This window comes from Cellulomonas xiejunii (genome assembly GCF_024508315.1).
GTDB classification, from domain to species: Bacteria; Actinomycetota; Actinomycetes; order Actinomycetales; family Cellulomonadaceae; genus Cellulomonas; species Cellulomonas xiejunii.
Genome location: NZ_CP101987.1, coordinates 3,149,580 through 3,207,118, shown reverse-complemented (window position 1 = coordinate 3,207,118; position 57,539 = coordinate 3,149,580). Strand labels below are relative to the sequence as shown.

At 75.4% G+C, this 57,539-nt stretch carries 50 protein-coding genes and 1 tRNA gene (1 of these 51 only partly in view); 19 read left to right on the top strand and 32 right to left on the bottom strand.

Features of this window, described 5'->3' with window-relative positions; all coding sequences use genetic code 11:
* The 3 genes in view from NP048_RS14705 to NP048_RS14695 are tightly spaced (each overlapping or abutting the next) and all read left to right on the top strand, a layout consistent with a single transcriptional unit that may run on beyond the window.
* Positions 1–91: the end of a lycopene cyclase domain-containing protein gene (locus NP048_RS14705; RefSeq protein ID WP_227576367.1), read on the top strand. It extends 284 nt beyond the left edge of the window; 91 of the gene's 375 nt are visible here — the last part of the coding sequence; the start codon falls outside the window, past its left edge; it ends in the stop codon at positions 89–91.
* Positions 88–441, top strand: coding sequence for a lycopene cyclase domain-containing protein (locus NP048_RS14700; protein ID WP_227576366.1), 354 nt, complete (start codon positions 88–90; stop codon positions 439–441). The genes NP048_RS14705 and NP048_RS14700 overlap by 4 nt, the downstream gene beginning before the upstream one ends.
* On the top strand, positions 441–1,310 hold the full coding sequence (locus tag NP048_RS14695) for a prenyltransferase (RefSeq protein WP_227576365.1): 870 nt from the start codon (positions 441–443) through the stop codon (positions 1,308–1,310). The genes NP048_RS14700 and NP048_RS14695 overlap by 1 nt, the downstream gene beginning before the upstream one ends.
* A 25-nt stretch (positions 1,311–1,335) precedes the next feature.
* Here NP048_RS14695 and NP048_RS14690 read toward each other — a convergent pair whose 3' ends face one another.
* Together NP048_RS14690 and NP048_RS14685 are read right to left on the bottom strand one after the other, a co-directional pair.
* Positions 1,336–2,514, bottom strand: coding sequence for a hypothetical protein (locus tag NP048_RS14690; RefSeq protein WP_227576364.1), 1,179 nt, complete (start codon positions 2,512–2,514; stop codon positions 1,336–1,338).
* A gap of 521 nt (positions 2,515–3,035) precedes the next feature.
* Complete coding sequence (locus NP048_RS14685) at positions 3,036–3,809, bottom strand: hypothetical protein (RefSeq protein WP_227576363.1); 774 nt, start codon at positions 3,807–3,809, stop codon at positions 3,036–3,038.
* 120 nt (positions 3,810–3,929) lie between these two features.
* On the opposite strand from NP048_RS14685, the gene NP048_RS14680 reads away from it, so the two are divergent.
* A complete protein-coding gene (locus NP048_RS14680) occupies positions 3,930–6,872 on the top strand; it encodes a winged helix-turn-helix domain-containing protein (RefSeq protein WP_227576362.1) in 2,943 nt (980 codons plus the stop codon).
* Positions 6,873–6,922: 50 nt separating this feature from the next.
* Here the strand turns inward: NP048_RS14680 and NP048_RS14675 are convergent, their stop codons facing one another.
* From NP048_RS14675 to NP048_RS14620, 12 genes are all read right to left on the bottom strand, one after another.
* The gene (locus NP048_RS14675) at positions 6,923–7,480 is read right to left on the bottom strand and encodes a phage tail protein (protein ID WP_227576361.1); all 558 of its coding nucleotides are present in this window, start codon (positions 7,478–7,480) and stop codon (positions 6,923–6,925) included.
* Between the two features lie 166 nt (positions 7,481–7,646).
* Positions 7,647–9,611, bottom strand: coding sequence for a putative baseplate assembly protein (locus tag NP048_RS14670; RefSeq protein ID WP_227576360.1), 1,965 nt, complete (start codon positions 9,609–9,611; stop codon positions 7,647–7,649).
* Positions 9,608–10,084 (bottom strand): GPW/gp25 family protein, encoded by a 477-nt coding sequence (locus NP048_RS14665; RefSeq protein WP_227576359.1) that lies wholly within the window; start codon positions 10,082–10,084, stop codon positions 9,608–9,610. The genes NP048_RS14670 and NP048_RS14665 overlap by 4 nt, the downstream gene beginning before the upstream one ends.
* Before the next feature lie 16 nt (positions 10,085–10,100).
* Entirely contained in the window at positions 10,101–10,490 is a 390-nt protein-coding gene (locus tag NP048_RS14660) for a PAAR domain-containing protein (RefSeq protein ID WP_227576358.1), read from the bottom strand.
* Between the two features lie 27 nt (positions 10,491–10,517).
* A complete protein-coding gene (locus NP048_RS14655; protein ID WP_227576357.1) occupies positions 10,518–12,284 on the bottom strand; it encodes a VgrG-related protein in 1,767 nt (588 codons plus the stop codon).
* Complete coding sequence (locus tag NP048_RS14650) at positions 12,281–13,003, bottom strand: CIS tube protein (RefSeq protein ID WP_227576356.1); 723 nt, start codon at positions 13,001–13,003, stop codon at positions 12,281–12,283. Before NP048_RS14650 ends, NP048_RS14655 begins: the two co-directional genes overlap by 4 nt.
* Entirely contained in the window at positions 13,000–13,458 is a 459-nt protein-coding gene (locus NP048_RS14645; protein WP_227576355.1) for a phage tail protein, read from the bottom strand. Before NP048_RS14645 ends, NP048_RS14650 begins: the two co-directional genes overlap by 4 nt.
* Before the next feature lie 32 nt (positions 13,459–13,490).
* Positions 13,491–14,147, bottom strand: coding sequence for a superantigen-like protein SSL4 (locus NP048_RS14640; RefSeq protein WP_227576354.1), 657 nt, complete (start codon positions 14,145–14,147; stop codon positions 13,491–13,493).
* 1,678 nt (positions 14,148–15,825) lie between these two features.
* Positions 15,826–15,993: a hypothetical protein gene (locus NP048_RS14635; protein ID WP_227576658.1), complete on the bottom strand. Its 168-nt coding sequence runs from the start codon at positions 15,991–15,993 to the stop codon at positions 15,826–15,828.
* Positions 15,990–16,469: a hypothetical protein gene (locus tag NP048_RS14630; protein WP_227576353.1), complete on the bottom strand. Its 480-nt coding sequence runs from the start codon at positions 16,467–16,469 to the stop codon at positions 15,990–15,992. Before NP048_RS14630 ends, NP048_RS14635 begins: the two co-directional genes overlap by 4 nt.
* Complete coding sequence (locus NP048_RS14625) at positions 16,469–16,915, bottom strand: phage tail protein (protein ID WP_227576352.1); 447 nt, start codon at positions 16,913–16,915, stop codon at positions 16,469–16,471. The genes NP048_RS14630 and NP048_RS14625 overlap by 1 nt, the downstream gene beginning before the upstream one ends.
* Before the next feature lie 26 nt (positions 16,916–16,941).
* A complete protein-coding gene (locus NP048_RS14620) occupies positions 16,942–18,492 on the bottom strand; it encodes a phage tail sheath family protein (protein ID WP_227576351.1) in 1,551 nt (516 codons plus the stop codon).
* Between the two features lie 182 nt (positions 18,493–18,674).
* Between NP048_RS14620 and NP048_RS14615 the strand changes: the two genes are divergently transcribed.
* Together NP048_RS14615 and NP048_RS14610 are read left to right on the top strand one after the other, a co-directional pair.
* Positions 18,675–20,699 (top strand): ATP-binding protein, encoded by a 2,025-nt coding sequence (locus tag NP048_RS14615; RefSeq protein WP_227576350.1) that lies wholly within the window; start codon positions 18,675–18,677, stop codon positions 20,697–20,699.
* A 553-nt stretch (positions 20,700–21,252) separates the two neighbouring features.
* Positions 21,253–24,735, top strand: coding sequence for an eCIS core domain-containing protein (locus NP048_RS14610; protein ID WP_227576349.1), 3,483 nt, complete (start codon positions 21,253–21,255; stop codon positions 24,733–24,735).
* Positions 24,736–24,757: 22 nt separating this feature from the next.
* On the opposite strand, the gene NP048_RS14605 is transcribed toward NP048_RS14610, so the two are convergent.
* Complete coding sequence (locus tag NP048_RS14605) at positions 24,758–25,321, bottom strand: Pvc16 family protein (RefSeq protein ID WP_227576348.1); 564 nt, start codon at positions 25,319–25,321, stop codon at positions 24,758–24,760.
* A gap of 154 nt (positions 25,322–25,475) precedes the next feature.
* Between NP048_RS14605 and NP048_RS14600 the strand changes: the two genes are divergently transcribed.
* Positions 25,476–26,834, top strand: a complete 1,359-nt coding sequence (locus NP048_RS14600; RefSeq protein ID WP_227576347.1) for an NlpC/P60 family protein — start codon at positions 25,476–25,478, stop codon at positions 26,832–26,834.
* Positions 26,835–26,890: 56 nt separating this feature from the next.
* Here NP048_RS14600 and NP048_RS14595 read toward each other — a convergent pair whose 3' ends face one another.
* Positions 26,891–27,598, bottom strand: coding sequence for a response regulator transcription factor (locus tag NP048_RS14595; RefSeq protein ID WP_227576346.1), 708 nt, complete (start codon positions 27,596–27,598; stop codon positions 26,891–26,893).
* 298 nt (positions 27,599–27,896) lie between these two features.
* Between NP048_RS14595 and NP048_RS14590 the strand changes: the two genes are divergently transcribed.
* Both NP048_RS14590 and NP048_RS14585 read left to right on the top strand, forming a co-directional pair.
* Positions 27,897–29,780, top strand: a complete 1,884-nt coding sequence (locus NP048_RS14590; protein WP_227576345.1) for a dynamin family protein — start codon at positions 27,897–27,899, stop codon at positions 29,778–29,780.
* Positions 29,777–31,324, top strand: coding sequence for a dynamin family protein (locus NP048_RS14585; protein WP_227576344.1), 1,548 nt, complete (start codon positions 29,777–29,779; stop codon positions 31,322–31,324). The genes NP048_RS14590 and NP048_RS14585 overlap by 4 nt, the downstream gene beginning before the upstream one ends.
* A gap of 102 nt (positions 31,325–31,426) precedes the next feature.
* Here the strand turns inward: NP048_RS14585 and NP048_RS14580 are convergent, their stop codons facing one another.
* From NP048_RS14580 to NP048_RS14565, 4 genes are read right to left on the bottom strand one after another with little or no spacing between them, the layout of a single operon-like run.
* Positions 31,427–34,024 carry a PKD domain-containing protein gene (locus NP048_RS14580; protein WP_227576343.1) on the bottom strand — a complete coding sequence of 866 codons (2,598 nt, stop codon included), beginning with the start codon at positions 34,022–34,024 and terminating at the stop codon, positions 31,427–31,429.
* Positions 34,014–36,443, bottom strand: a complete 2,430-nt coding sequence (locus tag NP048_RS14575) for a transglutaminase domain-containing protein (RefSeq protein WP_227576342.1) — start codon at positions 36,441–36,443, stop codon at positions 34,014–34,016. The genes NP048_RS14580 and NP048_RS14575 overlap by 11 nt, the downstream gene beginning before the upstream one ends.
* A 4-nt stretch (positions 36,444–36,447) precedes the next feature.
* Positions 36,448–37,590, bottom strand: coding sequence for a DUF58 domain-containing protein (locus tag NP048_RS14570; protein WP_227576341.1), 1,143 nt, complete (start codon positions 37,588–37,590; stop codon positions 36,448–36,450).
* A gap of 1 nt (position 37,591) precedes the next feature.
* Positions 37,592–38,581, bottom strand: coding sequence for an AAA family ATPase (locus NP048_RS14565; RefSeq protein ID WP_227576340.1), 990 nt, complete (start codon positions 38,579–38,581; stop codon positions 37,592–37,594).
* 211 nt (positions 38,582–38,792) lie between these two features.
* Here NP048_RS14565 and NP048_RS14560 point away from each other — a divergent pair, with 211 nt between their 5' ends.
* Complete coding sequence (locus tag NP048_RS14560; RefSeq protein WP_227576339.1) at positions 38,793–40,205, top strand: hypothetical protein; 1,413 nt, start codon at positions 38,793–38,795, stop codon at positions 40,203–40,205.
* Positions 40,202–41,686: an Hsp70 family protein gene (locus NP048_RS14555; protein ID WP_227576338.1), complete on the top strand. Its 1,485-nt coding sequence runs from the start codon at positions 40,202–40,204 to the stop codon at positions 41,684–41,686. The genes NP048_RS14560 and NP048_RS14555 overlap by 4 nt, the downstream gene beginning before the upstream one ends.
* 31 nt (positions 41,687–41,717) lie before the next feature.
* Here NP048_RS14555 and NP048_RS14550 read toward each other — a convergent pair whose 3' ends face one another.
* From NP048_RS14550 to NP048_RS14540, 3 genes are all read right to left on the bottom strand, one after another.
* On the bottom strand, positions 41,718–42,404 hold the full coding sequence (locus NP048_RS14550; RefSeq protein WP_227576337.1) for a YceI family protein: 687 nt from the start codon (positions 42,402–42,404) through the stop codon (positions 41,718–41,720).
* Between the two features lie 127 nt (positions 42,405–42,531).
* Positions 42,532–43,086, bottom strand: a complete 555-nt coding sequence (locus NP048_RS14545; protein ID WP_227576336.1) for an MOSC domain-containing protein — start codon at positions 43,084–43,086, stop codon at positions 42,532–42,534.
* Positions 43,087–43,226: 140 nt separating this feature from the next.
* Positions 43,227–44,102, bottom strand: a complete 876-nt coding sequence (locus NP048_RS14540; RefSeq protein ID WP_227576335.1) for a formate/nitrite transporter family protein — start codon at positions 44,100–44,102, stop codon at positions 43,227–43,229.
* A gap of 244 nt (positions 44,103–44,346) precedes the next feature.
* Between NP048_RS14540 and NP048_RS14535 the strand changes: the two genes are divergently transcribed.
* Positions 44,347–44,976: a DUF2238 domain-containing protein gene (locus NP048_RS14535; protein ID WP_227576334.1), complete on the top strand. Its 630-nt coding sequence runs from the start codon at positions 44,347–44,349 to the stop codon at positions 44,974–44,976.
* 129 nt (positions 44,977–45,105) lie between these two features.
* Here the strand turns inward: NP048_RS14535 and NP048_RS14530 are convergent, their stop codons facing one another.
* Positions 45,106–45,516, bottom strand: a complete 411-nt coding sequence (locus tag NP048_RS14530; RefSeq protein WP_227576333.1) for a TIGR03618 family F420-dependent PPOX class oxidoreductase — start codon at positions 45,514–45,516, stop codon at positions 45,106–45,108.
* Between the two features lie 116 nt (positions 45,517–45,632).
* Positions 45,633–46,724, bottom strand: a complete 1,092-nt coding sequence (locus NP048_RS14525; RefSeq protein WP_227576332.1) for an NADH:flavin oxidoreductase/NADH oxidase — start codon at positions 46,722–46,724, stop codon at positions 45,633–45,635.
* A 691-nt stretch (positions 46,725–47,415) separates the two neighbouring features.
* On the opposite strand from NP048_RS14525, the gene NP048_RS14520 reads away from it, so the two are divergent.
* Positions 47,416–47,757, top strand: coding sequence for a hypothetical protein (locus NP048_RS14520; RefSeq protein WP_227581317.1), 342 nt, complete (start codon positions 47,416–47,418; stop codon positions 47,755–47,757).
* Positions 47,758–47,801: 44 nt separating this feature from the next.
* Positions 47,802–47,948, top strand: a complete 147-nt coding sequence (locus tag NP048_RS14515; RefSeq protein WP_227576330.1) for a hypothetical protein — start codon at positions 47,802–47,804, stop codon at positions 47,946–47,948.
* On the opposite strand, the gene NP048_RS14510 is transcribed toward NP048_RS14515, so the two are convergent.
* The 4 genes from NP048_RS14510 to NP048_RS14495 form a co-directional block, all read right to left on the bottom strand.
* Entirely contained in the window at positions 47,939–48,142 is a 204-nt protein-coding gene (locus NP048_RS14510) for a hypothetical protein (protein WP_227576329.1), read from the bottom strand. The two genes, NP048_RS14515 and NP048_RS14510, sit on opposite strands and share 10 nt — an antisense overlap.
* 149 nt (positions 48,143–48,291) lie before the next feature.
* Complete coding sequence (locus NP048_RS14505; RefSeq protein WP_227576328.1) at positions 48,292–48,684, bottom strand: hypothetical protein; 393 nt, start codon at positions 48,682–48,684, stop codon at positions 48,292–48,294.
* Positions 48,685–48,714: 30 nt separating this feature from the next.
* Positions 48,715–48,936, bottom strand: a complete 222-nt coding sequence (locus NP048_RS14500; protein ID WP_227576327.1) for a hypothetical protein — start codon at positions 48,934–48,936, stop codon at positions 48,715–48,717.
* Between the two features lie 275 nt (positions 48,937–49,211).
* Positions 49,212–49,284 (bottom strand) — tRNA-Lys (locus NP048_RS14495).
* Positions 49,285–49,678: 394 nt separating this feature from the next.
* Between NP048_RS14495 and NP048_RS14490 the strand changes: the two genes are divergently transcribed.
* Positions 49,679–49,840, top strand: a complete 162-nt coding sequence (locus tag NP048_RS14490; protein WP_227576326.1) for a hypothetical protein — start codon at positions 49,679–49,681, stop codon at positions 49,838–49,840.
* Positions 49,841–50,294: 454 nt separating this feature from the next.
* Here NP048_RS14490 and trhA read toward each other — a convergent pair whose 3' ends face one another.
* Positions 50,295–51,014: a PAQR family membrane homeostasis protein TrhA gene (gene trhA / locus NP048_RS14485; protein WP_227576325.1), complete on the bottom strand. Its 720-nt coding sequence runs from the start codon at positions 51,012–51,014 to the stop codon at positions 50,295–50,297.
* Between the two features lie 187 nt (positions 51,015–51,201).
* On the opposite strand from trhA, the gene NP048_RS14480 reads away from it, so the two are divergent.
* The 4 genes from NP048_RS14480 (at position 51,202) to NP048_RS14465 (ending at position 54,706) form a co-directional block, all read left to right on the top strand.
* Positions 51,202–52,176, top strand: a complete 975-nt coding sequence (locus NP048_RS14480; protein WP_227576324.1) for an RDD family protein — start codon at positions 51,202–51,204, stop codon at positions 52,174–52,176.
* Between the two features lie 84 nt (positions 52,177–52,260).
* On the top strand, positions 52,261–53,286 hold the full coding sequence (locus NP048_RS14475; protein ID WP_227576323.1) for a DUF3885 domain-containing protein: 1,026 nt from the start codon (positions 52,261–52,263) through the stop codon (positions 53,284–53,286).
* A gap of 53 nt (positions 53,287–53,339) precedes the next feature.
* Positions 53,340–53,918 carry an ArsR/SmtB family transcription factor gene (locus tag NP048_RS14470; protein WP_227576322.1) on the top strand — a complete coding sequence of 193 codons (579 nt, stop codon included), beginning with the start codon at positions 53,340–53,342 and terminating at the stop codon, positions 53,916–53,918.
* On the top strand, positions 53,915–54,706 hold the full coding sequence (locus NP048_RS14465; RefSeq protein WP_227576321.1) for an SRPBCC family protein: 792 nt from the start codon (positions 53,915–53,917) through the stop codon (positions 54,704–54,706). Before NP048_RS14470 ends, NP048_RS14465 begins: the two co-directional genes overlap by 4 nt.
* A gap of 3 nt (positions 54,707–54,709) precedes the next feature.
* Here NP048_RS14465 and NP048_RS14460 read toward each other — a convergent pair whose 3' ends face one another.
* Complete coding sequence (locus NP048_RS14460) at positions 54,710–56,644, bottom strand: ATP-dependent helicase (protein WP_227576320.1); 1,935 nt, start codon at positions 56,642–56,644, stop codon at positions 54,710–54,712.
* Positions 56,645–56,747: 103 nt separating this feature from the next.
* A complete protein-coding gene (locus NP048_RS14455; RefSeq protein WP_227576319.1) occupies positions 56,748–57,470 on the bottom strand; it encodes an MBL fold metallo-hydrolase in 723 nt (240 codons plus the stop codon).
* Between the last annotated feature and the right edge of the window lie 69 nt (positions 57,471–57,539).

Genomic DNA, 57,539 nt, shown 5'->3' with positions numbered 1-57,539 from the left:
GCGCTGGTTCGACGTGTCGTCGGCGCGGCGTGCGGCGGGCCGGGACGCGCTACGGGACGCCGCGCGGCGCACGGGAGGGGAGGCGTCGTGACCAACCTCGTGCTCAACGTGCTCGTGCTCGTCGTGCTGGGCGCCGTGTCCTGGCCCGTGCTGCGCCGCCTGCGGGCGTGGCCGCTGCTCGGGGCGTGCCTGGTCCTGTGCGTCCTCACCGCGGTCTTCGACACGATCATGATCGACGTCGGCCTGTACGTCTTCGACCCCGCCAAGATCCTGGGGGTCTACCTCTGGGGCGCCCCGCTCGAGGACTTCGCGTACGCGATCGCGGCCGCCGTCCTCGTCCCCGTGCTGTGGACCGTCCTCGGGCGCTCACCACGCACGTCGTCGCGCCCGGACGAGCCGTCTGCCGCCGACCCGGCCGCGCCCCCGCGGGCGGAGGGCTGATGCGCGAGCTGCTCGCGGCCTCCCGGCCGTTCTCCTGGGTCAACACGGCCTACCCGTTCGCCGCCGGGTGGCTCATGGTCACCGACGGTCGCCTCGACGTGCGCCTCGTCGTCGGGACGCTGTTCTTCCTCGTGCCGTACAACCTGCTGATGTACGGCGTCAACGACGTGTTCGACTACGCGTCCGACCTGGCCAACCCGCGCAAGGGCGGCATCGAGGGCGGGCTCGTCGACCCGTCCCGGGCGCGCGCCGTGCACCGCAGGATCCTCGTGGCGTGCGCCGTCACGACCGTGCCCTTCGTCGTGTGGCTGCTGGCGCTCGGGTCCCCGCTCGCGGGCGTCGTGCTGCTGCTGGTGCTCTTCGACGTGGTGGCCTACTCGGCACCGCGGCTGCGGTTCAAGGAGCGCCCGGTCCTCGACTCGTTCTCCTCGGCCGTGCACTTCGTCGGACCGCTCCTGTACGCGCTCGTGCTCGCGGGCGCCGACCTCGGCGCCCGCACCGTGTGGCCCGTGCTCGTCGCGTTCCTGCTGTGGGGCATGGCGTCGCACGCCTTCGGTGCCGTGCAGGACGTGCGCGCGGACCGTGCCGGCGGGCTCGCGTCGATCGCGACCGTGCTCGGCGCGCGGCCGACGGTCCTCGCGGCGACCGCCGCGTACGTCGCCGCCGCCGCGGTGCTGCTCGTGCTGCCGTGGCCCGGCGTGCTGGCGGCCGTGCTGCCGCTCCCGTACGCCGTGAGCACGTGGCGGTTCCGCGACGTGACCGACGACGACTGCGAACGCGCGAACGCCGGCTGGCGCACGTTCCTGTGGCTCAACCTGCTGACCGGGTTCCTCGTGACCATGCTGCTCATCGCCATCGCGCTGACCTGACGTCGGCGGCACCGGCGCCGGGGAGTCAGCCGGACCCGAGCCGACCGTGCGACAGGACGACCACCTCGCCGACGGCGACCCGCAGGTCCGCCGGCGGGTCCTGCGGCAGGTGCGCGTCCACGACCACCACCCGCGCCGACGTCGCCCCGCGCACGTCCGCGACGTCCTGCGTCTGCAACCGCGCGGAGTCGGTGAGCTCGATCGTCGTGCAGCGGCCTGAGGGCAGCCACGTCACGTCCACGAGGGCGGGCACCGCCTGGCGCGCGCGGTCCGGTGCCGACTCCGGCAGCCCGACGACCAGGCCGACGCGGTCCACGTCCGTCGGGGCGGGCAGGGTGAGCAGCAGCGTGGGCGCCCCACCGGGACGCGCGCACGGCGGCCCCGCGTCGGCGGGTGCTGCCCACGGCACCGACCAGGCGCGCCCGGTCGCGCCGTCGACCGCGTTCTGCGGGCCGAAGGCGAGATCGTCCACCGGGAGGAGGGCTGGGTCGGCTGCCGGGTCGGTTGCCGGGTCGGCGGGGTCTGCGGCGGGCGCGGCCGCAGGAGGCGGGTCGGTCGTGGCCGTCACGCCGGCGACACGCGTGTAGCCGCGCGGGTCCACCTGCTGCAGGGCCGCGGAGGCGCGGTCGCGGACGTCCGCGGCCTGGGGGAGCACCACGACGCCCGCGAGGCCCACCGCGGCGAGTGCGACGGTCGCGCGCGCCACGTGCACCTGGGCTGCGCGTCCTCGGTCGAAGACGACACGCACGCCGTGGTTCGCTGTGCGCAGGCGTCGCCGGAACGATGCACCCGAGCCCGCCGCGCGGTGGTACCAGGGCGTCGCGGGTGGCGCGTCGTCCTCGACGAGCGCGGCCGGAGGCGTCAGGGTCGCGCCGCAGCGGCAGAAGCGCCGCGACACCGGCAGTGCCCGGCCGCACGACGGGCACCGGACCGCGTCCTCGAACACCGGCACGCCGTCGGACGGCCGCGGTCGCGCACCGCCGGTGCGCGCCGCGTGCGCGCCCGGCTCCTCGTGCGCGGCGTCCGGCTGCAGCGCCTCGAAGCTGGACGTGCGGGCCGGTGGGTCGACGTCCGGCCCGGTGGGGCGCCGCGGGTCGATCCGGGACGGCCCTGCGGCGACCCGGACGCCGATGGTGCGCGGCGGGGCGCTGCGCGCGTCGGGGCGGGCCGTGCGCGGCGCGGACGGGCCGAGCGACACCTGCACGGGCGCGGGCCCACCCGATGCGCCGCCGCGTGCGGACCCACCTGACGCGTCGCCGTGCCCGGGAGCAGTGGCGGGGGCGGCGGGCGCAGGTGACGACGTCGGGGGCGTCCAGGCCGACCGGCCCGCCGGGGCGCCCGGTGTCGAGGGTGTGCCCGGTGGCGAGGGCGGCGGGGGAGCCGGCGCCCGGGGAGCGCGCCGCGGCGGTCCGGCAGCGGGCACCTGGACGGGACGCGGTGCCGCCGTCCGGTCGTGCGGGACCGCGATCGGTGCCGGCGGTGTCGTGCCCCGTACGGCGGGGGCGGCGGGTGGCGAGGGGTCGGCGGGAGTCGGCGGGTCGTCGGGCGTCGGGCGCGGGGCCGCCGGGTCGGACGGGGGCACAGGCGTCGGCGGGACCGGGGCCACCGTCGTCGGCGTGCCGGGTGGCGGGCCGTCCGTGCGTCGCGTCCACCCCAGGTACGCGCGGCAGGTGCCGCACAGCAGCGCGTCGTCGGCGTTGTCGTGCCCGCATCGCGGACAGGTCGTCACGACGCACCGGGCACGTCGGCGCGACCGGCGATCTCGAGGTCCAGGGCGAACGGGTCCGTGCCCAGCCCTGGGCCCAGGTCGAGCTCGCCGGGGTCGGGCAGCCCGACCAACGCGTCCACCGCGTCGCGGGGCACCCCCTGCGGCCCGATCACCAGGACCCGCAGCTCGACGTCGCCCCCGCCGCCGTCGCCGGTCGGGAGCACGCCGACGACCTCCCCGGCGGCGACGTCCTCGTCGTCGCGCACCCACGCGGTGTCGGGCGGCGCCGTGAGGACGAGCGTCGTGCCGTCGTCACCCGCGAGCTCGAGCCCGCCGGCCGCGAGCGTCACGGGGGCCCGTCGCGCGTGCCCCGCCGTGATCGCGTGCACGGAGCTGCCGGGAGCCGCCCGGATCACCGCCACCACCGGCTCGTCAGGGTCCGGTCGTGGCAGGACGCCGCCCGCGACCGGCTGGAACCAGCGGCCGAACGTCACGACGTCGTCCGGTCGTGCCGGAGGAGCGGGCGGCCCGGTGGTGTCCGGCGGCGCGTCCGGCGACGGCGCATCAGGTGCCGCCGGCGCGCCAGGGGCCGACGGCGTCCGGTGCCGGGTGAGATCCGGGAGTGCCGTCTCCACGGTGTCCACGGGCTGCGCCGGCACCGGCGCGGGCCGGCGGCGGGGTCGCGTCACCGGTGGTGCCGGTCGGAACTGCACGTCGGCGGGCGCGAGAAGGTCGGACAGGTCGTCCTGCGACCCGTCCGCCGTGTCCGGCCCCCCGCCCGGGTGCTGCACGACCGCGTCCCCTCGCCCGGCCTCGCCGGAGAATCGTCCTGTTCGTACGGTTGGTCCGGCGCTACGGTCAGCGTACGTGACACCCGCGCGGGGGCCGAGGGTGAAGCGCAGGGGAGACGCATGGGAGCGGCCGACGACCTGCCTGCGAGCACCGGGTCGACTCCGGTGCTGCGCTCGCGCGTCGCGCGCCCGGAGCCGACCGGTCTGCGGCGGGCACGCCTGCTGACCCAGCTCGTCGGGCCCTCGGCGGCACACCTCGTCGCCGTCGTCGCCGGCCCCGGGTGCGGCAAGACGACGCTGCTCGCGCACGTCGCCGACGCGTGCGGGCTGCCGGTCGCCTGGGTCACGCTCGACCCCGCGCTCGACGACCCGGAGGCGCTGGTCCGGCACCTGCACGCGGCGTGCGTCGCGCTGCCGTGGGTCGAGCGGCCCGGCCCGTGGCACACGGCCGACGACGCTCTGGCGGCCCTCGGCGACGGACTCGCCGGACCGGCGCTGCTCGTGCTCGACGACGCGCACACGGTCGACCGCCGCCGCGCCGCGCACGTCGTGGATCTGCTCGTCCGGCACCAGCCCGCAGGGCTGCGGATGGTGCTCGGCAGCCGCGGCATGCCCGCGGGTGTCCCCAGCCGCGAGCTCGCCGGCACCGCGCGCGTCCTCGACGGCGAGGCCCTGCGGTTCCGCACGTGGGAGGTGGACGAGCTGTTCCGAGGCCACCACGCGGCACCCCTGCGCGCGGCGGAGGTCGCCGAGCTCACGCAGCGCACGCGCGGTTGGGCCGCAGGGCTCGAGCTCTTCCACCTCGCCACGCGCGACCGTCCCGCCAGCAGCCGCAGCCGCCTGCTCGAGCGCGCAGGTCGCGGGCCGGCCGTCGCCGACTACCTCGCGGGGCACGTGCTGGACCGGCTTCCCGCGTCGGTGCGCGAGTTCCTGGTGCGCACGTCCGTGCTGGGCAGGCTCTCGGCCGACCGGTGCGACGCGCTGCTCGGCACCGACTCCAGCGCGCGGCTGCTCGCCGCGGCGCACCGCCACGGCCTGCTCGCGGCCGTCGACGACGCGGACGGCACGCTGTACGAGTGCCACGACGTCGTGCGCGGCTACCTCCTCGACACGCTCGCCGACCGGGGCGGCGGGGCGGTCGCGCGCGAGCTGCACCGGCGGGCGGCGGCCCTCGCGCTCACGGCGGGCGAGTACGACGACGCCCTGCGCTCGTCGTGCCGTGCGCAGGACTGGGACGCCGCCCGGCAGGTGCTGACCGTCGGCGGCGACGACCTCGCGGGCCGCCCTGGGCCCTGGCTCGACCTCCTGCCCGTCGCGATCCGCGACTCCGACCCGTGGGTCGCGCTCGCGGTCGCGCGTCGGCACCTCGTCGAGGGGGCGCTGGCGGCGGCGCTCGAGGCGTACACCGTCGCGGGGGACCGCGCGGCCACCGGGTCGCGCCGTGCGCTCGTGGCGCGCGAGCGACGCATGGTGCACGCGTGGGTGGAGCCGCCGGTGGGCGCGTCGACGGACTGGGTGGCCCTGGTGCGCCGTGCGCTCGGGCGGCCCCGTCAGTACGTCGCGACCGACCCCGGGGACGACGTGGGGCGCGCCCTGGCCGTCGCCGTCGCGGGACTCGTGGGGGCCGACGTGCGGGCGGCGACGCGACGGTTCGCCGCCGTGCAGGCACGCGCCACCGCCGAGCCGGTCGTCGAGGCGGTCGCGCTGCTCGGCCAGGCCGCGTGCCTCACGCTCCTGCACGGACGGGGTGCGCGCGACGCGCGTGAGCGGGCCCAGACCGCCGCCAAGCTCGTGGGGGCACCCGCGCTCGAGCGCCTGGCGGACGGCCTGGAGCTCGCGAGCCGCCCCGACACGGGTGCCGACGGCCTGCGCCACCTGCGCGAACGCTGCCTCGGGGTGGGGGACGCCTGGGGCGCGGCGCTCCTCGGGCTGCTCGACGCGCTGAGCTCCGCGCCGCTCGCGCAGGACCGCCCGCAGACCGTCGCCACGGCACGGCACGCAGCCGATGCGCTCGACGCGCTCGACGCACCGGCACTCGGGGTGTGGGCGCGTGCCGCGGCGGCGGTCGCGCAGGTGCGGCAGGGAGGTGAGCCGCCCGCCGTGGGCCTCGAGGAGGATGCGGCCCGGTGCGGCCCGGTGCCCCACGCGCTCGTGCTCGTCGCGCTCGGCGCACCGGCCGACAGGTGGGGACGGATCGCGCGCGCCGCGGGCGTCCAGGCGTGGGTGCGTCTGGTCGCCCGACGCACCCTCCCCGCCGCAGCGGGCGTTCCCAGCACCGCGGTCGTCTCCGGTCCCGTGGCCGCGGCGCCCGCCGCCGTTCCCGCGGTGGACGTGCGGTGCCTGGGGGACTTCCGTCTCGAGGTGGGCGGGTCCACCGTGACGACGTCGAGCCTGCGCCCGCAGCACGCCGCGCTCCTGCGGGCGCTCGCGCTGTCCGCGCCGGCACCGGTGCACCGCGACCGGCTCGTCGAGTGGTTCTGGCCGGGCCGCCTCCCCGAGCGGGGGCACCACTCCCTGCAGGTGGCCGTCAGCGACGTGCGACGCGCGCTCGACGTGGCGCACCCCGGCGCCGGGGCCGTGCTGCGGCGCGTGGAGCAGGGTTACGCGCTGGGCACCGACGGGCGGACGGTGCACGACGTGCGCCGGCTCGAGCTCGCGTCGCGCGCTGCGGACGTCGCGCTCGCCGCCGGGGACGAGGCGACGGCCCTGGTCGCCCTGCAGCGCGTCGTCGAGGCGGGCGCCGCCGAGCTGCTGCCGCAGGACGGGACGGCGGAGTGGGTCGTCGGGCCGCGTGAGAGCGTCCGGGCCGACGTGGTGCGGGCGTGCGCGACCCTCGCGGACCTGCTGATGGCACGCGGCGACACGTCGGGCGCGGTCGCGGCGGTCCGTCGTGGCCTGGTGCTCGACCGGTTCCAGGACGACCTGTGGCGCCGTCTGGTCAGCGGCCTGGTCACCGACGGGCGTCCGGCGGCCGCGGCGGCCGCCCGGCGCGAGTACGCCGCCGTGCTGGACGAGCTCGGCGTCGCGCCGGCGCCGACCGCCCGCACCCTCGCGGTGCCCTGACCGGACCTCCGTGCGGGGGGTCCTGCTGGTCGTGGCTCGGGCGGCGGCGGTCATGCGAGCAGGCGGACCGTCGTGGGGACGTGCACGGGGCGCACGTCCTCGACGACGGCCCGGACCAGGTCGAGGACGTCGTCGGGGTCCGGCTCGTCCGGCAGCAGACGGACACCGACGTCGAGGTGCAGACGCGCCGAACCGGGCATCGGGCCGAGGGGACGGCGGCTCCACGCGGTGCCGCCGCTGTCGGTGACCTCCGGGTCGCAGCCCGTGCACGCGCGCACGGCGGCGACGACACCCCGCAGCGTGCCGCGGGCCACCGCCGACGTCACCAGGTCGGGCAGGTGCGCACGCAGCAGCGTGGCCGGGCGCCGCGCCGCGACAGCGGGAGCCAGCCACGACGCGACCCACCGGACCAGGTCGTCGGGCGCGTACCGCGGGTCGGCGTACGCGGGCAGGTGGTCCAGCACGGTGGCGAACGGCGCGAAGCCGTCGTCGAACGCCCGCACGAACGCGACGGTGCCCGGTGACGCGACGAACGCCTCGGGCAGCCCGTCGACCAGCGACACGGCCACGGCCGCCGGCCGCACGTCGACCCCCCGCTGCCGACTCACGACCCACCCCTACGAACCCCCGACCGAACTCGCCCCCCAGGGGCTCGAACTCGTCCTTCGGCGGCGATAGGAGCCTCGAAAGCCGCCGAAGGACGAGTTCGGCGGATGGGGAGGGGGTGGTGGCTGGTGGGGAGGGGCGGGTTGGTCGGGGTGGGGGACCGGGCGGTCATGAGGCTGCGCTCGTGGCCGTGACCGTGTGCTCGACGCTGAGGACCACGTGGGTCGCGTCGAGGTCGATGCGGTCCTGCGGGGTGGACACCGAGCGGTCCAGCGGGTTGGCGCGCAGCAGGACGACGTCCTCGACGTAGTCGACACCGGGGACGCGTGCGAGCACCGCGTGCGCCTCGCCCGGCTGCACCGGCCGTCCCAGCGGCCAGCCGTCGCCGTCCGGTCCACCGGTCAGCGGGCTGAAGTACCGGAACAGGGCGTCGACGCCCGCGTGCTCGACCGTGCGCGGGTCGGCGCCCGGGCGCACCCGGACGCGCGCGTCGACGCGGACGCCCACGTACGACGGCGGCTCGACGGCCACCCGGAACCCCACGACCCGTGCCGCGTCGACGGCGGCCAGCACCCGGTCGCGCGCGTCGTCGGGCAGCTGCAGGTCCTTGAGGTCGAGGAACGGGTCACCCGTCGCCGCCGCCGGGACGACGAGCACACGCAGGCCGGGTGCGTCGGGGCCGTCCGTGACGGGGACGCAGTGCACGCGTGCCAGCTCTGGTGCGGCGTGCCGCACCAGGTGGACGTAGTCCTCGGCGGTGACGGCACGGCCGCGCGTGCGTAGCTCCAGCGGTCCGCGCTCGCGGGCCTCCGCGACGGTCTCGCCGTCGACGCCCCCCGCCGCCGCGCGCCGGTTCCACACGGCCGCGACGTACGGCACCGACGTCCGCAGCACCGCGAGCGTGCGCGCCGCGACGTTGCCCCCCGCGCCGCCACCCGTCCGGTACGTGACACGCAGGGGTGCGCCCAGCGGCGGGACGGCGCCGTACGGGCGCACCGACCCGTCGGCCGAGCGCACCTGCGGACCGAACCGCAGCTCGCCCGTCGTGTGGTCGAGCATGCAGACCCGGTCGTCGGGCCCGGCGGACGCCACGTCGTCGACGACCTGCCACGGCTCCCACGTCATGGCCTCGTCCGCTCGGGCGGCGGTCCGGCCGACCTCGAGCACCACGGGCCGGTCGGGCTCGTCGAGGACGGGTGGGCGGCTGAGCGTCAGGACCTGGCCGGCGGTGCCGTCGGACGTGCCGAGCGGCTCGTCGACGACCGGCTCGGCGTGGACCGCCTCGACGTCCCCGCCCACGGTGGCCGCCGTCAGCGACACCACGACGGGGGACGAGCGGTACGCGTGGGTCGCGCGCACGACACGGCACCGCAACCAGGCGGCGTCCACGTCACCGACCGTCGAGCGCTCGTGGCCGTCCGGCACGTGCAGCTCGACGGCGCCCGGCACGTTGAGGCCCAGCGTGTCGTCACGCTCGACCGCGCACACCTGCCAGCCGTCCGGCGTCCACGCCTCCCACACCAGGGGCGGGCGGTGCGGGTCGATGCCGTGCCCACCGACGCGGCACACCACCTGCACGAGCAGCACGCACGACGGCGCCGGGGCGTCGAGACCCACGTAGAGCGCGTCGCCGATGACGGGCGGCTCGCCGAACGCGGCGAACCCGTCGCCGACGCCCAGTCCCGGGGTGCGGTCGACCGTGCGTCCGGCGGCGGCGATCGTCAGGACGGCCTGCGACGACGAGGGCGGCACGACCAGCGGCGCCACCGTCGTGAAGGCGACAGGCGGACGGTCCGCCGCGCGACGCGTCGACACGACGGTCCCGGCCGGTACGACGACCTCCTCGTCGTGGTGCGACGACAGCCGGAACGTGACCTCGGCGCGTGCCGCCCGCGGCGGGAAGAGCTGCACGCCCAGCAGGTCGAGGAAGGTCAGGTGCATGCGGTCCGGCACGCGGTTGACGCGGTAGAGCAGCAGCTCGGTCATCCACGCGAAGGTCTCGATGAGCGTCACGCCGGGGTCGGACACGTTGTGGTCCGTCCAGGCGGGGCACCGGCGCTGCACGTGCCGTTTCGCCTCGTCGACGAGGTCCTGGAACGTGCGGTCGTCCAGGCGCGGGGTGGGCAGGGTCATGACGACCTCCGGGCGAGCGCGGGGACGGGTGGGGTCCCGGCCGGCGGGGGAGCGGGCAGGGGCTCGTCGGCCTCCTCGTGGCGCCCGATCACGTAGAACGGGAAGACGAGGTTGCGACGGTCGTTGGTGGAGCGGACCCGGTACGCGACGTCGATCCACAGCGTGGCCGCCTCGTCGGGGTCGATCGTCACGACGACCTCGCGGACCTCGACGCGCGGCTCCCAGCGGGCGAGGGCGGTGCGCACCTCGGTGGCGATCCGCCCGGCCGTCGTCGCGTCGCCCGACTCGAAGACGAACTGCGCGAGCCGCGCCCCGAACTCCGGGCGCATGGGCCGCTCACCGGGCGTCGTGGACAGGATCAGGTACATCGCCTGCTCGAGCAGCGTGGTGCCGCCGGTCAGCGCGAACGCCCCCGTGGCGTCGGTCTCGACCGGCCAGTGCCAGCCCGTGCCGACGAACGCGTGGCCCGTCATGGTGCCTCCCCGCCTCTCACTGCGCGACGAGCACGGTCGTGCCCGTCCCCGTCACCTGCGCGGACGGCGCCAGGCACCCCGTGACGGGGCACCCGCTGTACGCCGCGGGCTTGCCGTCGAACGTCACGGTCGAGCTGCCCGTGACCACGCGCGCGTCCTGCGTCGTCGGCACGAGCCTCGGGTCCGACGCGTGCAGGCCGACGTGCGGCGGCGTGTTGTACCCGCTGCTGCCCTGCACGGCCGCGGGCCTGCCGCCGATCGTCACCGTCGTGGCGAGGCCCTGCAGCAGCGGCGCCTGCAGCGGCAGGGGTGGTCCCGGCATCGGTGCGCCCGTGGGCGAGGGGATCTGGTGCCCCGCGCACATGCCCATGACCTTGTCGCCCATGACGACCGCCGGTGCCCCCATCGCGTCCTCCCCGTCCGACGACCGCGCTCAGTTGAGCGCGATCGTCGCTCCCTTGACCGTGACCTTGCCGCTGCTCTCGAGCGTCAGCCCGGCCGTGCCCTTGATGCTCGCGGAGCCCTGTGCGGCGACCTCGAGGTCGCCCTTCGCGTCGACCTGCACGTTGCCCTGCGCCTCGACCGTCACGTCGCCCTGCGACGTGACGGACAGCGTCTTGCTCGCGACGTCGAGCGTGACGACGACCTTGTCGTCGGCCGTGCGGACGACGACCTGACCGGCCCCGTCGGTGTCGTCGAGCACCACCTCGTGCCCCGTCCGGCTGCGCCACACCCGCAGGTCGACCGCACCCGAGGACGCGACCGGCTTCTCGCGAGGCGGCGTGTCGACGCCGTTGTAGAGGCCCCCGAGGACGAACGCCGACCGGCGGTCGCCGTGCTCGAAGCCCACGAGCACCTCGTCGTCGACCTCGGGCACGACCTGCAGGCCGCGGTCCTTGCCGGCCCCGACGTGGACCACGCGTGCCCAGTCCGACTCGAAGTCCCCGTCCAGCCACGGGTACCGCAGGCGCACCCGGCCCTGCCCGGTGGTGTCGTCGACGTTGGTGACGACCCCGATGACCAGGCCCGGGGCTCGCTGCGGGAGCGTCGGCGCCCCGCCGCGGACCAGCCCGAGCACCGACCGGTCGTGCGACCCCGACGCCGTGAAGTGCGTGCGGTACCCGTCGCCCTCCCACACGTGCCGCGCGCGCGTCAGGGTGACCTTGCCGTCGAACCGGCCGCCCGTCTCACCCAGGCTCACGGGCGTCCCGGCGACGAGCAGCGGGTCGCCCGCCGCGACGCCCTCCGCGTGCACGCACGCCCCTCCCAGGTGGTCCGCCCACGCCCGGGCCAGCGCGTCGCACTCCGCCTGCTGCGAGACCGGGACGTCGACCCCGACGGCGCGTGGGCTGCCGAAGCGGCACGCGACCGACTCCGGTGTGTCCCGCATCTGCGAGGCGTGCGTCACCGCCGGCGTCGTCGCGACGAGCTCCTGCTTCGCCACCGGGTCCCAGCCCCGCACCTCGACCTCCGCGACCTGCTGCGCGCCCGTGACACGCACCGACAGGCGCTCGAGGTTGGCGCCGGGCACGAGCTGGCGGTGCCCGCGCGACTCGTGGTCGCCCGGCCGTGGCGCGTCACCCGCACGCGGCGGCCGGACGAACGACAGCGACGTGCCTGTCACCAGCAGCACCCGGCCCGCTTCCCGCGCTCGGCGCTCCAGCAGCGCGACATGGGTCTCGTTGACCTGCGCCACGTGCGCGTGCACGACGTCCGTCGCGTCGACCGCGCCCACGTCGAGACCCACCTGCCGCGCCACGGTGGTCGCGAGGTCCGAGTCCGTCACGTCCTGGTACGACGCCGTGTGCGTGCCCGTGTACAGCGCGTACGAGCGGTCGTACGCGCTGACGGTCGTCCAGCCGCCGCGCTCGTCGAAGTCGTAGCCGATCGCGTGGACCAGGCCGTCGAAGAGCGTCGTCGTCGCCGCGCCGCCGGGCGGTCCGGCCGTCACCGTCAGGCGCGCCCCCAGGTCGATCGCGGTGTCGGCGAGGACGTCCCGCGCCGGGTCGTCCAGGACGAGCCGGCACGCGTCGGGCCCGGCGACGTCGGTGTCGACGACGGCCGAACGCAGCGCCGCCACCAGGCGCCCCGGCAGGTCGACGCCCTCGACCTGCACGACAGGGCGGGCGCCCGTCGCGCTGCCGGTGCCCGGTCCCCCCGAGGCGGTGGTGCCGCTGGTGCGCGTCGCCGTGGCCGTCATCGCGCGTCCTGGCGCCAGGCGGGCGTGCTCGGTCCCGCGGCGCGCAGGCCCAGCGCGCCGCGCTCGGGGGCGTCGGGCAGGAGCAGCTCACGGCCCGCGCGCAGCCGTGTGGGGTCGTCGATGCCGTTGAGCTCGGCGACGGCGCGCCAGCCGCCCGCGTCGCCCAGCCGTGACCACGCCACCGACGCGAGCGTCTCGCCGCGCCGCAGCACGTGCCGGCGTCGGGACCGCTCCGCACCGGACGTGGGGTTGGTGCCCTTCGGTTCCGCCTTCGCGGACACCAACGTCAGGTCCGCCACCGCCCGCAGCGGGCGCCCCTCACGGTCGAAGCGCTCGACGGTGACCTTCAGCTGCGACACGTTGCCCGTGAGCGTCTGCTCGCCGTCGACCGCCAGGTGGCCCCACGTGAACGTCACCTTCGGCGGGCCGTCGCCCGGGTTCGTCACGTCGGGCACGGTCGTCCAGGACACCAGCAGGTCGATCTCGGGCTGCACGCTCGGCGGCGTGCGGCGGCCCGCGGCGTCGAGGAAGACCTGCAGCGTCAGGCTCGTGGGCCCCGCACCCGTGAACTGCACGGGCGGGTCGTTGGCCTGTCGCGGCTGCCGGTTGTACTGCACCTGACGGCTGAACGCGATCGTCGTCGGGTTGAAGTGGAACGAGAGCGTGCGCGACGGGTCCGCCTCCTCTGCGAGGACCGCGACCGCCCGTCCGGTGCTCACGACGCCACCGGCTCGGCGAACGTCTCGGTCCAGCCCTCGTGGGCGAACTCGAACACCTCGAGCGCGACCTTGCCGCCCTCCGAGGCGAAGCTCGGACCCTTGTAGCTGACCGGCCACACGTTGCGGAACTCCCACGTGACGACGCGGTGGCGCTGCGAGTCCATGCCCACGACGCTCGCCGTCGCGTCGGCCGGCGACCTCCCCTGCGCGACGTCGTCGAACCACTGCACGAGCGCCGACGTGCGCCACCCCACAGGTCGCGTCAGCTTGACCGTCCCGTAGCTGAGCCGACCGGGGAGCTTGTGGACGAAGCCGTTCTCGCCGCCCTCCGCGTACGTGCGCACCTCGTACTGCGCGGACAGCCCGTCGAGCGCCGTGAACGCGCCCACGTCGACGCCGTCGATGGTCACGTCGAAGTGCATCGTGGAGACGGGATCGCCGTCGGTGCGCTTCATGTCTGCTCCCGGGTGCTGGACGGTGTGGTCGGTCAGAGGTCGGGCAGGACGCCGCGACGCTCGCGCTCGAGGAGGAGCGAGCGTCGCAGGCGGTGCTCGAGGTGGTCCCAGAGCTGGTCGGCCAGACCCGCGAGGTCCGCGGGGGAGTCGGCCGCGGGTGCGTCGGCGGACGCCGCGGGCTGCCCCGGGGACGCCGCGACGACCTCCCCGACGGTGTCGTCCCGCGGCTGGTCGGCACGTGCCGCGACGGACCGGTGCCCGGCCGACGGCGCAGTGACCAGGTCGAGCGCGGTGGCGGGCGGCCACCCGCCGTCGGTGCCGGTCGGGCTCGGCGGTCGGGGAGGAGCCGGTTCCCGCCCGACCTCGGTCGCGTGGCGCAGCGCGCGGAGCGGGCGTCCGACCCCGGGGCGGGCGTCCGGTCGCGGAGGCGCGTCGGGGGGCGTCGGGACACGGGGTCCGTCGGGGGGCGTCGTGGCTCGGGGTCCGTCGTCGGGCGTCGTGGCTCGCGGTCCGTCGTCGGGCGTCGTGGCTCGCGGTCCGTCGGGGGGTGTCGTGGCTCGGGGTCCGTCGTCGGGCGCCGCGGCCCGGGGTGCGTCGAGCGGCGTCGTGACGTGGGGCGCGTCGGACGCCGTCGAGCGGTGCGTCGTCGCCGGTGCCACGGACTCCGGTACGCGCGCGCGCCGCGTCACCGGCACCTCCGACGGGCTCCCGGTCCAGGGCGCGGCGCTCGGGCCGCCCGGGCCGTGGTCCGTCGAGGACTGCGAGGCCGCTCGTCGAGCCCGCTCGGTACCGGGGGACGCGGCCCCGCGGAAGTGTCGGCCGGCGTCAGGCAGCGGACGACCCAGACCGCCGGCCCCCGCACGCGGCGCAGCATGCGACGGCCCGGTGGTGCGCGGGACGGTGACGCCACCCGGTGGGGAAGCCGAGCGGGCGGGCGCTGACGGCCGGGTCGGGCTCGGGGCCGTGGGGTGCTGCAGGGTGGGGCTGGTCGGGACAGTGGCGCGCGCGGCGACGGAGGACCCCGTGCTGCTGCCGGCGTCGATCGACGACGTGCTCGGGGGTACCACCCGCGACGCCACCACGTCACGCGGGACCGGGGCGGTGCGCGGGTCGGGGGTGGTGGCGGCGGCGGGGGCTGGCGCGGCGGCGGCTGATCGTGCGGCGGTCGTGGTGGCGAGGGGCGCAGCTGCGGCGTCGTCGGTGCGCACCGCCCGCACGGCGCCGGGTCGAGCTCCCGGCATGGGCGGCGGTGACGAGGTCGGGGTCGAGCGCTGGGTCGGTGTCGGGGTCGCGGCCGGGGTGGTGGTCGCGCCGCCCGCGAGCCGGCCGACCGCCGACGCGGGGGCCTCGCCCACCGGACCGCGCGAGCCGCCGAGCGTGGAGCGTCGCGCGGGAGGCCGGGCGGTGGGCTCGGGCCCCGGAGGTCGGGCGGTGGGCTCGGGCCCCGGAGGCGAGGTCGGTCCGGAGCCTTTCGTCAGGTCCGCGCCGCGGAACGCCGGAGCGGCGCTCCCAGGCGCAGCGGCCGTCCTCGGGGCCGCAGCCCTGCTGGCCGCTGTCGCACTGCCCGCTGCGGTCGCGCTGCCCGCTGGGGTCGCGCCGCCCGTCGCCGTCGGACGCATGGCCGGAGCGCTGCCGCTCGCCGTCGTCCCGCCCGCGGCGCTGTCGGACGGCCCCCTCCTCCGGTGGTCGGCGGCGCGCGTCACGGGTGCGGCCACCGGTGCGGCCGCATTCGCGGACCGTGCGACGCCGACCGAGGACTGGGGAGTCGGGCGGGTCGTCGGCGAGACGCCGGGACGTGGGACCGGAGTCCGTGAGAGCGCGGCGTCGGTCACCGGCGCACGGTGCGCGGGGCCCGTGCCCGGGTCTGCCGGCGACCGGCCTGCGCGTCCTGCGACACCCGGGGAGCCCGCCGGACCGTCCGGTGCGCGATGCACGGCCGCGTCGTCGGGCTCCGGAGTGGACGGCGTGCGACGCCGTCGCAGCAGCGACGCGAGGCGCCGCAGGCCGGACCGGGTCGGCCTGGGATGGTCGGCGCCAGCGGTGGCATGACCCCCGTCGCTCGTCGGGCCTGGCTGCCCGCGGCCGACCACCCGCGGGACCGCCGCCCCCGGCGCGGCGTGGATGATCGGCCGCGCGAGTGCGGCGGGCAGGACCTGCCGGGTCGTCAGCCCGCGTGCGAAGCTCCGGCTCGCCACGACGGACCGCACGGCGAGCGGTCGCCCGGTCACGGGCTGCCACCCCTGGTCGCTGCTCATGACTCACCCCACCGGTCGCCGAACTCGACGTTCGGCGGCTCATGGGCGGTCGGAAGCCGCCGAAGGGGAAGGTCGGCTCGGTCTGGGGGGTGGCCGTCGGGGGGCGTCGGGGTCATCTCCGGCCTCCCTCGTCGTCGGGGTCGTGCGTGAGGGCACGGGCAGCGGCCACGAAGTGCGCGCGGTCGGGGTGCTCCAGGTCGAGCAGGGTGTCGAGCGGCCAGTGGAGGACCGCTGCGAGGTACGCGATCTCGTCGAGCAGGTCGACGGCCGCGTACGTCACCATTCCCCCGGCGCACCACCCGACCTCCCGCCGTGCAGGTCGACGGCGAACTCCTCGCGGCACGCCGGGCACGTGACCGCGGTCGACGTCGTGCCCTCGGCGTTCACCTGCCGGTACAGGTCCTGCAGGAACGCCAGGTCCGGCGTGAACAGGCCCTCGATGACGCCCGTCGTGACCGCCGGCAGGTCGCCCAGCCGCGTCACGGTGCGGGCCAGCAGCAGCACCGTCAGGTACGCCTCGTTGTCCCGCACGCGCGGGTCCCGCAGGGGCGTGATCTCGTCGCGGGCGCGCGCCAGGCGCATCGTGCCCTGGCGGTGGACGCGCCCGTGGTCGTCCTCGAACCCGACGGGCAGCTCGAACCAGAACTCCGTCTGCAGACCCGTGCCGCCGCTGGGCACCGGCACGGGCCCGGTACCCGGGTGCGGCACGGACCCCGGCGTGCCCGCGTCCGGGCCGGCGGCGACGTCGGCGCTCATCAGGAGACCTTCACCTCGACACGCTCGTGGACGAGCGTGACCTCCTCGATGGCGACCTCGGTCGACCCGGCCTGCAACGACCCGAGCGTGATCTTCGACGGCCAGCAGAAGAACAGGTTGAACCGCAGCACCTCGTGGTGCAGGTAGTCGAGCAGGATGACCGACGCGTCACGGCGCGAGCCGTCGATGTCGCCCTCCTGCACGGCCGCGATCCACTTCCACCAGCCGTCGTCCTTGGTCATGCCGCGCTTGAGCGTGACGTCGTTGAACTTCTGCGCCGCGGGCAGCTTCTTGAGCACGGGGATGCCCCCGGGCTTGTTCTCCTGGTGCTCGATCACCGAGATCTCGATGCCGAGCCCGGAGGCCTCCTTGAACTGCGCGATGGTGACACCGTCGACCTGTACCTCGAACAGGCTGGCTGCGATCGCGTCCTCGCCGATGGGCATGGGCGTCGTCCTCTCTGAAGGTCAGGTCACTCGGCGACCGCGCCGCCGGTCGGCAGCTGGCTGATGCGGAACACGACGAACTCGGCGGGCTTGACCGGCGCGATGCCGACCTCGATGACGACGTACCCGGCGTCGACCTGGTCGGGCGGGTTGGTCTCGGCGTCGCACTTGACGTAGTACGCCTCGGTGGGGGTGGTGCCGAACAGCGCGCCGTCGCGCCACAGCCCCAGCAGGAACGCGCCCACCGAGCGCTCGATCCGCTGCCACAGCTTCTGGTCGTTCGGCTCGAAGACGGACCACTGCGTCCCGAGCAGGATCGAGGACTCGACGTAGTTGAACAGCCGACGCACGTTGACGTACCGCCACTGCGCGTCCGACGCCAGCGTCCGGCCGCCCCACACGACGATGCCCCGGCCGGGGAACGCGCGGATGGCGTTGATGCCGGCGGGGTTCAGGTCGTCGTGCTCCTTGCGGGTCAGCGCCTGCTCGACGTCGAGCGCACCGAGCACCACCTCGTTGGCCGGCGCCTTGTGCACGCCACGGGTGTCGTCGTTGCGGCTCCAGATCCCGGCCAGCGCACCGCTCGGCGGGAACAGCCGCGCGCGGCCCAGCAGCGTGTCCCACATCGACACCCACGGCCAGTACACGGTCGCGAACGGCGAGGAGAACGCCATCTTCTCGGTCACCCACTCGTGGACCTGCTGCGCGTTCAGCCCGCGCGGGGTGTCGAGGATCGCCATGCGGTCCTTGCGCGCCTCGCAGTGGGAGATCATCGCGGACTGCACGGCCTTGAACCCGTCGGCGTCGAGCTGCCCCTCCTCGTACGCTGCCGCGAGGTCCGGCACGCACACGATCGTGACGTCGTCGAGCGCGTCCAGGCCCGCGATGCCGGAGCGTGCCGTGACGTCGCCGAGGTAGTCGCCGGGCGTCACGCGGGCGGGCAGCGCCGCACCGCCGGTGAGCGCGACCTCGCCCGACGCGGGCAGGCGCTCGGCGACGGGCGACGAGCCGACCTCCGTCAGGCGGACGAGCCGCGACTCCGCGACGGCCGTGACGACGTTGGCCGCGCCCTTGCGGCTCGTGACGTTCTCGTACCGCTCGACGTCGTCGCCCCGGCGCACGACGAGCGTGAACGCCTCCTCGGGGGGCGCCTCGCCCCCCTCGGGCTCGACCTTCGGCTCCACGGCCACGGTGATGGCGTCGCCCCCCGCGCCCGGGTCGACCGCCTCGACCCGGTACACCGCGTGCCCGGCGCGGACGGAGCTGGTCAGCTCGGCGGTCGCGCGCTGGCCCTCGTCGGACGCGAGCGAACCGACCCGCACCACGTACGCGGCGCCACCGCCGTTGTCGAAGAACTGGTGGACCGCGTACGGAAGGTTCGCGCCGTCGACGAAGGTGCCGAACGTCCGCGTGAACTGCGACCAGTTGACGACCTTGACCGCCTGGTCGTACGGGCCGTCGGCGGTGATGCCGACGAACGCCGCGACGGCGGTGCCGACGCCCTGGATGGGTCGGGGCCCGGACGCGACCTCCTGCACGTACACACCGGGCGACCGGATGCTGCTCAGCGTGGCCATGGCTCGTCCCTCCTGGTCGGTGCGGCGCGCACCCTGCAGTTCGCACCACGGCCAGCGTCGGTCGGGCCGGTCGGCGGCGACAGTGCCCTGCGGGTGCCGGTAGGGGCCGCCCGTGGTGCACCTACGGGCAGGGCTCGGGCCGCGGCGGCGTGCGACCGTCGCCGCCGGGGTACGACGTGGGGATGGACGCGCCGGTCTGGGAGCGGTTCGCGGACGTCGTGCTGGCCGCCGACGCCGCCGTGTGCCGCGTCGTCCAGGGGGTCCCGCCGCGCGACTTCGCCGGCCTGTATGTGGGCGACGACGAGGTCGACGCACTGCTCATGACGCTGCCGGGGCTGGACGGGCCGCTCCCCGAGCAGGTCGCGCCGCTGCGTGCGCGCCTCGACCCGCACGTCGACGCGGCCCGGGCCGCGCTGCACGCGTGGGCGCGGACGGGGGACGACGGGCTCGCGCGCGCGTGCCGGTACGCGGGCGCCCGGGGCGTGGCGGCGGAGGTGCTCGCGGTGGTGCTCGCGGCGGACCTGCACCCGCAGCGGCAGCGCCTGCTCGCGTACGTGCAGGACAGCGTGCAGCTGCCGCGGCCGACCCTCGCGTGGGTGGCCCGCGTCCTGGGCCAGGAGGCGGTGCGGGCGCTCGCGCCGCGCGGGCCGCTGGTGCGTGCAGGGCTGGCGGTCGTCGGCGCCGACGGGGCGTGGGGCACGCGCATGTGCGGCGTCGCGCCGCGGGTCGCGTGGGCGGCGCGGGGTGACGACACCCTCGACCCGGAGGTGCCCGCGGGGACGCGCGTCGTGGCAGCCGACGAGGGCGCGGGTCCGGGCGCGGTGCCGGGCGCTGCCGGACGGAGCGCGACGGGCCGGGGTGCCCGCCGGCCGCGGCCACCGGCGGACCGGCCGGCTGGGTCCGGTGCGCTGCTGCTCGTGCACGGCGCCGACCCCGAGAGCCGACGCCGCACCGCAGCGGCGGCCCTGCAGGGGACGGAGCTGCTCGTCGCGGCGCTGCCCGCGTCGGTGGACGCGTGGCACGCGCTCGTGCGGGAGGCCACGCTGCGGTGCGCGGCGCTCGTCGTGGAGGTCGACGGTCGCCTGACACCGGACGACACCGAGCAGCTCGACCGCGCCGGCCACCTGGCCCTCGTCCTGGCGTCGGCGCGCGAGCTGCCGCTGGACTGCCTGCCCGCGCGGCCGTGGCGCGAGGTCCACGTGCGCGACGGTGAGGCCGACGACGGCGACTGGCGGCGACGGACGGGAAGCCCCGCGCCCGTGGGGGTGCGGCTGACGCGTGAGCAGCTGAGGCTCGTCGCCGGTGCGGACCGCGGGACCCGGAACGGTGCCGGCGGTGTGGTCGCGGGGGTGCGACGCCTCGCTGGAGGGCACCTCGACGGGGTCGCGGCACGGGTCCACGCGCGGCGCGGCTGGGACGACCTGGTGCTCCCCGCCACCCCCACCGGTCAGCTGCGCGACCTCGTCGCCCGCTACCGGCAGCGGCGGACCGTCTTCGGGACCTGGGGGTTCCCGGCGGTGCCGTCCGCGGGCGTGGTCGCGCTGTTCGCCGGCCCGTCCGGGACGGGCAAGACGCTGGCCGCCGAGGTCGTCGCAGCCGACCTGGGCCTCGACCTGTACAAGGTGGACCTGTCCGCGGTCGTCTCGAAGTACATCGGGGAGACCGAGAAGAACCTGGAGCGGGTGTTCTCCGCCGCCGCGTCGGGGGACATGGTGCTGTTCTTCGACGAGGCCGACGCGCTGTTCGGCAAGCGCACCGACGTGTCGTCGTCGCACGACAGGTACGCGAACATCGAGGTCGCGTACCTGCTGCAACGGCTCGAGGTGTTCGACGGCCTGGTGATCCTGGCGACGAACCTGCAGGGCAACATCGACGACGCGTTCTGGCGCCGGATCGCGGTGTCCGTGACGTTCACGTCACCGGACGAGGCGGAGCGTCGCCGCATCTGGGACCGCGTGTTCCCCGCCGCGGCGCCCGTCGAGGACGTGGACCTCGACCTGCTGGCGCGCCGGTTCAAGGTCACCGGCGGCGTGATCCGCAACGCGGCGCTGGGCGCGGCGTTCGCGGCGGCCGACGAGGGCGCCGGCATCACCATGGGCCGGGTCGTCCGGGCGCTGCAGCGTGAGCTCGTCAAGCTCGGGCACCTGTCGGTGGTGGACCCCGTCGACGAGCCGGCGGGCGCCCCCGCCGTGCGGGCAGGGGGCTGACACGGAACGGGCGGCGGTCACCGAGCGGGTGCCGTCCGCGTCGTCGCCGCGGACGGTCGTCGCGCCGCGCGCGGCCGCCACCGGCTCACGGACGAGCGCCGCGCGGGCCGGACGGACCGGCGCACCGGGCGCCGTCGCGGCGGGCACGGCGGGTGCGTCGAACGCGGCGGTGACGCGCGCCGTCCGGCGTGCGGGGACGTCGGCGGGCGACCGCGGGCCGTCGGGCGCCGCCCTTCCCGGACCGGCACGGGCGGCGCGCAGCCTCCCCGCGCGCGCTGCGGGCGGGCCCGAGGAGGCGGAACGTCGAGGCGTCCGACGTGCGCCGGTGTCGACCCTCGAGGTGAGCCACCCGGGTGACCCGGCCGAGCGTGAGGCGGAGGCGTTCGGTGCGCGCATCGCCCACCAGCGCCCACCCACCGCACCGGACCTGCCGGCGACCCGCACCGGCGACGCAGGCACGGAGCGTCGCCTCGCGGGCAGGGGCGTGACCCGAGGGCGCGCGGACGGTCGGTCCGGTCCTGCGGCACGGCAGGCACAACCCCCGTCACCGGGCGTGAGCGGTCGATCCGGTCCCGGGACGGTGGCACGCGAGGGCGACACCGCGGCGGAGCAGGTCGCCGCCGGCGGTGAGGTGCCCGTGTCGGACGCGACGCGCTCGCTCGTCGCGAGCCCTGGCGGCGGCACGCCGATCCCGGACGCCGTCCGCGCCCGCATCGAGCCGCACCTGGGTGCGGACCTGACCGGCGTGCAGGTGCACACGGGCGCCGCGGCGGCCGCCGCCGCTGCGGAGCTGCAGGCTCGCGCGTTCACGGTGGGCGCGCACATCTTCCTGGGCGACGGTCAGTCCGTGGGCGACCTCGAGCTCATGGGGCACGAGGCGACGCACGTCGTGCAGCAGGTCGCGCTCGACACCTGGCGGGCGCCCGTCGCACGCGACTTCGAGGCGACCGACCTGCTGCCGGACTTCATCATCGACGGCGTCACCTCCGCCGTGCAGGCCGTCCCCGGGTACGCGCTCGTGGGGATGATCACCGGCAAGGACCCGCTGACCGACGAGCCGGTGCGAGCGCCCGACCTCGAGCTCGTCGAGAAGGTCCTCACGTGGGGGCCGTTCGGTGCGGCCGTCGGGCCGGTGCTGCAGGGCGTCGAGATCCTCGCCGACATCGTCGCGTACCTGCGCGAACGCATGGCCGCACACGACCTGACGTGGGACCGCATCAGCGCGGACGTCTCGGCGGCGTGGGACGAGATGGGCGTCACCGAGGGGATCAGCGGCAACGTCGCGATCGTCGAGCGGTACGTCGACGCGTTCCTGGCCGACGTGCGGGCGCTCGTCGACGAGGTCAAGGACACGGTGATCGAGAAGGTCCGGGCCGTCGTGGCCGGCATCGCCGAGCCGCTGCTGCAGAGGCCCGAGATCGCGCCGCCGTGGAACCTCGCGGTCAAGGCGTTCCACCACGACCCGCTGACGGGGCAGGACGTGGCGGCGCCGACGGTCGAGATCCTCGGGGACTTCCTGCGGCTCATCGGCAAGGGCGACGTCGTCGACCAGATGACCGAGCGCCGCACGCTGCAGGAGACCGCCGACTGGCTCGACACCATGTGGGGAAGGTTCAAGGGCCTGCTCGGGCAGGCCGGGGCACTGTTCTCCGCCGCGTGGGACGCGATCAGCCCGTCGAACCTGCCGCAGCTGCTCGACACGCTGCCGGCGCTCGCGGACCGCGCGCTGGCCCTGGTCGCGGACGTCGGTGCCTTCGCGTGGGACGTCGTCGCGAAGGTCCTGGAGCTCGTCAAGAAGTCGCTGCTCGGGTGGCTCAGCGAGCACGCCCACGAGATCCCCGGCTTCCACCTGCTGACCGTCATCCTCGAGAAGAACCCGTTCACCGACGAGCCCGTCCCGCGCACGGGGGAGAACCTCATCCGGGGGTTCGTCACGCTGCTGCCCGGCGGGGCTGCGATGTACGACCAGCTCGCCGAGTCGGGCGCGATCGCGCAGGCCGGCGCTCGGATCGACGGGGCCGTCGCGAGCCTCGGCATCTCGTGGGAGCTGATCGTCTCCACGTTCAAGGGCGTGTGGGACCTCGTCACGCTCGAGAAGCTGCTCTCGCCCGTCGACACGTTCAACGAGATCACCGCGAAGTTCGGCGAGCCCCTCGGGCGGATCTTCGAGTTCATCTCCGTCGTGGTGCAGGTCGTCATCGAGCTGGTCCTGCGGATGATGAACTTCCCGCCCGAGCTCGTGGGCAACGTCATCGCCAACGCCACGGCCGCCATCGACGACATCGTCGCCGACCCCGTCGGGTTCCTCCTGAACCTCATCGCGGCGATGAAGGCGGGGTTCTCGTCGTTCTTCGGCAAGATCGGCACCTACCTGCTCAACGGCCTGGCCGACTGGCTGTTCCGCGGCCTGAGCAAGATCGGCGTCGCCCGGCCCACCGAGCTGACGCTCGAGGCCGCGATCACCCTCATCGTGCAGATCTCCGGGATCACGGTGGAGGTGATCTGGCAGAAGCTCGCCACGCACCTGGGGCAGGAGACCGTCGACCGCATCCGCGGTGCGGTCGCGATGGCGGGCGAGGCCTTCGCATTCGTCAAGGAGGTCCAGGAGGGCGGCTTCTCCGCGATCTGGGCGCGGCTGACCGAGAAGCTGTCGATGCTGTGGGACACGTTGTTCGACATGGTCAAGGACTGGATCATGACGGAGATCGTCGACGCGGCGATCGCCAAGGTCCTGTCGATGCTCGACCCCACCGGCATCATGGCCGTCATCAACGGCGCCATCGCGTTCTTCCGCGCCGTGCAGTCGGTGCTCGACTACGTGCGCGAGCTGCTGGAGATCGTCGACTCGTACGTCTCCACGATCGGGGCGATCGCCAAGGGCGACGTCGGGCCGGGCGCCGCGATGCTCGAGGGCGGGCTGGCCGCGGCCGTGCCCGTGGCGATCGGGTTCCTCGCCAACCAGGTGGGCCTGGGGGACGCACCGGAGAAGATCGCGGAGTTCGTCATCGGGCTGCGCGAGAAGCTGTTCGAGGCGCTGGACTGGCTGATCGAGCGGGCGGTGGCGATGGGGCGGGGGGCGTTGGCGGCGCTGACGGGTGGGGGAGAGGAGGTTCCACAGTCGGGGGAGCCCGCCGACGACGGGAGTGGACCCCTGTTCGACGGGAGCTTCGACCTCGGTGCCGAGCACCATCTGATCTCGTACGACGAAGCAGCGGGGACGCTCTCGGTGGCCTCGGACAATACCCAGCCGGTCGCGGACGTCGCGCCGGCACGGACGGTGGCCCAGATCCTCACCGACCTGTTCCGCGCCCACAAGCAGGCGCCCGGCACACATGGCCGCCGACGCCAGATCCGTGCGGCAATCGCCGAGCTCAAAGCCGTCCTCATCGCGAACCCTGCGGCGTGGGGCCAGGCCGGCGACATCGGGCATGCACCGAACGTGGGGTCGGTTGCTCCACACAAACGCAAGGGTGAGGGCTGGCGTCCGGTCGGCGCGGCTCCGTCGTTCCTCGAGGTGTGGGAGCTCACCTCGGAGCACGTCATCCCCGACATGTTCTTCACGGAGTACCTCGAAGGACTGGACCTGCCGGCCACGTCGGAGGACGAGTACCGCGCGATGACCACGATCATGATCTACAAGGGCGCGGCCGACGAGAAGACCAAGTCGGACCACACCGCGCGCTCCGCGCTCGGCCGTGACATCAGAGCCGTCCCCAAGCAGACCTACACGAAGCTCGACGGCTCGCTGATCGAGCGTCGCTCACTGCTGGCCGTGACGCGGCTCATGCGTAACGCGGCCAACGCTGCTGTCGGGCGCACCTACGCGGCGGTGCTGTTCGAGGAGGACATGGCGTCGACGTCGACACCGGGCAAGACCCGCGGCCAGGTGCGCGGAGGAGGGCCCAAGCCGACGCAGGCAGAGATCGCGTCCGCACGCGAGCAGCAGTGGGCTGCGTTGCAGGATGCGTTCCGCGGAGACCAAGAGGCCCGTGACAGGGAGCTGAAGAAGGATACGGAGGAGGACGCGGAGGAGTGAGAGTCCGCCCTGTGCGCGGCTCTCAGCGGTCGCCCACCCGCACCTCGCGCCCCTCGACCGGCGGGCCGGCGACCTGCGTCGTCGCGACCGTCATGGGCGCGATGAGCACGACGTCGAGCGCAGGCTTGAGCTCGCCGCCGAGCGCGTTCCACAGGTCGGGCGCGGAGCGGTCTCCCGACGGGGGCAGACCCACGGTCATCGGCACGTGCGCACCCTCGAGCACACCGCCGAGGTGCGCGTCGGGGATCGCGTCGAACCGCACGAGGTTCGCGAGCACGAGGCCGAGCAGGGTGTGCTCGTCCTCGGGGCGCTGCGTCCAGGCGGTGATGAGGTACGACAGGCGGTACCACCGCGGCCCGGGCGCGTAGCCCACGACGCGTCCGCGCTCGTCGTGGACGGTCCGCGACTGCGCGTCGCGCCGGTCGACCTCCTCGCGCAGGTCGTAGAGGAACACGTCGACCACGGGGCCGGTGCGGCGCGCGGCCCAGCTCGAGGTCGGCGCGTCGAGGACGACCTCGGCCGGCTGCCCCCGCAGCGCCTCGGCCTGCAGCAGCGCGACCAGCGCGTCATCCGCGTCCGAGATCATGCGCACCCCCGTCGTGCCCGTCTGCCGTCATCGTCCCGCCGGTTCGCACCGCGTGGACGGGTCCCGCGCTTCGCCTGCCCCAACGGGCACGGGTGCTTCACGCCGTGTCCGGTTCATCCTGGTCGCCGCGGGGTCGCGGGCCTACCGTCGAGGCATGGCCGTGCTGTCGGCGCAGGAGATCTACCGCTTCGCGCGCATGGCGGGGTTCAGCCCCGAGCAGGCGCAGACGATGACCGCGATCGCCCTGGCCGAGTCTGGGGGGAACACCGGCGCGCACAACCCCGTCGGTGAGGACTCGCGCGGCCTGTGGCAGATCAACGTGGCCGCGCACAAGGACCTGGCCGGAGTGGACCTGTCCGACGCCCTGGAGAACGCGAAGGCCGCCTACCGGGTGTCCGGGCAGGGCGCCGACATCTCGCCGTGGACGGTGACGCACGGGGGTGCGGGCGCCCGCTACCTGCAGTTCCGTGACGAGGCGCAGGCGGCCGCCCAGCTCGCGGGTGACGCGCCCGGCGGGGTGTGGACCGGGACGGACGGGTACGGGCACGTCGTGGGAGCGGGCGGCGCAGGCGGTGACGCGCTCGCGGACCTCGCGGTGGCCGGGTCCGGTGGTCCCCCGGGGGGCGGGAGCCTGCTGCAGGCGTTCCTCGACGCCGCGACGGCCCAGGCGGGGGACCGGTACGTGTTCGGTGCGACGGCGAGCGTCGACGACGCCGACCCGAGCGTCTTCGACTGCTCGGAGCTGGTGAAGTGGGCGGCCGGGCGCCAGGGCGTCGACGTGCCGGACGGGACGTGGCTGCAGTACCTCGACCTCAAGGCGGACGGCGCGACGATGTCCGTCGAGGAGGCGATCAACACCCCTGGTGCCCTGCTGTTCTCCTTCCCGTCCGAGCCGCAGCCCGGTCAGGGCCGGCCGTCCAGCGCGCACGTCGCCATCAGCCTGGGCGACGGCCGCACGATCGAGGCGGCGAACCCCCGCAAGGGTGTGATCTTCGGGGAGGCCGAGGGGCGCTTCAACTTCGCGGGCTTCATCCCCGGGCTGACCGACGGCACCGTCGGGCCCGGCGGTGCGGTGGGGACCGACCCGGGCCTGGACTCCGACGGGGATGGCATCACGGACGTCCTCGAGCAGCGCCTCGGCCTCGACGCCTTCCTCGCCGACACCGACCTCGACGGGTCGTCCGACGGGTACGAGCTGCTCATGCTGCGGACCAAGGCCGACGCGGCGGACTCCGACGGCGACGGCGTGTCCGACGGTCAGGAGCTGCTGCTGGGGACCGACCCGACGCGCGCGGACACCGGTGCCGTCGCCGCCGGTGCCGCGGACGGCCCTGACACCGACGCGGACGGCCTTCCCGACGCGCTCGAGCAGGTGCTGGGCACCGACCCGTTCGCCGCCGACACCGACGCCGACGGCTTCGTCGACGGGGCTGAGCACCTGGCAGGCTTCGACGCGCTGGACGCCGCGAGCAACCCGCTCGCCTCCGTCGCCCCGGATGACCCCACGCTCTGACCACCGCTCCCGACGCCGCCGTCATCCGCGCTCGCCCGCCGGACGCGAGGGCGGCCTCAGATGAGGCCGTGGCGGACGGCGTACGCCACGGCGTGCGTGCGGTTGCGCAGCCCGAACCGGCGCGTGAGGTCCTGCACGACGACCTTGACCGTCCGCTCGGAGTACGACAACCGCCGCGCGATCTCCCGGGTGTCCGCACCCTCGCCGAGCAGCCGCAGCACCGAGCGCTCGCGGTCGTTCACGCCGGTGAGCGCGAGCACGTGCCCGGCCGCGCGCGGAGGTGCCGACGTGGGCTCGGACGCCGTCTGCGGCAGCAGCGCCGCCAGCAGGGCGACCGGCACGACGGCCTCACCGGACGCGACCGCGTGCAGCAGCGCGCCCACGGCCTCGGCCGTCGCCTCGCGACGCCGCAGCACCCCGACGGCGCCGGCCTGCACGACGAGAGCGACGGCCTCGGTGCTGACCTCGCCGACCACCAGCACGGGGCGGCAGCCGGGACGCGCTGCCAGACGCCGCACGGCGTCGACCGCTCGCGCCGTGACGGCCTCGAGAACGACGACGACCACCTCGGCCTGCGCCAGGTCCGCCGGCTGCTCGACGTCGACGTGCTCGACCTGCACGTCGGCGAGCGTGTCCATGACGGCACGCAGCCCGGCGCGCGTCAGGGCGTCACCGCCCTGTACGGCGACCCGCAGGTGCAGGGAGACGCCCGCGGTGTGGACGGACTCGAGCGGACGCAGCGTGTGCACGGACGCGGTGGTCATGCCCAGGAGCGTCCCGTCGACCCCTCAACGCAGCCTCCACACCGGGTCAACGCCCGCTCAACGTGGGGGTTTTCACCCGTCGCGCCGGGAGGAGGGCAGGGGTCGGGGGTGACCGGAGCGCTTTCGCGCGCGGGGGTAGCGGTCACTGGATTGCACTCTCGCCGTGGGGGTGGGGGTGGGGGTGACTGGATTGCACTCTCGCGGGTGGGGGGGTGGGGGTTGGGGGGGTGGGGTGCCTGTTGGGGCATGGTGGGGGTGCTCCGGTCGTGGGGGGCGGGGGTGGTGGGAGCATGCGGTGATGGGGGACGTGGAGCGGCTGCTCGACGCGGTGGCGGACGCCGCCGCCCGGGCCGAGCGCGCGGACCTGGTGCAGCGTGCGCGGGCCGCGCGGGCGCGGCTCGCGGACCCGGCCTTCCGGGTGGTGGTGTGCGGCGAGTTCAAGAAGGGCAAGAGCTCGCTGGTCAACGCGCTGCTCGGAGCGCGGGTGTGCGCGACCGATGCCGACGTGGCCACAGCCGTCCCGACGTACGTGCGGTGGGGCGAGCGGGTCTCCGCGCGGGTGCTCGCCGAGGAGCAGCCGGACTCCCCGACGCTCGGCGAGGTCGTGCCTGCCGACGTCCCGACGGCAGCGACCGGCCATGCCGTCCCCGTGCTGCCGGACGAGGCCACCGGCGACGACCGGACGGCGCACGGTGCGGGGACTGCCGGCCGGGCCGTGGAGATCCGCCTCCCGCGCGAGCTGCTGCGCGGCGGCCTCGTGCTCGTCGACACCCCGGGCATCAGCGGCGGGCTGGCGTCGTCGCACGCCGGTGTCGCGCTGCGGAGCCTCGCGGTGGCCGACGCGCTGCTCTTCGTCACCGACGCCGGCTCCGAGCTCGGTGCCGCCGAGCTGGAGCTGCTGCGGCAGGCGGCGGCCCTGTGCCCGGTCGTGCTGGTGGCCCTGACGCGCACCGACCTGTTCGCCCACTGGCGGCGTATCCGCGACGCCGACGTGCACCACCTGCGCGTCGCGGGCGTGCGCGCGGACGTCCTCGGGCTGTCGGCGCCCCTGCGCCACGCGGGTCTGCGCACGCAGGACCGCGACCTCCTCGCCGAGTCCGGCTACCCGGCGCTCGCGGCGCGGCTCCTGGACGAGCGGGTGCGCGCCGCCGGGACGGGTGAGGCGGCGGCTGCGGCGGTGGCAGCCAGCACCCTGGGCCAGCTCCTCACGACCCTGACCGCCGAGCGCGCCGCGCTGCACGACGACGCCACGGCCCGTGAGCGCCGGGCCGCGTGGGAGCAGGCGCGAACCCGCGCGACCGACCTGCGCGGGGTCGGCGCGCGGTGGCAGCAGGTCCTGTTCGACCGCACGTCGGACCTGGCCTCCGAGGTGGAGTCGGACCTCACGGTGCGGCTGCGGGCGCTGCGCCGCGACGCCGTCGCGCACATCGCCGAGCTGCCGGCAGCGCGGCTGGAGGCCGACCTGGGGCCGTGGCTCCAGCAGCGCACGACCGCCGCCCTGCTGGACCACCAGGCGCTCGTGCGCACGCACGCGGACCAGGTGGCCGACACGGTGGCCGAGCAGTTCGGCTCGGCGGCGTGGGAGCTGCGGCAGGGCGTCGCGACGGGCGGTGACGGAGCGGGCGGCGTGGACGTCGCGTTCGTCGCCGCGCCCGGGACCCGCACGTCGCGCCTGGACCTGGGGCTGGTCGCGCTGCGCGGCGGGTCGGCCGGCGCGATGATCAGCCACGGCGCAGGTCTGGTCCTGGGGCTCGCGCTGCCCGTCGTGCTGCCCGTGGCGGTGGTGCTGTCCGCGGTGCTCGCGGGCAGGTCGTGGCACGCCGCCCGCGAGGGGCAGCTGCGTGCGCTGCGCGCCGAGACCGAGCGGGCCGTCGGTGCGTACCTCGAGGAGGTCGACACCGCGGCCCGCAAGCAGAGCCGTGCGGCGGTGCGCGGCCTGCAGCGGCTCCTGCGCGAGACGTACGCGGCGCGCGCCGCGGAGCTGCTCGCGACGGCCACCGCGACGGTCGAGCAGCTGTCGACCGCGATCACGCAGGACGACGCGGCACGTCAGGCGCGGACGGCGCGGGTCGACGCCGAGCTGGCGAGGCTGCGCGATCTCGCGGCGCGCACGGAGGGTCTGCTCGCACCCCTGCTCGCCGCCCGGCGCGCGACGGTGCCGGTGCCGCAGGGGCCGACGTGACCGGCACCGTCGACGCGGTCCGCGGTCTGCTGTGCGACGCGGCCGAGGCGTACGCGGGTACGCCGCACGCGGCGGCGCTCACCGCCGCGAGGCAGCGCCTCGACGGGCCGCTGCGCGTGGCGTTCGCAGGGCGCGTCAAGGCAGGCAAGTCCACGCTGTTGAACGCCCTGGTCGGCCAGCGCCTCGCGGCCACGGACGCCACCGAGTGCACGCGCCTGGTCACGACGTACGTCGACGGGCCGGCGGCCCGGGCCTGGGCGGTGCTGCCGACGGGCGAGCGCCGGCAGGTCGCGTTCGTCCGGGAGAGCGGGCAGACCCGCGTCGACCTGGGTGCGCTGGCCGTGGAGGACGTCGCGCGCCTCGTCGTGGAGTACCCGTCGTCCCGCCTCGAGCGCCTGACGCTCGTCGACACCCCGGGGCTCGCGTCGGCGCGCGCGGAGGTGTCGGTGCGGACCCAGGACTTCCTGCTGGGGGACGACGAGGGCGCCGACGGCGCCGACGCTGTGCTCTACCTGCTGCGGCAGGTCCACGCGTCCGACGTCGACTTCCTGCGGGCCTTCCACTCCGAGGACGACACGTGGGCCGTCACACCCGTCAACGCCGTCGGGGTGCTGTCCCGTGCGGACGAGACGGGCGGCGGCCGCGAGGACGCGCTGGCGACGGCCGAGCGCATCGCGGCCCGGTACCGCCTGGACCCTCGCGTGCGGGCGCTGGTGCAGACGGTCGTGCCGGTCTGCGGGCTGCTGGGACTTGCGGCGGTCGAGCTCACCCAGGCCCGGTACACGCACGTCGAGGCGCTCGCGGGGGAGCCCGCGCATGTGCTGCTGTCGGCCGACAGGTTCCTGCGCGGCGACGGGTCCGTCTCCGCCGACGCGCGCGCGGTCCTGCTCGACGACCTGGGTCTGTTCGGGGTCCGGCTCGCGGTCGGTGCGGTGCGCGCGGGGACGGTCACCGACGCGGCGGGGCTCGCCGCGGTGCTGCGCGTCGCCAGCGGGCTCGACGACGTGCGTGACCTGCTGCTGCGCCGGTTCGTCGCGCGGTCGGGCGTGCTGCAGGCGCAGCGTGCGCTGCGGTCCGTCGAGAACCTCGTGGCCCGGGCTCCCGTCACCGGGGCCGACCGCCTGGCGCGGCGGTGCGAGGAGGTCGTCGCCGCCGCGCACGACCTGGTCGAGCTGCGGCTGCTCGCGGACCTGCGCACGGGCGAGCTGGACGTGGGCGACGACGACGCGCGCGACGAGGCGGAGCGCCTGCTCGGTGCGCAGGGCGACGACCCGCGCACGCGGCTGGGCCTGCCGCCGGCCTGCCCGGATGCGGCGCAGGACTGGTCGGCGCAGGACTGGTCACAGGTGCGACCGCCGCCGCCCCTCGGCGAGGACGGTGCGGTCACGTCCGCGCGGCCGGACGGCGAGCCCGAGGTGCGTGCGGCCGCCGTCGGTGCGTTGCGGGCGTGGCAGCGGCGGGCGGCGCACCCGTTCGCCGGGCCGGACGTGCGTCGGGTCGCCGAGGTGCTGCGGCGCACGTGCGAGGGGCTCGCGACCCGGTGACGGCGCGCGCCCGTCCCCGTGCGGGCGCACCGCCGGCCCTCCACCGGCGGTGCGCCCGTCCACGGTGGAGGGGGCGCGGGCGTGCCTGCTGATACGCGTCGTCTACCAGCAGCTCCACGAGTTGGTGCCGGCGGTGACCGGTGAGGGCGCACCGGACGAGTCGATCGCGCGGACGGTCCACCCCGCGCCGGACAGCGTCGCGGTGGGCACCTCCCGCCAGTACAGCGTGTCGGGCTGGCCGGAGCTCTGGGCCAGCGGGATGTCGGTCCCGGCGTTGGTCAGCACGACGTCCAGGCCGGCCTGGTCGCCGTCGCGGTAGCTCGCGTAGAACGTGGTGACGTCGCCGTTGCGCACGCACGTGGTGTACCCGCCGGGCATCTCCGCTGTCGCGAGGATCGCCGGCGGCACGTTCGCGACGACGTCCAGCGTCTTCTCCTGCGGGTTCGGGAGCTCCAGCCGGACGGTGACGGCGCCGGGGTTGCGGCCGTCCACCGGCGGGTCCCCGACGCGGGTGACCGTGAGGTACGAGTTGTCCGAGGGGGACAGGGTGTAGGTGCCGCCACCGCTGAGCCATGCCGGCACGACGAGCGTCACGTCCTCCTGGAGGCAGCCGGGGATCCCGACGACGACGTCGGCGGTCGAGCCGACCTGCGGCAGGACCAGCTCGGTGGTCTGCACCAGGAGGTCGCACACGTAGACGACCGGGATGTCGACCGACCGCGTCGCCTGGCTGCTGCCGGCGTCGACGGTCAGCGTGACCGTGAGCGTGCCGACACCCCCGACGGTGTCGAGCTGCAACGGGTCCCCGGGGGCCGGCGGTGCGAACGTCACCGCGCCCGTCGCGTCGTTGACCGCGGTCCACGTCCACGTCGCGCCGGGCGGTGCGTCCGCGACCTCCGCGACGACGGTCGCGGGCACGTGCTGCGGGTACTGCGCCGCGGTGCTCGCGAGCGACGTGATCGTCACCCCGGGTGGACGCACGGCGACCGGCAGGGTGCGCGTCGCGGTCAGCGTGCCGACCGTGACGGTCAGGCGCAGCTGGTACGTCCCCTCGGCCGCCTCGCGCGGCAGGGTGTGCGAGAACGACGTGGGCTGGTCCGACGTGGTCACGGGACCGCCGCCGGGGTCCGTGAGCGTCCAGGCCCAGGTGGCGCCGTCGGTGCCCGTGGCCGTCGCGGTGAACGTCGCGGGCTGCCCCAGGACGACCGGGTCGGGGGCCACGGACAGCCCGGTGACCTGCGGTTCGGCGGCTCCGCGCGTCGGGGTGGCGGACGGGTTGGTCCGCCCCGGACCAGGACGCGACCCGGGCGGGTCGCCTCGGCCCGGCCGGCCGCCGTCTCGTGCCGCGCCGTCCTGCGGCGCCCCGCCCCGCCCCGGCCGGTCCTCGTCCGCGTCCGGCGCGGCGTCCTCGGGCTGCCCCGCGTCCGGTCCGCCGGCCCGCTCGTCGGCGCCCCCCGCGGCCCCCTCGTCCTGCGGCACGACGACGTTGGTGCCCTCGCCGGTCGCCGGGTCGTACTTGTCGAGCGCGGCCTGCACCCACACGTCGCCGCGCAGCGTCAGCACGCCCGTGCGGTGCCCGTCGAGGTCGTCGTAGAACACCAGGCCGTCCTTGGCCTCGAGCACGACCCGGTGGTCCGGCTCGGTGAGCTCGAAGGTGGCGGTGGTGCTGTCGACGGTGTCGACGACCGTCGTCGTCCCGGTCGACAGGTCGGGGACGAAGACGTACCTGCCGGACTGCGCGAGGGGCCCGAACCGCGCGGTCGCCGGGTCGCCCACGGCGACCGTGCGCGTGCAGTCCTGCCGGTCGACGGCCGCCACGAGCAGCGCGCCCGCGACGGCCGCGTACACCTCGCGCGTCGAGCGCGAGCCGAGCAGCTGCGCCGTGTCGGTGGGCCGGGTGTCGAGGCAGCCGGTGGCGCGGGGGGTGCCGTCCAGGGCGGCGATCGTGCCGGTGCCGGGGTCGGCGAGCACCGGCCGCCCCTGCACGAGCAGCACCTGCGCGGTCGGGGTCGCCAGGGCAGTCCGGTGCACGGACTTCGCGGGTGCCGTCCGGCGGTCCGCACTGCCGTCAGCACTGCCGTCCGCACTGCCGTCCGCGCCACCGTCCGTGCTGCCCTCCGCGACGGTCGTGACGCTGCCGGCCCCGGCGTCGACGACCCACAGGTCGCCGTCGTCCGCGACCGCCGCCTGCCCCGGGCCGGGTTGCGCCGCGAGGGCCGTCTCGTCACGGACGTCGAGCGACACGGGGTCGACCTGGGTGACGGTGCGCGCACCGGCGTCGACGACGTGCACGACGTGCGGCGGACCCCCCGGCCCCGGGTCGTTCTGCAGGACGGTGAGCGGCTCGCCGGGGGTGCCGAGGGCGACGGGCCGCCCCACGGTCCACGTGCCGTCGTCGACGCGCGCGACCGTCCCGGCGTCCTCGTCGACGACGTACGTGCCACGGTGGGCCTGTGCGACGGACAGGGCGTGGCCGGCACCGGGCACGGACACGGCCGCCGCGATCTCCTCGGTCGGTCCGTCGACGAGCGAGAGCAGCCCGACGCCGGCGCTGACGACCCACGCGCCGCCGGAACGCTGGTCGAGGACCTGTGCGGGGTTGCCGCCACCGGTGACGGCGGCGAGCGCGAGGGGCGCGGCGACGACGAGCGCGGTGCCGCCGGAGAGCACCGCGCGCCTGCGCGTGCGTTCACCCGGCACGCCGCGCTCCGTCCTGCCCGCCGACCGGGACCGGCTCCGGGTCGGGCGTGCTGCCGGGACGCGCACCGGGCGCTGCCGCGTCGGCGACCGGCCGCGTGCGCGGCCCGCGCAGGGTCCGCGGGTCGACGGCCGCGAGCACCCGGCGCGGCAGGGGCGTGCGCGCGGCGAGCCGGCGGCGCACGTCGGCCTCCAGCGCCCACGCGCGCCGGGCGGTCGCGTCGGTCGGGTCGGCAGGCGAGCACACGCTCGCGGTGACGAGGGTGGCGAGCTCGGTGAAGGCGTCGGCCGCCGCGGCCGCGGCTCCGCCTGCGCCGCCGGCCGTGCGGGCGACCTCGAGGGGTGTGCGTGCCAGGGCGACGGGCACGCCGTGCTCGCGCAGCACGTCGCACGCCTCGCGCCAGGCCGCGGCGACCCGGCGTGCCGGGGTGCCGCGCGTGCGTCGCCGCGTGCGGCGCACGCTCTTGGCGAGCACCACCCCCGCGGCCAGCAGCAGCACGGCCAGCAGGAGCCCACCCACGACCAGGGCACCCGTGCGCGCCACCCGGGCGAGCACCCCACCGGCGACCTCGTTCCCCGCGTCCGTGGCGGTGTCGTCCGCCTGCGCCGGCTGCGCGACCGCGTCGGGGGCGACCTGCGGGACCTCGGGCTCCTCCTGCGGCGACTCGACGGTGTTGGTCACGTCGGTGGGCTCGAACGCGACCCACCCGTACCCGTCGAGCAGCACCTCCGGCCACGCGTGCACGTCGGTGCTGAGGACCTCGACGACGCCGTCGACGGCACGCGCCGGGTCGAGCCGGTACCCGACCGCGACCCGTGCGGGGTACCCGAGGGCGCGCGCGACGACCGCGAACGCCGACGCATGCTGCTCGGCGTACCCGTGGGCGGGGTCCTCGGTGCGCAGCAGCCGCTCGATCGCACCGTAGGAGTGCCCCGGCAGGCCCTCGGGGTCGTAGGGCTGCGCCCGCAGGGACGTGGCGAGCGCGTCGAGCTGTGCCCACGGGGTCGCACCGCCGGCGCGCGCCACGTCGGCGCGCTCGCCGACCCACTCGGGCACGTGGGGCAGGGCGACCAGGCCGGCGTCGCCGGGAGGTGGGGCGGCCTCCTGCACGCCGTCGAGGTGAGCCACGAGGCTCGTCACCGTGTACGACGTGTCCTGGACCCGGGGCGCGTCGTCGTCGGCGCCGGCCGGGACGAGCGTGCCGCTCACCTCGTCGAGCGCGGCCGTCGTGCCGGCCAGCGCCACGGGCTCGCCGACGACGGGCAGGAAGACGCCGCTGCCGGCGAGGACCTCGACGTCGAGCTGCACGGTGTCCGCGCCCGCGGTGTACGTCGTGCGGTGCGGCAGCTCGCTGCCCGCGAGCACGAAGCGCCCCGCCTGGGTCCACAGCGCGCCGTCGAACCGGTCGAGGGCGGCCAGGCGCACCTGCCTCACGTCGGCCGGGTCGCCGTCGGTCCGCACACGCACCCGGTACAGCGGCACGGCGGGCTCGGTGAGCTGGGGGCGGACCTGCACCAGCGGGCTCAGGCCCTGGTCGATCTGCACGGGCGGTTCGTAGACCGCGCGCGGGTCGGCGCGGTTGCTGCCGTCGGCCAGCGGCAGCGCGGACGTCCCGAGGACGGCGAGCGCCACGACGGCCGCGGCCCCCGGGAGGCCGATGAGCACGCGTCCGGCGGTCGAGTGGCGGCGCCGGGCGGCGAGGTCGACGCCGACGGCGTGCGCGTCGGCGAGGCTCGCGCCGTCGTCGGTGGACGCGCGGTTGGCACGGACGAGGACGAGCAGCCCGGCGGTGCCGAGCATCGCGGCCGTCGGCACCAGCGCCCACGTCTCGCGCCCTGCGGTCAGCGCGAGGCACGCCGCCAGCACGACGAGGGCGGGCAGCGCGACGCCCACGACCAGTCGGGTGCGCAGCACGAGCAGCACCGCTGCGTACGCGCCCGCGAACGAGAGCGCGACGGGCAGCGCCAGCAGGTCGGGCGTGGCGTCCGCGGGCAACGTGACGGTGAGCATGCGTGCCCAGCCGGAGAGCAGGCCGTCGCCGGTCGCACGCAGCGCGTCGGTGCGCGGCAGCCCGTACAGGGTCCGCGAGGCGTGGAGCCCGTACAGCTGGCCCACCGCGAGCACCACCAGCGCGACGGGCGCGAGCGCCCACCCGGGCAGCCGCCGCCACGTCACGAGCCACGCGAGCAGCGCCCCGACCAGCGCGGCGACCCCCACGCGAAGGGCCCAGCCCCACCCCGTGAAGAAGGGGGCGAGCGTGCTCGCGGCGGCCACCACGGCACCCACGGCCAGGACGGGCTCGGCCGCGCGGGCGACGGCGGGTCCCCAGCGTCGGAGGGCACGGGGTGCGGCGGCGGGCGCGGGACGCGACGGCCGCGGTCCGCGCTCGACGGTTGGTGGGGTCGGTGCGTGCGTGGTCACCGACTCACCCCCGCACCAGCGCGTTCCACACGGCCGGGAAGTCCTCGTCGGTGGCGACCCCGACGACGAGCGCACCGTCCAGCGGCGCCGCGCGTCGCCCGCGCGGCTGCGCGACCTGCACGAGCGAGACCATCTGGAACCGCCCGCGCACACGGGACACGACGGCACGCTCCGCCGCCGGCGGCTGGCCCGTGACGACGCCCAGCGAGACCCCCTCCTCGCGGGGCACCATCGAGGCGAGCGCCGGCAGGCCGGGGTCCTGGGCGGTGGCGTGCGCGGCCGCCAGCAGGTCGAGGACCTCGCTGCGGTCACGCGTGCGGTCGACCACGACCGTGTCCCCGGCGGTCGTCGACAGCTGCAGCGGGAACCGCCCGTCGACGGCGGCGACCGCGAGCGACGCGGCCACGCGGCACGCGTCCTCGAACGTGTCGCCCGGGTAGGAGACGGCGCGCGTGTCGAGCACGACCATGAGGCGCGGCTCGAACGGCACGACGTTGTGCCGGACCATCAGCACGCCCGTGCGGGCGCTGGCCTTGGCGTGGATGAGCCGGTGGTCGTCACCCGGCTCGTACTCGCGCAGCGAGTGGAACGCGATACCGCCGCGGGGCGCGCTCGACGACGTGGGGCCCTCGGCGTCCTGCGACCGGCCCGACGGGACCGACGCGACGTGGTGGATCCGCGGGTGCACCGTGAGCCGCCCGGTCGACGCGTGGTCGGACGCGATCCGCATGAGGCGCAGCGGGTCGCTGTGGCCGATCGCCAGCGGACCGACCGGGTACACGCCGCGCCGCGCGGTGGGCAGCGGGTACGCCGCGACGTGCGTCGCGTGCGGCCCGAGGCTGGGCAGCGGCAGCGTCACCGAGCGCGTCCCGACGTGTTCGGTCGCCAGGACCGGCGGGCTGCGCCGCCCGGCGGTGTTGGTCACGGTCAGCAGGCCCCGGGCGGTCTCGCCCTCCGCGACGCGCAGCGGCTGGACCTCGCGGCGCACCGTGACCGACGGGCGGTAGACCATCCACAGCCCGGCCGCCGCGAGCGCGAGCAGGCACGCGAGGCCGACTATGACGAGCTCCGGCCAGTCCGCGAGCCACCCGAGCAGCGGCAGGAGCACGCCGGCGACGGCGACACCCTGCCCCGAGCGCGTGAGCACGTCACACCTCGGCGCGCTGCTGCGGCACGGGCACGCTGGTGAGCACCTGGTCGAGCAGGTCCTCGGCCGTGCGGCCCTGGAGCTCGGCCTCGGGCCGCAGCACCATGCGGTGCGGCAGGACGTACGGCGCGACGACCTTGAGGTCGTCGGCCGTGACGAACGAGCGGCCCTGCGTGGCGGCCAGCGCCTGCGCGGCCTTGGCGGTGGCGATGGTCCCGCGCGGGCTGACGCCCAGGCGCAGCTCGGGCATGGTCCGCGTCGCGGCGGTCACGGTCACGAGGTACGCGAGCACGGCCGGTGCGAGGTGCACCTGCGACGCGATCTGGTTCATCTGCTCGAGGTCCGCGGTGCTCAGCACCGCGGGCAGGTCGTCGGTGCTGTGCCCGCCCGTGACCTGCGCGACGACCTCGACCTCGGCGTCGTGGTCCGGGTAGCCCAGGGACGCGCGCATCATGAACCGGTCGAGCTCGGCCTCGGGCAGGTCGTACGTGCCGCCCTGCTCCACGGGGTTCTGCGTCGCGATGACGACGAAGGGGCGCGGCACCAGGTACGGGATGGAGTCGACCGTGACCTGGCGCTCGGCCATGACCTCCAGGAGCGCCGACTGGGTCTTGGGCGAGGCGCGGTTGATCTCGTCACCCAGGACGATGTTGGCGAACACCGCACCCGGGTGGAACACGAACTCGCGCTTGCCCGCGTCGTACACCTGCACGCCCGTGACGTCCGACGGCAGCAGGTCGGGCGTGAACTGGATGCGGCGCATCGACCCGTCGATCGACTGCGAGATGGCCTTCGCGAAGGACGTCTTGCCCGTGCCCGGCACGTCCTCGAGCAGCAGGTGCCCCTCGGCGAGCATGCAGACCAGCGCCATGCGCACGACGTCGGGTGCGCCCCGGATGAACGACTCCACGTTGGCGGCGAGCGCGTCGAACTGCTCGGCGAACCACGCGGTACGGCCCTGGGCCGATGCGTCGGCGAAGTCGTTGTCCACGCCTGTCCTCCCCCTGGACGGCACCGGCGCAGCGCCGGTGCGCCACCGCAGGCGTCCGACTGACGTATCACCGGGCGCCGTGCGCGGTACCTGAAAGTTAGGACCACGCCGGGCGTGGGCAGATACGTCGGGCGGGCAGCATTCGTGCCCGTTGGGGCAGCGGGCCGGTCGGCGGGCCCGCGCACCGCGGGTGCGGGGGAAGGGTGCGGTCATGGACGTCGTCACGGACCCGGTGCTGGAGCTGGCCGACCGGGTGCTCGCCGTCGACCCGGGCGGCGAGGCGCGCACGCGCGTGACCGTGCACCACACCGGTGACGTGGTCGCCCAGTACCGGGTGGAGGTGCTGGGGGAGGCGGCGCGCTGGTCGACCGTGACCCCGCACCTGGTGTCGGTGCTGCCGGGCGAGGAGCAGGGGGTCACCGTCGACGTGGTCTTCCGGCCGCCGGCGCCGCCGGCCGCGCCCGCGGGCGACGTGCCGTTCGGGGTGCGGTGCGTGTCGCTCGAGCACCGGGACGTCGCCGCCGTCGTCGAGGGCGACCTGGTCGTCTCGCCCGTCCAAGGGCTCGACGCGCGCCTGCGGCCCGACGGCCCGGGCGGTGCGCGCGCCGGGCGGTTCCGCGTCGAGCTGCAGAACGTCGGGACGACGCCGCTGGAGGTGACGCTGCAGGTCGGCGACGCCGCGGGGCTCCTGCGGTTCGCGCTCGCGCCGCACCGTGCCACCGTCCCGGCCGGCGGCACGGTCGTCGCGCTGCTCGCCGTCGGCGCGCGCGCCCCGCGACTGCTCGGACCGCCCGTGCCGCACCCGTTCACCGTCACGTACGCCGAGGCCGCGTCCCTGCACGGCGGCGAGCTGACCGGCACGTGGGAGCAGCGCGCGGTCGTGCGCACGTGGTGGCTGGTCGTCGCGGCGCTCGTCGTCGCCGCGCTGGTGCTGGGGTGGCTGTGGCTGCGCGGCCAGGGTGGTGCGGTGGACCTCGCGGCGGGGTCGCCTCCGCCGGTGGTCCTGACGGCCGTCGAGCCGGGGCAGCGTCAGGTGCGCCTGGTGTGGGAGCGCAGCGCGTACGCGAGCGGGTACGTCGTGCGGGAGCGCACGGAGTCCGGCGAGGGCACCGGCGTGGAGTCCGTCGACGCGCAGGACCAGACGTCGTTCACGTGGCCCGAGCGCGAGCCGGGGGTCCACTGCTACGACGTCGCGGCCGTCGCGGGTGACGTCACGGGGCCCGCGAGCCCGCAGCAGTGCGTCGAGGTCACGGACGTCGCACCGACGCCGACCGCCGAGGCGAGCCCCACGGCGGCCGCGGGCGGGCAGGGCGTCCCGTGGGAGCCCGTGGGCTGGTACGTCGTGTTCAACTCGTTCTCCCTCGCCGACGCGGCGGCCGCGACCGCGCCGCAGGAGCTGCTCGCCCAGCTCCAGACCGCGGGAGCCACCGGGGTGCGCATCATGGACTCCCGCGGTTCCGTGGCGGTGGCCGACGGACCGGGCGACGCGGGCATGACGGTCGTCGTCAAGGACGGCTTCGCGACCGAGGCGGACGCGAGCGCGCAGTGCACGCAGTTCCGTGCGGTCGCCGGCTTCTGCATCACGCAGCCTCCAGCGGCCCCGGTTCCCGCGGTGACGCCGTGACGGGCTACACGCTGGGCGTGGACGTCGGCACGTCCCGGACGGCTGCGGCCGTCTGGCGCGACGGGCGCGCGACCACCGTGAACCTCGGCGACCGCACCGACACGATCCCCTCGGCGGTGCTGCTGCGTGCCGACGGCGCGCTGCTCGTCGGCGACGCGGCGGTGCGTCGCGGCGTCCTGGAGCCGGAGCGCCTCGCGCGGGGGTTCAAGCGTCGCCTGGGCGACCCCACGGGTCTGCTGCTGGGCGACGACGTCGTCGATCCCGTGGAGCTCACGGGCGCGGTGCTCCGGCACGTCGTGGACGCGGTGCGCGAGCGGGAGGGCGGGGAGCCCGACCACGTGACGCTCACCCACCCTGCCACCTGGGGTGCGCTGCGCCGCGACCTGCTCGTCGAGGCGGCGGGCCACGCGCGGCTGGCCGACGTCGGCCTGCTCGCCGAGCCCGTCGCCGCGGCCGTGCACTACGCGGCGCTCGACCGGCTGCCCGTGGGCGCGGTCGTCGCGGTCTACGACCTGGGGGGCGGCACGTTCGACGCGACCGTCGTGGTCCGCACCGCCGACGGGTACGAGCTGCGGGGCGAGCCCGGCGGCGACGAGCACATCGGTGGCGAGGACGTGGACGAGGCCGTGCTGCGGCACGTCGTCGCGGCGCTGGGGCGTGCGTGGACGTCGCTGGACGCGCAGGACCCGGCGGTGCTGGCGGCGCTCGCCGCCGTGCGGGACCAGTCGGTGCTGGCGAAGGAGGCGCTGTCCAGCGACGTCGAGGCCGCCGTGCCGGTGCTCCTGCCGGGCGTGACGCGTCAGGTCAGGATCACGCGGGGCGAGCTGGAGACGGCGATCCGCATTGACGTCCTGCGCACGGTCGACACCCTCGCGCGGACCGTCGCGTCCGCGGGCGTGCGCACGGCCGACCTGCACGCGGTGCTGCTCACCGGCGGGTCCAGCCGCATCCCGCTGGTCTCGGAGCTGATCGCTGCCGAGATCGGTGCGCCCGTGGTCGTCGACGCGCACCCCAAGTACGCCGTGTGCCTGGGCGCGGCCCTCAGCGCGGCCGGGCGCGTGCTGCCGGCCCCCGTCGTCCCCGCCGCGCCCACGCCGACGTCGCCGGGCCCCGTGTTCCCCGTGGCGGCGGGGCTGGGCGCCACGACGGAGGCGGGCGAGGTCGCGGTCCGGCTGCTCGGCGACGACGTCGCAGACGCCGTGCCCGCGGGCGAGGAGCGGCACCTGCTCGCGGCGCCCGAGCCCTCGGGGGTCGTGCTGGCGGCGACGCCGCAGGACGCGGGCGTCGTGCTCCCGGTCGACCAGGCGGTCCGCACGCGCGAGGTGCGCGGCGCGCTGCGGCACCTCGCGCAACGGGACGACGTCGAGGTGACGTGGACGGGGGACCGGCGGCGCGGTGCGCTGCTGGCGCTCGCGGTGCTGCTGGGCGTCGTCGCGGTCGTCGGCGTGCTGGTCGTGGCCTCGCTCGCGCGCGGGGCGTGAGCCGGGTCGTCGCGGCGGGGTGGACCCGGCGTCAGGCCTGGTGGACGGCCTCGCCGGAGATCTCGATGCGCACCTTCTTGCCGACGAGCCAGCCGCCGGCCTCGAGCGCGACGTTCCACACCAGGCCGAAGTCCTCGCGGTCGATGTCCGTGACGGCGTGGAACCCGAAGATGTCGCGGTCGTACGGGTCGCGTCGCGCCCCGCCGAAGTCCATGCGGAGCGTCACCGACCGGGTGACGCCCTTGACGCGCAGGTCGCCGGTGACGTCGAACTTCATGCGGTTGCGGTCGGCGCGCTCGATCGTGGACGAGGAGACCCGACGCCGGTCGGCGTTGTGGTTGCGCAGCCGGGCCCACTGCAGGATGGCGTCCTGCTCGCCGCGCCACGCGACGTCCGTGCTGCGGAACTCGATCATGGGGTACTGCGCGACGTCGAGGAAGTCGGCGCTGCGCAGGTGGGTGTCGCGGTCCTCGTGGTGCGTCGTGAGGCTCTCGGTCGCGATGACGGCGGTCACCGACGAGTGCAGCGGGTCCTCGCCGACGACGATCGTGGCGGCCGCGCGGGCGAACTCGCCGCGCACGGGGCTGACCATCATGTGCTGGGCGACGAAGCCGACGCGCTTGTGGGCGTCGTCGAGCTCGTACGTGCCGGGGTCGGGGATCGTCAGGCCCTGCCACTGGCGGACGGGTCGGTCCGTGGTCGGCATCGGCTCGCTCATGTCGTCGTCCCCACGTCGGTCGGTCGTCGTCGCTCCCCGCCGCCCCGGCGTACCGCTCGAGCGCGCGAGGACGTGGATCAGAGAAGATTCAACCACCTCTGGGGCGATTTGCCCGGATCTGGAACGTTTAGCGTCCGCCGAGCAGGACCTCGCGCACCGTCGGCGCGTCCGGGGGCGCGGCGCTCTCCACGACGACCTCGTCGCCCACCTGGACCGACCCGCGCTGCACGACCCGCAGGTACGCGCCGACGCGACCCGCGTCCCGGAACCGCCGGACCCACCCGCGCTCGTCGTCGCCCCCGACCCACCGCGCGAATGTCGCGCAGGGTGTGCGCGGTCCCGTGACCTCGAGCACCACGTCCGCGCCGACGCGCCACCGCTCGCCGACCCGCGCCGCGTTCGGGTCGAGCCCCGCGACGCGCAGGTTCTCGCCGAACCACCCCGGCGGCAGGTCGCGACCCAGCTCGCGCGCCCAGTGGTCGGCGTCGTCCTGGCCGTAGACGTACACGGCCTGGTCCTCGCCACCGTGGTACTTGCGGTCGGCCTGCACGTCGGCCCGCAGGCCGTAGCGCCCGACCCGTACGGGCCCGGTCACGGCCCGCTTGTCGATCGCAGTCACCCCGACGGGGCCGGGGTCGGGGCGCAGGGCGTGCACGACGCAGACGGCGAGGATCGAGGGCACGTCCCCAGGGTAGGACGCCTCGACGGGACGGCTGGAACGGCGTGACCGGACGGTGGCATGGCACGTTCGCGCAGGTCCTGCTGCTGCTCGCGCGGCGGACGGGTGGGCGGCGCGCGGACCGGCCTGTCGCGCGCGCCGGGTCAGACGAGCTGCTCGCGGGTCTCGTCGAGCGGCCCGTCCGCCGCGGTCGGCGGGACGGCCGGCGCCACCGTGCCGCGTCGGGGACCGGTGCGTCCGTGCGTGGCGTACAGGACGAGCCCGGTGAACGTCAGCCCGCCGACGAGGTTGCCGAGGACCGTGGGGATCTCGTTCCAGACGAGGTAGTCCATGACCGTGAACTGACCGCCCAGCATCAAGCCCGTCGGGAACAGGAACATGTTGACGACCGAGTGCTCGAACCCCATGGCGAAGAACAGCATGATCGGCATCCACATGGCGATCGCCTTGCCCGGGACGTCCTTGGCGACCATCGCGCCCACCACCCCGGTGGAGACCATCCAGTTGCACAGCACACCCCGCACGAACAGCGTCAGCATCCCCGCGGCGCCGTGCTCCGCGTAGCCCAGGGTCCGGCCCTCGCCGATGTGGCCCAGCGCGACGCCCACCGCGTCGGGCTCGGTGGAGAACCCGTACGTGAAGACGATCGACATGAGGACGGCGACGGTGAGCGCGCCGCCGAAGTTGCCGAGGAACACCAGGCCCCAGTTGCGCAGCACGCCCCGCCCGGTGACGCCCGGGCGCCTGTCCAGCCACGCGAGCGGCGCGAGCACGAACACGCCCGTGAGCAGGTCGTACCCCAGCAGGTACAGCATGATGAAACCGACGGGGAACAGCAGGGCGCCGATCAGCGGCGAGCCGGTCTGCACGCTCATCGACACGGCGAACGCGGCAGCCAGCGTGAGCAGCGCACCGGCCATGTAGGCGCGCAGCAGCGTGTCGCGCGTCGACATGAAGATCTTGGCCTCGCCGGCGTCGACGAGCGACGTGACGAGGTCGGACGGCTTGACGTAGGACATCTTCGGCCCCCGGGGCGACTGTCGGTCGACCGCGGTCGCGGCCGCCGTCGACGCTAGGAGCCGGGGGTTACGGAACGGTTCGCCGGACGTGCCCGTCGGGTTGCGGTGTGCGCTCACGACCCGGCGCCGCCCTGTGAGGTCCTGCGGCGGGTCCCCGCGTCAGGAGGCTCGCCGTGCGGGGCGTGCCGCCCCGACGTAGCGTCGCCGCAGGCCGGGCGTGTCGGCCCCGACGTGGAGGTGCGGCATGACGGACCGGACCACCCCGTCCGCCGTGCGACGGCTGGTCGCCGGGCCCGGGGGTGTCGTGCGCGTCGCCGGTGTGCTCTGCCTGCTCGTCGCGCTGGTCGTGCGCGGGCCCGTCGACACGGCGCTGTTCGCGCTCGTGCTCGCGGGGCTGATGGTGCCGCCCGCTGCCGGGGCGCCGCGCTGGCTGGACGCGGCGTACGGGGTCGGGCTGCTCGCGGCGGCCTGGTCCGGCGCGCTGGAGCTGTACCAGGCGGTCGCGTGGCTGGACGTCGTCATGCACCTGGTCGTCACCGGCCTGGTCGCTGCCGTCGCGTACCTGCTCCTCGCGCGTCGGACGGGTGCGGTCGTCGACGCGCGGGCCGTCGCGACGCGCGCCGGGAGGATCGGGCTGGTCGTCGTGACGGTCGGCCTCGGCCTGACGCTGAGCGTCGCGTGGGAGGTGGGGGAGTACCTCGGCAACGCGTACATCGACCCGGAGATCTACGTCGGTTACGAGGACACGGTCGGTGACCTGGTCGCGGGCGGTCTGGGGTCGGCGGTCGCGGGGCTGTGGCTGACCGCGCGGCGCGGGCGCCGGGGGACAGCCCCTGTCGCCGACGCGTCGCACGGTGCGCGATCCGCGACCTGAGCGTCGGCACGGGCGCCTCGCAGACCGCCGCGACGAACAGTGCCGCGCAGGCGTTGTCCGTGGCTGAGGGCTTCACGCGCGACGACGGCTTCTGGGCGTGCTCGACGGCGGTCCGGCCCCGGCGCCGACTCAGTCCCGCTTCGCCGCGCCCCACCCGTGCCAGTGCTCGACCTCGAAGCGCACGCTCACGCGCGGCCGGTCGCGCACCGGGTACGGCTTGCCGCCGTAGTGCGTCGAGAGCCGGTCGATGTCGACCAGGTCGACGTCGTCGACGATCTCGACCACGCGCCCCTGCACGCTCACGTGCGTGTACCAGTCGTCCTCCGCGAGCGCGGTCAGCGAGACGTGCGGGTTCTCCCGCAGGTGACGCAGCCGCGCGCGGCCCGCGTCGAGGTTGAGGAGCACGCGCCCGTCGTCCTCCAGCAGGTACCAGGTGGCGACGGTGACGGGGTACCCGTCGGGGTGGACGGTCCCCATGACCGCCGGGTTGGGGCGGGCGAGCAGCTGGGCGACGTCGGCGGGCAGCGGAGGCTTCGGCACGGTGGGTTCCTTCACGACGAGGTGGGACCTCATCCTCGCGCGGGGGCTCCGTGGAGCGGAAGTGGTCACATCGGTGGTGCTGCGCGGGCGTGGATGGCCGCAGGTGCGACCACTTCTCAGAGGAGGGAGCCGGCTCGGGCGTACTGGCGGGGGAGGGGGAGGTCGACGCCCAGGGCCCGTGCCGCGCGGTGGGGCCAGAACGGGTCGACCAGCAGGGGCCGGGCCAGCGCGACGGCGTCGGCGGACCCGTCCGCGACCACCTGCTCGGCCTGCGCCGGGTCGGTGATGGCACCCACCGCGATCGTCGGCACGCCGGCCTCGGCGCGCACGCGCGCGGCGTACGGCACCTGGTAGCCCGGCCCGCCGGGGATGGCCGCGCGCGGCAGGTTGCCGCCCGTCGACACGTGCACCATGTCGACGCCCAGCGGCGCCAGGTCGCGCGCGAGGCGCACGGTGTCGTCGCCCGTCCACCCGGCGGGCTCCACCCAGTCGGTCGCGGAGACGCGCACCAGCACGGGCATGTCCTCCGGGACGACCGCGCGCACGGCCGACGTCACCTCGCGCACCAGGCGCGTGCGGTTCTCGAACGAGCCGCCGTACGCGTCGTCGCGCACGTTGGAGTCCGGCGAGCAGAACTGGTGCAGCAGGTAGCCGTGCGCCGCGTGCACCTCGACCACGTCGTACCCCGCGGCGACCGCGCGACGTGCCGCGGCGGCGAACGCCTCGACGACGTCCGCGATCTCGTCGGTCGTCAGCGCGGACGGCGTCGGGGACCCGTCGGAGAACGGCACCGCGCTCGGGCCCACGACCGGCCACCCGCCGGCGTCGGCACCCACCGGGCCGCCGCCGTTCCACGGTGCGTCGGTGCTCGCCTTGCGGCCCGCGTGCGCGAGCTGGAGGCCCGCGGCCACGCCCTGCGCGTGCAGCAGGTCGACGACCCGCCGGTGCGCCGGGACCTGCGCCTCGTCCCAGATCCCCAGGTCGAACGGGGTGATACGCCCCTCGGGGACGACCGCCGTCGCCTCGACGATCACGAGGGCGGCGCCACCGGCCGCACGCGCGCCGTAGTGCTGCACGTGCCAGTCGTTCGGTGCGCCCGCGTCCGGGCCGTCCGCCGCCGCCGAGTACTGGCACATCGGCGCCATCCACACACGGTGGGCAAACGTGGTGCCGCGCAGGGTCAGGGGCGAGAAGAGGGCGGAGGGCATGTCCTCAGTCTGACCGGTGCCGCCCGGGCCCGCGTGGGTCGCGCCCGTTCACGTGTCCGACGTCACGGGCGTGCGCGATGAGACAGGGCTCGCACGCGCCGTCGAAAGGCGCTGCCTCGTGGACGTGCGACCGCCGGTCTCGAGCGTCTGGGTCGCCGCGAGCTCGATGCGGGTGAAGTCCGGCATGAACCAGGGCGATCCCCGCGAATGCTCCACCGCGCGCCCGCGGCGTCGCTACTGTCCCTTCCAGCCGTCACGGTCGACGGCGTCGGCAAGCGGTCCGTCAGGTCCGGGCTGCGGGTCTGCCAGGGGGCTGGGGTCACCGATACGCCAGAGGTGGCACGACGTTGGGCACGACATTCATGGTTCCGGCGGGTCGGCGTGGTGTCACGGCTGCGCGACTTCGCCACGAATCGCGCCATGTGACGCAGCGGAGGATGCTCGGGGCTGCCATGCCGATCGCTTATCTCGCATCAGGTCAGAATCCACTCAAGGACCGATTCGACATTGGCGCGGGCTTGAAGGATGGTGGCTGCAGGTGAAGCGAATCATTGGTGCAACGACATCAGTCGTCGCTCTTCTCGGTTGCGCTTCATGCGCACTGCCGTCGCAGCCGGACGTCTCTCCTATCGGGATCGGGTGGCAGGACGACTCAGTACTCGTGCTGCTCCCGGCGTGTCCAGGTGTCGAGGTGGAATCCGTGGTCGTGACACCACTCATAGGAGATGACTTTGACCCTGATGAGTCTCACGCGTGGCGCGCGACCGGGTACCGCGGCCCAACGGGGGGAGGGGTGCTTCTTGCTGCTGCGGAGTGGCGAACCGCCACGGGCGCTTCTCCGGACTGGAGCGGGGCATTCGGCATCGACCTGGTTGTCGACGGAGAGGATCTCGGGACAGTGGTCTACGAGGAGGAGCTGTCTTCCGTCGCTCCACGACCTGGAGAGTTTCTCGTGGAGGACGAGACGATGACGAAGGAGGAGTACCTGAGCGACTTCCGCCCAGACACCTGCCCGTCACAGGACGCTGCCTGAGGACGGAGGCGGAGCGGGGTTCCTCGCTTCAACGAGGCTCATCGGTGCTCGCCGAGAACGGCCTCGAGCGCGCCGAGGGCCGCGTCGGCCAGGGGGTCGCGCTCGTCGTCGCGGCAACCGTGCGTCACCCGGTGCAGGCAGGCGGCCTCGACGAAGCCGTAGAAGGCCCACAGTGCGGCTGCTACCGGTGAGCGCCCGGCCCCGCCTCGGCGGACTCGGTCCAGCCGGACGCCTCCAGCGGCGAGCACCCGGGGACGATCCGCTGCGCCAGCGACGGGACGCGGACCGGCGGCGGCGTGCGCCTCACGAGGCCGAGGGCCAGTGCGAGTGCTCGCTCGCCGTCGCGCTGGATGTCGCTCGCCGTCAGAGCGGTGATCGTGCTCATCGGGTCCCCCTGCCCTGGTCGTGTGCGCTGTCGCGCCTCCTACGTCATATCGGTCAGGAGGACGCAGCGGTTGACCTGATTCACCCGAGGGACGATCGGTGCGCGGTTGCAGGGGTGATCGCGTGCCGGTGGCAGGCCGCGTCGACGGGCTACGTGTTGCGCAGGGAGACGGGGACCCCGAGGTCGTCGTCGGCCAGGATCGCCTGGATGTCCTCGCGGTCGTCACCACCGGGGTACACGACGAGGACCTCGGCGCGGCCCGGGTGCGAGGCGCACGGCTGCGACGCCGTCACGCTGACCTGGTCACCGACCGCCTCGATCCGGCGGACGACATCGGCGTGGACCTCCAGGGCCGTCTGCACCTGCTGCCGGGTCGGCAGCTCGTCGCAGGGGACCCCCGACGGCCTGCTGTCGTACAGGGGCCCCTGCAGCAGCGTGGGGCCGAGCAGCGCCGCCAGGAGGAACAGGGCGCACAGCCCCACGACGGCGGGCAGCACCCAGGGCCCGAGTTCACCCCGCGCCCGACGCTCGACTGCCTTCACCGAGCCAGCGTCCCACGGGTGGCACGGGTGTCACGGGTGCTTCGGGTGGCGCGGGTGCAGGCGTACGGCGTGGGGCGCCGTCTCGTCCTCCGTGGACCACCCCGACGCCTCGAGCGGCGAGGATCCGGGCACGATGTGCGCCGTCATCGGCGGCAGCTTCGGTGCCGGCACTGTGCCGCGGACGACGCCGAGTGCGATCGCGAGCTTGCGGCCGTCGGCCGTGCGCGGGACGGGAGAAGTGGTCGTGCTCATCGGTTCATCCTTTCTGCGCGGCGTGTACAGGGCTTGCACCTCCATCTTCGGTACGCCACGAGGCGTGCCTCAAGAAATGGGGCCGGATTTGGTGCGGCCGGTGGTCCAGGGTGAGTCACTGCCGCCTGGGGGTGTCGCGCGCCTCGGCGTCGACGGGGCTGCGGAGCAGCCCGACGCGGCGGTACGACTGCGGACGCTGAGCCTGTCGGGGTGCCGCGAGGGCTCCGGCGTCGAGCCGGCAGGGCCGGCCGGCGGCCGACCCGGTGATGGTGACGTGGGCCCCGTGGGGATCGAACCCACAACCCGCGGATTAAAAGTCCGCTGCTCTGCCAGTTGAGCTAGAGGCCCGGGTGACGAGGGGTTTCACTCGTGGAAACCACGGGACAACACCCGTGTCGTCCGCGTGCGGCGGTGAGGGCCGCTGCGGCTGACGAGGTCGACGGTACAGGCTGGTCAGAGTCGGTGGCGCAGGCGTCGCGGGGTGATGGAGCGTGGTTCCGCGTCGCGTGGTCGGGTCCGTGGAACCCTCGGGATAACGACGCTGTGGTTCCGCGGGACGACGAGAGCCCCGTCGCCGCGGCGGGGCCGAGGTGGCGGGGCCCTGGCGGTGCGACGGGGGTCTAGAAGCCGTGTGCGTGCTCGGCCAGGGGGCGGTGGGCTCGTCCTTGTCGCGGCCGATGAGCTTGAGCAGGGTGGCGTGTTGGCCTTGACGGCGCTCCGGCAGCACGGCTGCCATAGAGGGATGGCGGAGATGATGGCAGGACGTAGGAAGCACCTGAAGCGTCGCCTTCGGGAGGCGGGGCATGCGGAGGACTCAGCGGTGTGGAGCACCGCTATGGCGCTGCTGCCCGGCTGGACGGGCACGCTGGCCGAGCTGGTGTTCGCCGCCGTGGCGCTCTCCTGACACAACACCGCTCCAGCACCGCTACCCGCGCCGGCGGCCGCTCGCCGTGAGCAAGGCCGCGGCGGTGCGAGCCCCGAGCTCGACAGCCAGCAGGACGCCGCCGCCCAGTTCGATGCTGCCGTCCAGCAGCTCGACGTCGTCGTCAACCCACGGGTCGGACGTGCATCCGCGCGGCACGACGCTCGCGCCGTGGGCGTCCCAGCGCTCCAAGCGCGCGGCACAGCGGAACCCGCAGACAACCGGGGCTGGTGCACGAGTAGGTGACACCCACCTGTGGCGCCGCAGGTGGGATGTGCACCGTGCCCAGGCCCCATCCCAAGGAGTTCCGCGACGACGTCGTGGCCGCGAATCTTGAGCTCCTGGCCGGGAGCCATCTGCGTCGAGACGCTCAGCGCCTGGTCTCGCGCTGCGGGGACTCTTGTGTCACGCCGCAGGCGCCGGCTGCGCACGGCGGCTAGGCGGGGAGCACGTACCGGTACATCAGCAGGTAGTGCAGCACGGAGGCGAGGACCACCAGCACGTGCCAGATCTCGTGGAAGCCGAGCACGCCGGGCAGGGGGTTGGGTCGCTCGATCACGAACACGACGAACCCGACGCTGTAGACCAGCCCGCCGGCGGCCATCAGCGCGTACGCCCCCACGGGTAGGTCGACACCGGCGCCGACGAGCACCACCGGCATCCAGCCCATGGCGATGTACAGCGTGTTCGTCACGTACTTGGGCAGCTCGCGCAGCGCCGACCGCAGCGCGATGCCGACCGCGGCGACCACCCAGACCGCTCCCAGCACGGCCCAGCCGTACGCGTTGCGGAACAGCACCAGCACCAGCGGTGTCACCGACCCGGCGATCAGGACGAACACCGACGCGTAGTCCAGCGTCCGCAGCACGCCGTTGACGCGCGGCCCCCGGTCGATGCCGTGGTGCAGCGTGCTGGCGACGAACAGCAGGAGCACGGACGCGGCGTAGACGCTGAGCCCGACGACCTTCCAGATGTCGCCCTCGGTGACCGCCTGGGTGACGAGCAGGGCGCCCCCGACGAGCGCGAAGCAGCTCGCCGCGAGGTGCGTGACGGTGTTGACCCGCTCGTCGGTGACGTGCACGCTGCCGTCGCGGCTGAGCCGCGGTGGTGGGGGCGTCCCCGGCGTCGGCGTGGTGCGTGCGGACGTGGTCTCCACCGTTCGTTCCTCCTGGTGAGCCGTCGGCCAGGCTCGTCCGGGAGCCTACCGGCGCGGCCCGACCGCAACGGCGGCACACGTCCCGGGTGGGCGGTTCGTCACAGCGAGACGAGGCGCGCGTCCCACTCCGGGCTCGTGCCCCTTGGCCCCCTGGTGCCGGGACACGGTCGCTGCCACGATGTCCCGCGTGACGACGACGCCGCTCGCGCTGCCTGCTGCTTCGGACGTCGCGACGCCGTCGTTCGCCAGCTGGGGGCGCCGGGTGGTCGCCGCCTTCCTGGACGGCGCGGTGCTGGGGGCGGTCGCGTGGTTCGCCGTGGGTGACGGCGTCGTGGGGCCGTCGCTGCAGCCGACGTTCGACAGCGCGGGGCCTGAGGCCACGGCGCCGTGGACGTCGTCGGGCGTGCTCGTCGGCGCGTGGCTGGCGATGCTCGTGCTCCAGGGTCTGACCGGGCAGACGCCGGGGCGCCGCGTCCTCGACATCGCGGTGGTGCGGGCGCCGGTCGACGGGCCGGTGGGTGGCCGGCCCGGGGTGCTGCGCTCGGTGGTCCGGTGGTTCGCGCACCTGCTCGACGCGATCCTGCTCCTCGGGTACCTGCGGCCGCTGTGGCACGCCGAGCGGCGCACGTTCGCCGACAGCGTCGTCGGTACTGCCGTCGTCCGCTGCCCGCCCCCGCGGCCGCGTGACGGCAAGGCGCTCGCCGTCACGCTCGCGGCCTGGGTGGTCGTCCTCGTGGGCCTGGCGTTCGGCGTGAGGATCGGGGAGTCCGGCGGGGTGGACCGCGGGGCGCAGAGCGTGTGCCGGCTCGACGCGCAGGTCGCGGACGCCCCGGTGCACGTGCGCGCGGTGGTCCTCGTCCGCGAGACCGAGTGGGACCGGGGCATACGTCTGTGGCCGTGGGTCGACGAGACGCGGACCACGGAGCGCCAGCGCCTGTCGCTCGAGGTGTCGTGGGACGCGACCGGGGACGTCGGCCCCGAGGCGCAGCTGCTCGCGCGCACGACCGCCGGGGGCTCGACGGTCGACAACGAGGTGTCCGTGGATGCGGGCTGGGCGTCGTTCCCCGTCGAGCGTGCGGGCGCGGGTCCCGTCGACGTCGACGTCTCGGTGGACGGTAGGTCGCTGACGTCGTGCACGGCTCGGCTGCCCGCGGCGGCCTGACGCGACGCCCTCACGCCGCGAGGCTCCCACGCAGCGACGTCCCGACGGTCCGCGCGGCGGTGCCGGTGCGCCACCATGGTCGCCATGACCAGCGCCGACCTCGACGATCTGGTGTCGCAGGTCCGCACCGCCGCGGACGACGTCTCCGCCGCCCGGCGGGTGGAGGTGTACCTGGGTGCGGCGCACGAGCCGTACCCGCCCGACGAGCGGGGCGACACGCCCGTCGCGGTCGTCGACGACCCCGAGGTGGTCGCGCACCTGGTCGCACAGCTCGGCACGGCAGACCCGACCCGCCGTGTCGTCGTGCAGGCGCTCAGCGGGCTGATGCTGGAGTTCTTCTCGGCCGACGACGACCTGCTGGGCATCGTCCACGTGCTCTCACCGCACTGGTTGCGCGGCCTGTGCGACTACGACGCGCGCGTGGCGAGCGGGGTCCTGACCGACCTGGTGGACCGTCTCGAGGAGGCGCCCTGGGACAGGGCCGCGGCGGCGGCCGTCGCTGCCGCCGAGTCGGGCGACCCGGTCGTCATGCCGTCCCGGCTGGGCTGGCTCACCGACGCGTGGGCGGACCGGTGGCCGGGCACGCGGCCGATCTCCCACACGCTGCGCGTCAGCGACCGGTGGGTCCGGTTCCACAGCCTGCCCGACTCGCAGCGGTACCCGGACGACGAGGCCGGGTACGCCGAGGTGCTGCGGCGCCACCGGGCGGTGCTCGACGAGCTCGCCGTCCGGGACGGCGGTCCGGGGCGAGACGTCCTCGTGGTCACCTGCTCGTGGTCGCAGAGCCCGGTACCCCTGCCGCGGTCCGCGCCCGTCGCCGCGACGTTCCCGTCGTCGCGGTACTGGATGAGCGTCGACGACCCGGAGGGCGAGGTCTGGGCGCACCTGTACGTCGACGTCGTGGGCCTCGACGACCCTCGTCTCGAGCGGCTGCTGCGCATCGTGGCGGACGGCCAGACCGCCGGCGTGCTGATCCTCGCGAGCGACCTGACGTGGCTCTACGCCCCGTACGACGGCGGCGCGGACGTGTACCCCGCCACGCTCGAGCACCGTGAGCAGCTGCGGGCGGCGCACACCGACTGGCTCTCGTCGACCGCCTCGGGGCTGTAGACCGAGTACACCGGGCCCTTGACAGAACTTCTTGTCAAGAGGACGTTGGTGACATGCAGGACATCGAGGTCATCGAGAACCCCCAGGCGGCCGCCACCGCGCTGGACCCGGTCCGCGCCCGCCTGCTCGGCGAGCTGGCCGTGCCGGCATCGGCCGCCGGGCTCGCCGCACGCGTCGGCATCACGCGCCAGAAGGTCAACTACCACCTGCGGGCGCTCGAGGCGCACGGGCTGGTGGAGCTGGCGGAGGAGCGGCGGCACGGCGGCATCACCGAGCGGGTGCTGCAGGCCTCCGCCGCGTCGTACGTCGTCTCACCCGCGGCCGTCAGCGTCTCGGCGGCCGATCCCGACGCCACCGCGGACCACCTGTCCGCGGCGTACCTCGTCGCCCTGGCCGGTCGGCTGGTGCGCGAGGTCGGAGCCCTGGCACGCCGCGCCGGCACGTCCGGGCGTCGGCTGCCGACGCTGACCATCGACACGCGGATCGGCTTCCGGTCGGCCGCCGACCGGGCCGCCTTCGCCGACGACCTCACCGCCGCGGTGCTCGAGCTGGCCGCGCGCTACCACCACGACGACGGGCGCCCGCACCGGCTCGTCGTCGCCGCACACCCGCTGCCCGAGGAGGGCTCATGAGCACCACCACGAACGTCCTGCACCGGCTGGAGTTCAGCGTCGAGGTGCCCGGCACCCCGGAGCAGGTCTGGGAGGCGATCGCCACCGCGAAAGGCATGAGCGCGTGGTTCCTGCCCACGCAGATCGAGGAGCGCGAGGGCGGCTCGCTGCACTTCAGCATGGGCCCCGACATGGGGTCGGACGGCCACGTCACGGCGTGGGAGCCGCCGCGCCGCCTGGTCTACGAGGAGGACTGGGCCGCCCTCATGGGCAAGGACCCGGACGAGCTCAGCCCCCTGACGTCCGAGTTCGTCGTCGAGGCGCGCTCCGGCGGCACCTGCGTGGTGCGCGTCACCACCAGCGGATTCGGCACCGGCGCCGACTGGGAGCAGGAGTGGTGGGGCGACATGGGCACCGCCTGGAAGCCGTCGTTCGACGTCCTGCGCCTCTACCTCGCGCACTTCGCCGGGCAGGAGGCCACCGTGCTGGAGGTCGACGCCACGCACGACGGCGACCCCCAGGCGGTCTGGGGAGCGCTGCGCGACGCCCTCGGCCTGGGTGACGTGGGCTCGCAGGTCGACGTGCGCGGTGTCACCGGCACGCTCGAGCGCGTCGGTGACCGCCTGGCGATCGCCCGGCTCACGGGGCCGGTGCCCGGGATCCTCAGCACCGGGGTGTACGGCACGGAGGACGGGCGGGCGACCGCGTACGTCAGGGCGCACCTGTTCGCCGCCGACGCCGCCGACTACATGCGGCGCGAGGAGCCGGCGTGGCGCGCCTGGCTGCAGGGGCTGCCCGTCAGCGTCTGACGGTCACAGGGCGACGAGGGCCCTGTCCGCCGCCACGGTCCGCCTGCCGCCGCTGCCGAAGTCGACGGTGACCTGCCCGGCTCGCACGTCCACGACCCGGCCGAGCCCGTGCCGGTCGTGCGTGACCCGCTGCCCCGCTGTGAACCGTGCGCCCGTGGGACGCGGCACCGTCGCGGCCCGCGCCCCGGGCGTCCGGACCGGCCGGACGGCGGCGGGCGCGAGTGCGTCCAGGTAGGGCGAAGGGCGAGCGGGCCGCCCGCCGGGCCGGTCCGCCGCCCACGTCGCGACGAGGTGACGACGCGCGCGGGTGATCGCGACGTACGCCAGACGCCGCTCCTCCGCGAGCTCGGGACCCGTCGTCGCGTACACCGACGGCAGGGATCCGGCGGTGGCCCGCGCCAGCAGGCACGCGTCCCACTCCAGGCCCTTGGCCTTGTGGATGGTCGTGACCGTGACGGCTCCGCGCCCGGGCGGGACGTGGTCCTCGGCGGCGCGCCGGTCCAGGTCGGCGGACAGCGCGCGGACCGTCCCGGTCAGCACCTGCGGGAGGGAGTCGACCAGGGCGCGCAGGGCGTCGAGGGCGTCCCAGCGCTCGCGGGCGGCACCCGTGCCGTCGGGCGGGGCGTCGGGGTCGTACCCGGCCTGAGCCAGGGCGTCGTCGAGGGCCGGGCGGGCGTCGTCGTCGGGGGCCTGGGCCGCGCGCCGGCGCAGGAGCGTGAGCACCTGGGCGACCTCGCGGCGCGCGAAGTACGCCGTGCCGTCGCCCGCGACGACCGGCACGCCCGCGTCCCGCAGCGCCGCCGTGAGCTTGACGGCCTGCGCGTTGAACCGGTGCAGGACCGCGATCTCCTCGACCGGGACCCCGGCGTCGAGCCAGCCCTGCACGGTCGTGACGATCCGCGCGTCCTCGTCGTCCTCGTCGGCGCAGCGCTCGACGACCGGCGCAGGCCCGTCGCCCAGCATCCCGACGAGCGCCGGTCCGGACGCCTCGGCGCGCCCCGCCATGAGCCGGTTCGCGGCCTCGACGACCTGCCTGGTCGAGCGGTAGTCCTGCACCAGGTCGACCGTCACGGCGTGCGGGAACCGCACCGTGAAGTCCCGCAGCAGCGAGGTGTCCGCGCCCTTGAACCCGTAGACCGCCTGCCGGGCGTCGCCCACGACCGCCAGCCCGTCGCGTCCACCGAGCCACGCGTCGAGCAGCCGCTGCTGCGCGGGGTCGGTGTCCTGGTACTCGTCGACGACGAACGACGCGTACTGCCGCCGCACCGCGCTCGCGACCTCCTCGTCGTCCTCGAGCATGCGCGCGCACACCGCCAGCAGGTCCGCGAAGTCGAGCACCCCGGCGGCGCGCTTGGCTGCGGTGTACCGGCGCATGGCCCCGGTGACCGTCGCGAGCGACATGCCGGGCCGGCGGCCCGCCGCCTGCGCCGCCGCGGCGTACTCGTCGGCCGTCAGGTCGCGCGCGGCGGCCCACGTGAGCTCGGTCGCCAGGTCGGTGACGAGCGCGGAGTCGACGTCGCCGGCGGACGTGCGCAGCGTCACGCCCAGCGCGCCGCGCAGGTAGCGGTAGTAGGCGCCCCGACCGTCGACGTCGAGCAGCACCGGTCCGTCGCCCGGCAGGCCCGTCGCGCGCCAGAAGTACCGCAGCTGCCGCATGGCGGCGGCGTGGAACGTGCGCGCCTGCACGTGGCCCGCGCCGAGCCGTGCCAGGCGGTCGCGCATCTCGCCCGCGGCCTTGGCCGAGTGCGTCACCGCGAGCACGACGTCGGCCGGCATTGCGCCCGTGACGTGCTGGTACGCGATGCGGTGCGTGATCGTGCGCGTCTTGCCCGTGCCCGCGCCGGCCATGATCCGCACCGGGCCCGGCGGTGCGACGACGGCGGCGGCCTGGCGGTCGTCGAGGTCGGCGAGGACGCGGTCCGCTGCGGTCCTGCTCACCACGTGCTCCTGCCGGTCGGCCTGTCGTCCGTCGGTCTATGGTGCCCCGTCCTCGGTCCCGCGCGGTGACGGGGTCACGTGGGCCGCCCGGTGTCCACGAGCATCAGCCCTGAGCAGCCGCGACCGCCCGCACCTCGTCCGGCAGCGCCGCCAGGTCGCCGCGCCACGGTGCGCCGTGGCCGGGCAGCAGCCACGTGGCGCGCAGGCCGGCGAGCCGCGCCAGGGAGTCGAGCGCCTGCGCCGGGTCGTCCGTGAACGGGGCCGGTCCCGGGCCGGTGCGGCCCGTCAGGACGTCGCGCGTCGTGAGCGCGTCGCCGACCATGACGGCGTCCGCGACGGGCACGTGCACGGCGATGCTGCCGGGGGAGTGGCCCGGCATGCCGACGACCCGCGGGGCCCCGGGCAGGGGCAGCACGTCGCCGTCGTGGACCTCCGTCACCTCGGTCAGGTAGGTGGTCCGCAGGCCGCCCTTGCGCAGGGAGTACGCGAGGAAGCCCAGGACGGCGCCGGGGCGCCACCGGCCGAAGGCGGCCGTGGGCTTGTCGCCACCGCGCGCGCGGTCGGCGTCGGCGGCGTGCACGTACACCGGTACGCCGTGCTCGCGCCGCAGCCGCTCGGCGAACCCGATGTGGTCGGTGTCGCCGTGCGTCAGGACCACGCCGCGCACGTCGTCGAGGGTGCGGCCCATGGCGGCGAGCTCGGTGAGCAGCTCCGACCAGTGCCCGGCGAGGCCGGCGTCGACGACCGTCACGCCCTCCTCGGTGTCGACCAGGTAGGCGGCGACGACGTCGTTGCCGATGCGGTGCAGGTGCGGGCCGAGCTTCATGGGTGCCCCTCGTGGCGGGTCGCGTGGTAAGAATGGCTACGGTAGTTAGCCATCATGGCTAACGTCAAT

Coding starts and splice junctions, on each gene's coding strand:
- NP048_RS14695 (WP_227576365.1), top strand. CDS start 441: ATGCGCGAGCTGCTCGCGGCCTCCCGGCCGTTCTCCTGGGTCAACACG.
- NP048_RS14680 (WP_227576362.1), top strand. CDS start 3,930: ATGGGAGCGGCCGACGACCTGCCTGCGAGCACCGGGTCGACTCCGGTG.
- NP048_RS14670 (WP_227576360.1), bottom strand. CDS start 9,611: ATGACCCTGCCCACCCCGCGCCTGGACGACCGCACGTTCCAGGACCTC.
- NP048_RS14665 (WP_227576359.1), bottom strand. CDS start 10,084: ATGACGGGCCACGCGTTCGTCGGCACGGGCTGGCACTGGCCGGTCGAG.
- NP048_RS14660 (WP_227576358.1), bottom strand. CDS start 10,490: ATGGGGGCACCGGCGGTCGTCATGGGCGACAAGGTCATGGGCATGTGC.
- NP048_RS14655 (WP_227576357.1), bottom strand. CDS start 12,284: ATGACGGCCACGGCGACGCGCACCAGCGGCACCACCGCCTCGGGGGGA.
- NP048_RS14645 (WP_227576355.1), bottom strand. CDS start 13,458: ATGAAGCGCACCGACGGCGATCCCGTCTCCACGATGCACTTCGACGTG.
- NP048_RS14630 (WP_227576353.1), bottom strand. CDS start 16,469: ATGAGCGCCGACGTCGCCGCCGGCCCGGACGCGGGCACGCCGGGGTCC.
- NP048_RS14625 (WP_227576352.1), bottom strand. CDS start 16,915: ATGCCCATCGGCGAGGACGCGATCGCAGCCAGCCTGTTCGAGGTACAG.
- NP048_RS14620 (WP_227576351.1), bottom strand. CDS start 18,492: ATGGCCACGCTGAGCAGCATCCGGTCGCCCGGTGTGTACGTGCAGGAG.
- NP048_RS14615 (WP_227576350.1), top strand. CDS start 18,675: ATGGACGCGCCGGTCTGGGAGCGGTTCGCGGACGTCGTGCTGGCCGCC.
- NP048_RS14605 (WP_227576348.1), bottom strand. CDS start 25,321: ATGATCTCGGACGCGGATGACGCGCTGGTCGCGCTGCTGCAGGCCGAG.
- NP048_RS14600 (WP_227576347.1), top strand. CDS start 25,476: ATGGCCGTGCTGTCGGCGCAGGAGATCTACCGCTTCGCGCGCATGGCG.
- NP048_RS14595 (WP_227576346.1), bottom strand. CDS start 27,598: ATGACCACCGCGTCCGTGCACACGCTGCGTCCGCTCGAGTCCGTCCAC.
- NP048_RS14590 (WP_227576345.1), top strand. CDS start 27,897: ATGGGGGACGTGGAGCGGCTGCTCGACGCGGTGGCGGACGCCGCCGCC.
- NP048_RS14560 (WP_227576339.1), top strand. CDS start 38,793: ATGGACGTCGTCACGGACCCGGTGCTGGAGCTGGCCGACCGGGTGCTC.
- NP048_RS14550 (WP_227576337.1), bottom strand. CDS start 42,404: ATGAGCGAGCCGATGCCGACCACGGACCGACCCGTCCGCCAGTGGCAG.
- NP048_RS14540 (WP_227576335.1), bottom strand. CDS start 44,102: ATGTCCTACGTCAAGCCGTCCGACCTCGTCACGTCGCTCGTCGACGCC.
- NP048_RS14535 (WP_227576334.1), top strand. CDS start 44,347: ATGACGGACCGGACCACCCCGTCCGCCGTGCGACGGCTGGTCGCCGGG.
- NP048_RS14525 (WP_227576332.1), bottom strand. CDS start 46,724: ATGCCCTCCGCCCTCTTCTCGCCCCTGACCCTGCGCGGCACCACGTTT.
- NP048_RS14510 (WP_227576329.1), bottom strand. CDS start 48,142: ATGAGCACGATCACCGCTCTGACGGCGAGCGACATCCAGCGCGACGGC.
- NP048_RS14500 (WP_227576327.1), bottom strand. CDS start 48,936: ATGAGCACGACCACTTCTCCCGTCCCGCGCACGGCCGACGGCCGCAAG.
- NP048_RS14490 (WP_227576326.1), top strand. CDS start 49,679: ATGGCGGAGATGATGGCAGGACGTAGGAAGCACCTGAAGCGTCGCCTT.
- NP048_RS14475 (WP_227576323.1), top strand. CDS start 52,261: ATGACCAGCGCCGACCTCGACGATCTGGTGTCGCAGGTCCGCACCGCC.
- NP048_RS14470 (WP_227576322.1), top strand. CDS start 53,340: ATGCAGGACATCGAGGTCATCGAGAACCCCCAGGCGGCCGCCACCGCG.
- NP048_RS14465 (WP_227576321.1), top strand. CDS start 53,915: ATGAGCACCACCACGAACGTCCTGCACCGGCTGGAGTTCAGCGTCGAG.
- NP048_RS14455 (WP_227576319.1), bottom strand. CDS start 57,470: ATGAAGCTCGGCCCGCACCTGCACCGCATCGGCAACGACGTCGTCGCC.